Origin of the sequence: Tenacibaculum skagerrakense (assembly GCF_004345825.1) — a bacterium.
GTDB classification, from domain to species: domain Bacteria; phylum Bacteroidota; class Bacteroidia; order Flavobacteriales; family Flavobacteriaceae; genus Polaribacter; species Polaribacter skagerrakensis.
Genome location: NZ_SLXM01000007.1, coordinates 230,686 through 276,840, shown reverse-complemented (window position 1 = coordinate 276,840; position 46,155 = coordinate 230,686). Strand labels below are relative to the sequence as shown.

33 protein-coding genes and 1 tRNA gene (1 of these 34 only partly in view) are annotated in these 46,155 nt (G+C 32.4%); 17 read left to right on the top strand and 17 right to left on the bottom strand.

Going from position 1 to position 46,155, the window contains the following annotated elements:
• Together EV195_RS12750 and EV195_RS12745 are read right to left on the bottom strand one after the other, a co-directional pair.
• On the bottom strand, positions 1 to 2,360 hold a 2,360-nt coding region (locus tag EV195_RS12750), incomplete at its 3' end, for a VCBS domain-containing protein (protein WP_207899788.1).
• 573 nt (positions 2,361 to 2,933) lie between these two features.
• The gene (locus EV195_RS12745; protein ID WP_132795338.1) at positions 2,934 to 3,695 is read right to left on the bottom strand and encodes a TerB family tellurite resistance protein; all 762 of its coding nucleotides are present in this window, start codon (positions 3,693 to 3,695) and stop codon (positions 2,934 to 2,936) included.
• A gap of 72 nt (positions 3,696 to 3,767) precedes the next feature.
• On the opposite strand from EV195_RS12745, the gene EV195_RS12740 reads away from it, so the two are divergent.
• Complete coding sequence (locus EV195_RS12740; RefSeq protein WP_132795337.1) at positions 3,768 to 4,178, top strand: BrxA/BrxB family bacilliredoxin; 411 nt, start codon at positions 3,768 to 3,770, stop codon at positions 4,176 to 4,178.
• Between the two features lie 83 nt (positions 4,179 to 4,261).
• Entirely contained in the window at positions 4,262 to 5,296 is a 1,035-nt protein-coding gene (locus EV195_RS12735) for a glycosyltransferase family 9 protein (RefSeq protein WP_243693122.1), read from the top strand.
• A gap of 64 nt (positions 5,297 to 5,360) precedes the next feature.
• Here EV195_RS12735 and lysM read toward each other — a convergent pair whose 3' ends face one another.
• Both lysM and thiL read right to left on the bottom strand, forming a co-directional pair.
• The gene (gene lysM / locus EV195_RS12730) at positions 5,361 to 5,831 is read right to left on the bottom strand and encodes a peptidoglycan-binding protein LysM (protein ID WP_132795336.1); all 471 of its coding nucleotides are present in this window, start codon (positions 5,829 to 5,831) and stop codon (positions 5,361 to 5,363) included.
• Positions 5,832 to 5,901: 70 nt separating this feature from the next.
• Positions 5,902 to 6,957, bottom strand: coding sequence for a thiamine-phosphate kinase (gene thiL / locus EV195_RS12725; RefSeq protein ID WP_132795335.1), 1,056 nt, complete (start codon positions 6,955 to 6,957; stop codon positions 5,902 to 5,904).
• A 160-nt stretch (positions 6,958 to 7,117) separates the two neighbouring features.
• Here thiL and EV195_RS12720 point away from each other — a divergent pair, with 160 nt between their 5' ends.
• The 9 genes from EV195_RS12720 to sufD all read left to right on the top strand — a co-directional run bounded on the left by EV195_RS12720 (position 7,118) and on the right by sufD (position 16,361).
• On the top strand, positions 7,118 to 8,578 hold the full coding sequence (locus EV195_RS12720; protein ID WP_132795334.1) for a choice-of-anchor B family protein: 1,461 nt from the start codon (positions 7,118 to 7,120) through the stop codon (positions 8,576 to 8,578).
• A 14-nt stretch (positions 8,579 to 8,592) separates the two neighbouring features.
• On the top strand, positions 8,593 to 9,921 hold the full coding sequence (locus tag EV195_RS12715; RefSeq protein WP_243693121.1) for a hypothetical protein: 1,329 nt from the start codon (positions 8,593 to 8,595) through the stop codon (positions 9,919 to 9,921).
• Complete coding sequence (locus EV195_RS12710) at positions 9,921 to 10,682, top strand: MbnP family protein (RefSeq protein WP_243693120.1); 762 nt, start codon at positions 9,921 to 9,923, stop codon at positions 10,680 to 10,682. The genes EV195_RS12715 and EV195_RS12710 overlap by 1 nt, the downstream gene beginning before the upstream one ends.
• A complete protein-coding gene (locus EV195_RS12705; protein WP_132795333.1) occupies positions 10,683 to 11,762 on the top strand; it encodes a cytochrome-c peroxidase in 1,080 nt (359 codons plus the stop codon).
• Positions 11,763 to 11,862: 100 nt separating this feature from the next.
• The gene (locus tag EV195_RS12700) at positions 11,863 to 12,192 is read left to right on the top strand and encodes a HesB/IscA family protein (RefSeq protein ID WP_132795332.1); all 330 of its coding nucleotides are present in this window, start codon (positions 11,863 to 11,865) and stop codon (positions 12,190 to 12,192) included.
• Positions 12,193 to 12,220: 28 nt separating this feature from the next.
• The gene (gene sufB, locus EV195_RS12695; RefSeq protein ID WP_132795331.1) at positions 12,221 to 13,669 is read left to right on the top strand and encodes a Fe-S cluster assembly protein SufB; all 1,449 of its coding nucleotides are present in this window, start codon (positions 12,221 to 12,223) and stop codon (positions 13,667 to 13,669) included.
• A 99-nt stretch (positions 13,670 to 13,768) separates the two neighbouring features.
• Entirely contained in the window at positions 13,769 to 14,131 is a 363-nt protein-coding gene (locus EV195_RS12690; RefSeq protein ID WP_132795330.1) for a four helix bundle protein, read from the top strand.
• A 58-nt stretch (positions 14,132 to 14,189) separates the two neighbouring features.
• The gene (gene sufC / locus EV195_RS12685) at positions 14,190 to 14,939 is read left to right on the top strand and encodes a Fe-S cluster assembly ATPase SufC (protein WP_132795329.1); all 750 of its coding nucleotides are present in this window, start codon (positions 14,190 to 14,192) and stop codon (positions 14,937 to 14,939) included.
• A gap of 87 nt (positions 14,940 to 15,026) precedes the next feature.
• Complete coding sequence (gene sufD / locus EV195_RS12680) at positions 15,027 to 16,361, top strand: Fe-S cluster assembly protein SufD (protein WP_243693119.1); 1,335 nt, start codon at positions 15,027 to 15,029, stop codon at positions 16,359 to 16,361.
• Between the two features lie 102 nt (positions 16,362 to 16,463).
• Here sufD and EV195_RS12675 read toward each other — a convergent pair whose 3' ends face one another.
• Together EV195_RS12675 and EV195_RS12670 are read right to left on the bottom strand one after the other, a co-directional pair.
• Entirely contained in the window at positions 16,464 to 18,989 is a 2,526-nt protein-coding gene (locus EV195_RS12675) for a trypsin-like peptidase domain-containing protein (RefSeq protein WP_132795328.1), read from the bottom strand.
• Between the two features lie 189 nt (positions 18,990 to 19,178).
• A complete protein-coding gene (locus EV195_RS12670; protein ID WP_132795327.1) occupies positions 19,179 to 22,250 on the bottom strand; it encodes a trypsin-like peptidase domain-containing protein in 3,072 nt (1,023 codons plus the stop codon).
• Positions 22,251 to 22,524: 274 nt separating this feature from the next.
• Here EV195_RS12670 and EV195_RS12665 point away from each other — a divergent pair, with 274 nt between their 5' ends.
• Together EV195_RS12665 and EV195_RS12660 are read left to right on the top strand one after the other, a co-directional pair.
• A complete protein-coding gene (locus tag EV195_RS12665; RefSeq protein ID WP_132795326.1) occupies positions 22,525 to 23,241 on the top strand; it encodes a DUF547 domain-containing protein in 717 nt (238 codons plus the stop codon).
• A 244-nt stretch (positions 23,242 to 23,485) separates the two neighbouring features.
• Positions 23,486 to 26,686 (top strand): starch-binding protein, encoded by a 3,201-nt coding sequence (locus EV195_RS12660; protein WP_132795325.1) that lies wholly within the window; start codon positions 23,486 to 23,488, stop codon positions 26,684 to 26,686.
• A 39-nt stretch (positions 26,687 to 26,725) separates the two neighbouring features.
• Here EV195_RS12660 and EV195_RS12655 read toward each other — a convergent pair whose 3' ends face one another.
• From EV195_RS12655 to EV195_RS12645, 3 genes are all read right to left on the bottom strand, one after another.
• Positions 26,726 to 27,097, bottom strand: coding sequence for a VOC family protein (locus tag EV195_RS12655; protein ID WP_132795324.1), 372 nt, complete (start codon positions 27,095 to 27,097; stop codon positions 26,726 to 26,728).
• Between the two features lie 52 nt (positions 27,098 to 27,149).
• Positions 27,150 to 27,797 (bottom strand): hypothetical protein, encoded by a 648-nt coding sequence (locus EV195_RS12650; protein WP_132795323.1) that lies wholly within the window; start codon positions 27,795 to 27,797, stop codon positions 27,150 to 27,152.
• Positions 27,798 to 27,895: 98 nt separating this feature from the next.
• Positions 27,896 to 28,753 carry a DUF4349 domain-containing protein gene (locus tag EV195_RS12645; protein ID WP_165915740.1) on the bottom strand — a complete coding sequence of 286 codons (858 nt, stop codon included), beginning with the start codon at positions 28,751 to 28,753 and terminating at the stop codon, positions 27,896 to 27,898.
• A 116-nt stretch (positions 28,754 to 28,869) separates the two neighbouring features.
• Here EV195_RS12645 and EV195_RS12640 point away from each other — a divergent pair, with 116 nt between their 5' ends.
• Positions 28,870 to 29,757 carry a hypothetical protein gene (locus EV195_RS12640; RefSeq protein ID WP_132795321.1) on the top strand — a complete coding sequence of 296 codons (888 nt, stop codon included), beginning with the start codon at positions 28,870 to 28,872 and terminating at the stop codon, positions 29,755 to 29,757.
• Complete coding sequence (locus tag EV195_RS12635; RefSeq protein ID WP_132795320.1) at positions 29,754 to 30,221, top strand: hypothetical protein; 468 nt, start codon at positions 29,754 to 29,756, stop codon at positions 30,219 to 30,221. Before EV195_RS12640 ends, EV195_RS12635 begins: the two co-directional genes overlap by 4 nt.
• A gap of 6 nt (positions 30,222 to 30,227) precedes the next feature.
• Here the strand turns inward: EV195_RS12635 and EV195_RS12630 are convergent, their stop codons facing one another.
• The 3 genes from EV195_RS12630 to EV195_RS12620 form a co-directional block, all read right to left on the bottom strand.
• Positions 30,228 to 31,436, bottom strand: a complete 1,209-nt coding sequence (locus tag EV195_RS12630; protein WP_132795319.1) for a DUF418 domain-containing protein — start codon at positions 31,434 to 31,436, stop codon at positions 30,228 to 30,230.
• Between the two features lie 84 nt (positions 31,437 to 31,520).
• Positions 31,521 to 32,723 (bottom strand): 2-oxoglutarate dehydrogenase complex dihydrolipoyllysine-residue succinyltransferase, encoded by a 1,203-nt coding sequence (odhB, locus tag EV195_RS12625; RefSeq protein ID WP_132795318.1) that lies wholly within the window; start codon positions 32,721 to 32,723, stop codon positions 31,521 to 31,523.
• Between the two features lie 39 nt (positions 32,724 to 32,762).
• On the bottom strand, positions 32,763 to 35,492 hold the full coding sequence (locus EV195_RS12620; RefSeq protein ID WP_132795317.1) for a 2-oxoglutarate dehydrogenase E1 component: 2,730 nt from the start codon (positions 35,490 to 35,492) through the stop codon (positions 32,763 to 32,765).
• A gap of 193 nt (positions 35,493 to 35,685) precedes the next feature.
• Between EV195_RS12620 and EV195_RS12615 the strand changes: the two genes are divergently transcribed.
• Both EV195_RS12615 and EV195_RS16745 read left to right on the top strand, forming a co-directional pair.
• Positions 35,686 to 35,759 (top strand) — tRNA-Asn (locus EV195_RS12615).
• Between the two features lie 117 nt (positions 35,760 to 35,876).
• A complete protein-coding gene (locus tag EV195_RS16745) occupies positions 35,877 to 36,032 on the top strand; it encodes a putative periplasmic lipoprotein (RefSeq protein ID WP_165915739.1) in 156 nt (51 codons plus the stop codon).
• Positions 36,033 to 36,743: 711 nt separating this feature from the next.
• On the opposite strand, the gene EV195_RS12610 is transcribed toward EV195_RS16745, so the two are convergent.
• The 5 genes from EV195_RS12610 to EV195_RS12590 all read right to left on the bottom strand — a co-directional run.
• Positions 36,744 to 38,096 carry an ATP-binding protein gene (locus EV195_RS12610; protein ID WP_132795316.1) on the bottom strand — a complete coding sequence of 451 codons (1,353 nt, stop codon included), beginning with the start codon at positions 38,094 to 38,096 and terminating at the stop codon, positions 36,744 to 36,746.
• Positions 38,097 to 38,103: 7 nt separating this feature from the next.
• Entirely contained in the window at positions 38,104 to 38,922 is an 819-nt protein-coding gene (locus EV195_RS12605) for a peptidoglycan-binding protein (RefSeq protein WP_132795315.1), read from the bottom strand.
• 117 nt (positions 38,923 to 39,039) lie between these two features.
• A complete protein-coding gene (locus tag EV195_RS12600; RefSeq protein ID WP_132795314.1) occupies positions 39,040 to 43,317 on the bottom strand; it encodes an eCIS core domain-containing protein in 4,278 nt (1,425 codons plus the stop codon).
• 77 nt (positions 43,318 to 43,394) lie between these two features.
• Entirely contained in the window at positions 43,395 to 44,105 is a 711-nt protein-coding gene (locus tag EV195_RS12595; RefSeq protein WP_132795313.1) for a hypothetical protein, read from the bottom strand.
• Positions 44,099 to 46,155, bottom strand: partial view of a hypothetical protein gene (locus EV195_RS12590; RefSeq protein WP_132795312.1) — the 3' portion only. Its footprint extends 1,927 nt past the window's final position; 2,057 of the gene's 3,984 nt are visible here — the last part of the coding sequence; its start codon lies beyond the right edge, outside the window; it ends in the stop codon at positions 44,099 to 44,101. Before EV195_RS12590 ends, EV195_RS12595 begins: the two co-directional genes overlap by 7 nt.

Genomic DNA, 46,155 nt, shown 5'->3' with positions numbered 1-46,155 from the left:
AAGTCCGCATTTGGTGTATAACTAAATACCCCGTCTGCCGTCTCTGTTACCGTACCGTTTGTAGGACCTGCTAATAAGCTGTAGTCCTCTCCATCTCCACCATCACCACCAATATCATCATTAGTGCTTACCGTAATACTTACACTTCCATCCTCAGCAACTGTAGCCGTATCGTCATTCGCTGTTGGTACTGTATCAGAACCATTTATAGTAATTATTAAATCTGCATTGTCTGATGAAATTCCATCTGTAAGAGTATAAGTAAAAGTATCAGTTACTGTTTGTCCAACTTTCAAATCTATGATAGTAGGGTTAGACGTATCAGGAACATAAGTATAACTTCCATCAGGAAAAACAGTAACACTACCATATGTACCTGTAAACGTTGTTCCTCCAACTCCAACAGCTCCACCATCAATTTGAGAAATAGTAATACCTATGGCAGATCCTTGCCAGTAAATATCTGAAACTCCTGCAATTTGCCCTCCTTGATTAGCTGCGGTGGCATTTGGTCCATAGTTATAACTTAAAACTAATTGATCTATAGGCTCTTCAAAAAATACATTTATATTACCTGTAGCATCACCAGGAACAGCACTTCCAATTCCATAAAACGTATTTCCTCCCGCATCAACAATACCTCCTGTTGTAACATATTTATAGCTTGAATTGGAACCACTTAAAGATCCTTGAATTCTAATTAAATCTTGCCACGAATTACCTTGAGAAAAATCGATATCTACAACCAAGAAACCCAAATTGTAAACAGGCTGACTAAAATTAATTGTTAATACTGTGTCACTAGAAGGGTTAACAGTACCGTCAATTGCATAACCAAAATATCCTGTATGACCTCCATTAGTATTAGTCAAATACACAACCTGATTTTGGTTTGGAATTCCGAAACCACTAGGGTCTGTAGATGTAAAATTAAGCGTAACACCATCTATAACAACAGAAGCTCCACTAATTGGATCTGATAGCCCCACAAAAGTACCGCCTTGAACAAATTCATTTTCCCAAACTAGTGTGGATAAACCTCTATCAATCGCGTCTGATCCACTAGGTCCTGGATCGGTTATAATATTACCTGATGTGCTTGGCTCAACAAAAGCTGTTACAGAATCTGTATTATCTAATGCAACTGGAGATTCGTCTACTCCATTTATAGTAATTGTAAGTATACCATAATTAATTACACCATTTGAATCTTCTACTGTATAAGAAACAATATCTTGTAAACTCTCTCCATTTCTTAAACCAGTTACCGAAGAGCTAGTCTCGTCTACATCATAAGAATAACTACCATTTGATTGGATAGTTACTGTACCATATAATGTACTATATGCAGTACCTACTGCAGTCGGATATACATCAACTTCAGATACAAATATTGAGCTTCCAGAATCATTTGTCAATACATTTCCTGTAACTGTGCCAGTTGAATTAGCAGCTATACTATTCCCTTCATCGTTTACAGTTGGCGCTGTAGTGTAAACTCTAATAGTTGTTTGTGCGCTGGCTGTTGCAGCACTTGCATCGGTAATAGTTACGGTTATTACTCTATCTCCATCTGTATAAGGACTTGCTAAATCACCATAATAAAGATTACTTAATAGCTGTTCAAAATCAGCATTGGGAATAGGATTTCCCGAAGCTTCTGTTATACTAAACGTTGTTGCTGTTGTTTGAGTAACTCTAATGGTTGAACCTGAATAAACGTAATCATTTGTATCTAAAGGATTATTAAAATAATACAAATCAAAACCTCCATCATTAATAGCAAATAACTCTTCATTAGAATTGTCAAGAACTCCCGTGATTGTTATTGTTGCACTAACTATTGTGTTTGTATCTGAAGTAACTGAAGGACTGACAGTTACCGTAGTTACCGATCCTCCAGGAGGTTGATATTGAAAAAAGTGATCATTTCCAGGGGTTGCCGTATTTAAATCAATCGTAGGGGCTGCCATTTTCATGGCAAATGTTGATGAACTAGATTTGCTTTTACCAGCACTTATTACTGATGCATTTCTTACAATAACAAAATTATTAGTTTCGTCTTTGTTAACTTCTTTAACAAGAACTTGTTTATCAGGCTTTCCTTTAATACTTGTTAATTTTTCCTGTGAAAGAACAGTTGTGGAAATAGAAAAGAAAATAAGTAAAAGTGTATAGAGCGGTCTACTTAACTCATTTTTAAAATACGAGGTAAAAGAACTATTCTCTTTAATATTTTCTATATATTTGCAAGCCTTTTTTTCAATTTTCTTTTTTGAAGGAGAAAATAGGCTTGAAAATTTAAAACATATACTCGGAATAGTTGAGTATTTATACTTTTTTATAAAGTGTACAAACATAATAATCAGTATAATATTGATTGTTATTCACTGCCCTGCTTTTGTAGTTGCTCGCCAAAGTGTTACAATTGCGGGGTTTATATTTTATATCTTTTTATACCCTTAAAAACGGGTATATCATAAACATTATCAAAATGCTAGCTTTAGCATCCGACGAAATAAATCCACCAGAAAAAATTGTCTGTTTAGTGTGCTTTAGTTTTTTGACACTCATGAATTCGGGGGAATTTATTTTAGTCAATTTTATTTTTGTCCATTTAACTTGAATCATTTCATACAATTCAACCCAATGAAAACATCTTCTATTATGTATACCTACTATAACCATAAACTCAATTTTTACAATGAGTGAAATCAACTATAATAAGTAGTATTTTGTTTGGTTTTTCTGTTATTGCTTTTAAAAAATCCTCAAGATGCAATACAGAGTAATTTGCGTCTAATATAAAAATTTATTAACAAATATTAACATTTTTTTTAGACGAATAAAGCTAAACCTACCACTAATGGTTGTTAACATATGTTTATTAGATACTTTATAAATAGAAAAGTCACAAATAAACTGAGAATTAATTAAAAATTTCGTTCCTCTTTTAACTTCTCATAAGCATTTTGAATGCTTTGGAATTTTTCTTTTGCAACTTTTAGGTGTTCTTCACCAATATCTTGTAATCTATCAGGATGATATTTTTTAGCCATTCTTCTGTAAGCCTTTTTAATTTCATCAACAGAAGCCTCTTTTTCAATTTCTAAAATTTTATATGCCGCATCAGCTTCATTATAAAACATAGCTTTGATAGATTCATAATCTCTATCATTAATATATAAATACCCTGCAATTTTTCTGATTGCTTCTTCTTCTGAAGCTTGTACAATTTCATCAGCCTGTGCAATACCAAATAAAAAATGAATTAATTGTAAGCGAGAAGAATGAGACATATGCTCTCTAATTTGCATACATACTTGTCTGGTAGAAACATCTTTCTTTATAACACCATTAAACAGTTTAAAAGCTCTGTTGGCTCTTTCTTTACCGTATAAATCTGTAAAATGAGTTCTTACAAAATCTAATTCCCTGTTATCTACATCTCCATCTGACTTAATAACCACCGATGCTAATACCAACAAACTAATTTCAAAATCACCTGAAGTTGATGATTTAGCTTTTGAATTGGTTTTAATTTTTTTTTGGTAGGTATCTTGCTCATCTTTATATTCTTTTTCGGTAACACCGCTATCAATAACACTTCCAATAGCATAACCTATAAGCGCTCCTATTGGCCCTCCTAATGTAAAACCTAAACCAGCTCCTAACCACTTCGTAAAATTTCCCATTTCTAATTTTTTAATAATTTCAAATATAATGAGATTATAAGTATCTTTGCAGTCTAAAAAAAGATAATTCATATGTATCCAGAAGAATTAGTAAAACCAATGCGCGATCAATTAATTGATGCTGGTTTTGAAGCGTTATATAGTGCTGAAGATGTAGATGCTGCTTTAGCAAAAGAAGGAACTACTTTAGTAATGGTAAACTCTGTTTGTGGTTGTGCTGCAGGTACTGCAAGACCTGGAACAATTGCTTCTATTCAAGGAGATAAAAAACCAGATCATTTAACAACAGTTTTTGCAGGTGTTGAAAAAGAATCTACAGCTAAAGCTCGCGAATATATGATTCCTTTTCCTCCATCTTCTCCAGCAGTTGCTTTATTTAAAGATGGTAAGTTAGTTCACATGTTAGAAAGACATCATATTGAAGGTCGTTCGGCACAAATGATTGCAGAAAATTTATCTCAGGCTTACGAAGAGTATTGCTAAGCTTCAGATTAAAATCAAATATAAAATCCGCTCTTTGAGTGGATTTTTTTATGCTTACTTTTGAAACGTAAAAATTTCTAGTATTGAAAAAACAACCACATATCATTATTTTCAGATTATCTGCCATGGGAGATGTTGCTATGACTGTCCCTGTTATACAATCTTTTGTGAAGCAACATCCTGAAGTTAAAATTACTTTTGTTTCAAGAAGTTTTTTACAGCCTCTTTTTTTTAATATTGAAAACGTTTCTTTTTTTTCAGTTGATACTACTAAAACTCATAAAGGTTTCTTTGGCTTAATTCGATTATTTAAAGAATTAAAATCTTTACAACCAACTCATTTTGCTGATTTTCATAATGTACTGCGTTCTAAAGTTATTCGATTATTATTCTCTGTTTTTACTAGTGTGAAAATTGCCGTAATAGACAAAGGAAGAGCAGAAAAGAGAGCATTAACTCGAGAGAAAAACAAGGTTTTTAAACAACTTAAAACAAGCCACCAGCGCTATGCTGATGTTTTAATAGAACTAGGTTTTGACACAAAAATTGACAAAAACCTTTCAACTAACAAACAACAATTAAGTAAAAAGAATAGTGAACTTTTTGGAAAGAAGAACTCCAAATGGATTGGAATTGCACCTTTTGCTGCATTTCCTTCTAAAACATATCCTGAAGATTTAATGCTTAAAGTTATTGAAGGGCTATCAAAAGAAAATGTAAAATTGTTTATATTTGGAGGAAAAGCTGATATTAAAAAGCTAGAATCAATTGAAAATCAATTTAAAAATGTTATTTCAGTAGCCGGAAAACTGAGTGGTTTGAATGAAGAGTTAAATTTAATTTCAAATCTTGATGTAATGCTTTCTATGGATAGTGGAAATGCTCATTTTGCAGCGATTTTAGGTGTTAAAACAATTACACTTTGGGGAAGCACACATCCTTATGCAGGTTTTGCACCTTTTAATCAACCTAATGATTTTTGTATACTTCCTGATTTGGAAAAGTATCCTGCTTTGCCTTCTTCTATATATGGTAATAAAGTTTTACCTGGCTATGAAAATGCAATGAGAAGTATTTTACCTACTACTGTTGTTCAAAAAATTAAAGAGGTAATCTAAAAAATAAAGCATCACTTTCGTGATGCCTTATGATAGTATATAGTAAGTTTTTATATCATTTATGTTAGTCTACTAATGGTGGAATTCTTAAAACCTGACCTGGATAAATTTTATCCGGATGCGTTAACATTGGTTTGTTCGCTTCAAAAATAACAGGATACTTCATAGCGTCACCATAAAATTCTTTAGCAATTTTACTTAAAGAATCACCACTAACAACCGTATGGAATTGTGCCATTTCTTCTTCAGCTATTTCTTCTACTTCAGCAACTGTCATGTTATCTTCAACAGTAGCAATACCAGCAGTATTACCTACAACCAAAACAACTTTTTCTTTTGTTGCTAAATCTGCAGCTTCTCCTGTAATAGTTGCTTTATCATCATCAACACTAACATTTAAGTCAGTAACAGATAATTCTAATGCATTAACAGCATCAACTAATTTTGCAGCCTTTTCAGCAGCTTCTTCCTCAGTTGTTTTTCCGATTCCAAAAACTTTTGCTCCAGCATTTTTAATAAATGAAAATAAACCCATTTCTTTTAATTTTTTGTTATTAATAATTATTTATTCGTATCAGCAATATACAAATTTTATACCATAATTATTAGTCGTTTTCTTCATTAAAAGAATTCCATCCTTGCGCTTTTAGTTTTATAGATTGGTTCGCACGAGTTACCAGATTCATTCCTTGATTTTCTTCTGTAATGTGGCCTATTACTGTTAAATTAGGATTTGCCTTTATCTTCTCAAAATCATTAATTGAAATGGTAAATAACAATTCATAATCTTCACCTCCACTTAAAGCAACCATTGTTGAATCGATATTAAACTCTTCACAAGTTGATATTACCTGAGGATCTAATGGAAACTTTTCCTCATATATATTACAACCTACTTTGCTTTGCTTACAAATATGTATAATTTCAGAAGACAACCCGTCAGAAATATCAATCATAGCGGTTGGCTTTACCTCTAAATCTTTCAATAATCTTGGAATATCTTTTCGCGCTTCTGGCTTTAATTGGCGTTCTATTAAATAGGAGTAGCCTTCTAAATCAGGTTGATTTTGAGGATTAACTTTAAAAACCTGTTTTTCTCTTTCCAATACTTGCAAGCCAAGATATGCAGCACCTAAATCCCCTGTAACTACTATTAAATCAGTCGGTTTTGCCCCATTTCTATAAACCACTTCATCTTTATTTGCTTTTCCAATAGCAGTAATAGAAATCAACATTCCTTTTGTTGAAGAAGTAGTATCACCACCTATTAAATCAACTTTATAAGTTTCACAAGCTAATTGAATACCAGCATATAATTCTTCTATAGCCTCTAATGGAAAACGATTGGAAACAGCAATAGAAACGGTAATTTGTTCTGCCTCTGCATTCATTGCATATACATCAGAAAGATTTACCATTACCGATTTATATCCTAAATGCTTCAATGGCATATAGCTTAAATCAAAATGCACACCTTCAATTAACAAATCAGTAGTAACTAACGTTTGCTTGTCTGAACTTGATAGTACTGCACAATCATCTCCAATTCCTTTCTCAGTTGTAGAATGATGAATTTTAAAATTTTCGGTCAAATGTTCAATCAAACCAAACTCCCCTAACTCAGCTAAAGAGGTCCTTTGTCTATTTTTATCTTCTAACATGTTGCAAAGATACTATTAGATTGGAAAAATTAACAGAATTATATATTTACTTGCATGTAAATTTCTAAAAATTAGGGTTTTTATTTTCAGAACTGTTATACAATCGAATAAAGCTATTAATTTCATACTTTTGTTGTTAGGAGCCCTTTAAAACTATCTCATGAAAAAACTACTACAATTAGTTATCTTATTTACTTTTATTCCACAAGTGAATATCAACTCACAAACTCCATGTGATGGAACTGGTTTTGCTGGGTCGTATCCTTGCAATAATTACGACTTAATGTCTATTATTGATATTGCCACATTATCTGGATCTGGCACTGCTGAAGGTAGCGATATTTGGGGTTGGACAGACCCAACAACCAATAAAGAGTATGCGCTTGTAGCGATGACTAATGGAACCGCTTTTGTGGATATTAGCGATCCTGTGAATCCAATTTTTTTAGGAAGATTAAACACAAATACATCAAATAATGCTTGGAGAGATGTTAAAGTGTATAATAACCATGCTTTTATTGTAGGAGATAATGTTGGCGCACATGGTATGCAAGTTTTTGATTTAACTAGATTGCGAAATGTTACTTCTCCTCCTCAAATTTTTACTGCTGATACTGTGTACACAGGAGTCAATAGTTGTCATAATATTGTTATTAATGAAAGTTCAAGTTATGCTTATTTAGTTGGTTGTAACACCTTTAGTGGTGGGCCTACTTTTGTTGATATTTCTGATCCTAAAAATCCAGTTGCTGCTGGTGGTTATTCTGCTGAAGGTTACACTCATGATGCTCAAGTAATTACCTATAACGGACCTGATGCTGCTCATATTGGAAAAGAAATCTTAATTGCGAGTAATGGAAATAATGGTGGGTCTAATGATGTTATGATTCTGGATGTTACCAATAAATCTAACCCTCAATTTATTTCTAAAATTTCGTATCCGAATGCAGAATACACTCACCAAGGGTGGTTTACTGAAGATCATCGATATTTTATTTTAGGTGATGAGTTAGATGAACAGCGAACAGGGACAAATACAAGAACTATCATTTTTGATCTTTTAGACTTAGACATACCTGTGTTATCTTCGACCTTTACAGCTACACATCAAGCAATAGACCACAATGGATATGTAAAAGGAAATGAATATTTCTTAGCGAATTATCGAGCTGGGATGAGAGTTTTTGACATCTCAAACATTTCTAATACATCGAACCCTATGACCGAAGTTGGTTATTTTGACACGTACACCGTAAACAACAGTGCTGGTTTTAATGGGGTTTGGAGTATTTACCCTTACTTTGCTAGCGGAAATATTATTATTAGTGATATTGAACAAGGGTTATTCATTGTTCGCAAAAGCGGAACATTATCTATTCCTGATCAACAAGTTAATTCTAAAAAAATTACGATTTACCCTAATCCAACTGATAGAGCGCCAATAATTTCTTCTAATACTTCAATTGAATCAATTGAGGTATTTACTATTCTTGGTAAAAAAGTATATCAGAAAGAAAATATTAATCGTACCGATTTCGTTTTACCAATAAATAGTTATGCTAAAGGCATATACCTTCTTAAAATAAACGGAATTATTGGTAAAAAATTAATTATTAAATAAGTTTAAACTAATTCGTGAAACACTATACTTTACTCTTACTATTACTTGCTACTATTGCATGTGGAGAAGCAGACATCAATTTAAACGACAGCTTAAATCCTAGTGCCGGTATTGAAGTTGATTTTGTAAAAACTTTCGGTGGAAATGGAAATGATATAGGAAATTCTGTAATTGCTACCAATGATGGTGGGTATGCTATCTTAGGATACACTAGCAGTACTGATGGAGATATTACTTCAAAAACCACTGACGACGCAGACTTTATGTTATTAAAGTATGATAGTCAAGATGAATTACAATGGAGTAAATTATATGGTGGATCGAATGACGACAGAGGTAATCAAATTTTAGCAACTTCTGATAGTGGATTTATAGTTTTTGGGTTTAGCAATAGTAGCGATAATGATGTTACTGAAAATAATGGAAATTCAGATTTTTGGGTTTCTAAATTAGATGCTTCAGGAACTATCCAATGGGAAAAATCATTTGGTTTTTCGGGAAGAGATTATGGAACCTCACTTACCTTAACTTCTGATGGTGGCTTTTTATTGTTAGGTGAATTAGACGTTACCGCATCGGGTGGACAAGGAAATTCACCAGCCGCTAGGCAACACGCTGGTGGTGATTTTTGGGCCATCAAAATAGATGCTAACGGTACCAAAGAATGGAGTAAGTATTATGGAGGAACTTTTTCTGATACTCCTCAAGGTGTAGTACAATTAGATGATGGTAGTTATATAATCTCTGGGTTTTCGGACAGTAGTGATGTTGATATTACTGACAATAAAGGTTCTTATGACTTTTGGGTAATCAAAATTAATAGTACAGGATCATTAATTTGGAGGAAAAATTTTGGAGGTACTGAAATTGACGAATCGTATGACATCAAAAAAACCACAGATGGTAATATAATAATTGTTGGAGATACTAGAAGTTCTGATGTCGATGTATCTAGAAACAATGGAGGGGCTGATTTGTGGGTTATTAAAATTACTCCTGATGGAGATTTAATTTGGCAGAAGAATTTTGGGGGAAGTAATTTTGATGCTGGAAGAGCTATAAAAAACACATCAGATGGTGGTTTTATTATCTGCGGTAGCTCAAGAAGTTCTGATAGAGATTTTATCAATAAAGGACAAAATGATGCTTGGGTTATAAAAATATCTACCACTGGTTCTACCGAATGGCAACAATTTGTTGGTGGAACAGACATCGATATTTTGTATGATGTGGTTGAAATTAACAATGGAGCTTTTATCGCAGTTGGAGAATCTACAAGTAACAATGAAGACATTAAAGAAAACAAAGGGTTTTCTGATGTATTAATTATTAAAATTCAGTAATGATAAAAAAACTAGTATATATTTTAATGCTTGCTGTAACTATCTGGTCTTGTTCTAGTGATAGTGACGAAACGCTTCAAAATAAAAAAATCACTATAAATTTTATACATGAATGGGACGGAACGCTTGTTACCAAAGATGATTTTAATGATATTAAATTCAAAAATGAAAACGGAGACTCATTAAGTATTGAAAAGTATCGATATGTTCTATCTGATATCAAATTAGTAGATCCTTCTGGTTTTGAAACTCCTTTAAAAGACTACTTATTCATTGATTTAGGCGAAGAACAAAATTTATCATACAGTCTTGAAGAGTTAATTTTAGATAGAACTTACACATTAAGGTTCACTTTTGGATTTACAGATGAAAAAAACCAAGATGGTGTTTACTTAGATTTAAACACTGCTAGTTTTAATGTTTCACCTGGACTTGGAGGTGGTTACCACTATATGCAATTTGATGGTAAATTCAAAACTGAAACTACCACCACACCTACTGGATTTAATTATCATGTAATTCGTGCTGTTGATAATACAGATCCTAATAATTTAGTCTTTCAAGACACTTCTTTTACAGTAAACTTAGCAGATATTTGGTTAAAAAACACTACCGAAACTATTAATGTTAAGGTAAATATTGCTGAATGGTTTAAAAATCCTAATACATGGAAATTAGACGAATTACATCAAATGCTAATGCCTAATTTTGATGCTCAGGTTTTAATGAATGGCAATGGAAAATCAGTTTTTAGTTTGTAAATGAAAAATGCGTGGATATATAGTTTTCTAATTTTTATTTTGATTTCATGTTCTTCTGAAGAAGCTGTTGAACTTGGAGTTGACAATGGTTATACACCAGTACAAATAGAATTAGAAATTCCACAATTATTTAAAGACAAACTTTTAGCCCCAAATATTCCAACAAGCAATCCTCAAACACAAGAAGGAATCCAGTTAGGAAAAAAGCTATTTTTCGACCCTATTCTTTCTTCAGATAAAACTATTTCTTGCGCAACTTGTCATGACCCACAAAAAGCATTTACCGATAATCTACAATTTAGCAAAGGTGTAAATGATGGGATAGGCACTCGAAATTCAATGCCTCTTTTTAATTTAGCGTGGAATTTTGATGATAGATTTACTTGGGATGGAAAACAACTAAGTATAGAAAGACAAGCTTTTGAACCAGTTACCAATCATGTGGAAATGAATAATGATTGGAAAGAAGTAGCAAACCGTCTTAAAAATCATACTGATTACCCAGAATTATTTAAAAAAGCTTTTGGTGATACTCCAATAGATTCTAATTTGGTTGTAAAAGCACTAGCTCAATTTGAAAGAACACTGATTTCTGGAAATTCAAAATTTGATAAATTCTTAAGAGGAGAAACGACATTAACTTCTGAGGAACAAAATGGTTTTGATGTTTTTATGGATGAAAGCAGAGGTGATTGTTTTCATTGTCATGGAAGTAATAACAATCCACTTTGGACAGACAATAAATTCCATAATAACGGTTTAGATGCAACTTTTACCGATTTAGGTTTAGGTGCCGTAACCGGAGATGCAAATGATAATGGAAAGTTTAAAACACCTTCTTTACGAAATTTAGCGTTCACTGCCCCATTCATGCACGACGGTCGTTTTGCAACTATAGAAGAAGTAATTAATCATTATTCAGAAGGATTAAAAAACTCTTCTACAATAGATCCTCTAATGAAAAAAGTAAATCAAGGCGGTGTTCAATTAACCGATCTAGATAAGGCTGATTTGAAAGCTTTTTTATTGACTCTTACCGATTCTGATTTCACAAATAATCCTGCTTTTCAACTACCATAAGTTTTTTTGATTACCATATTATTTTAAACACTCAACAAAACATGGCAGAATGATTGTTATGTCGTATATTTGCAGTCCAATTTAGATTTAATCTAGTTATATGATAAAAGTTTCAGACACAGCTAAAAAGAAAGTTGTTGAGTTAATGACTGATGACGGCTTTGATGCTACGAAAGATTTTGTTCGTGTTGGCGTAAAAAGTGGTGGTTGTTCAGGACTTTCTTACGATTTACATTTTGACAATTCACAAACAGAAACTGACAAGATTTTTGAAGACAATGGTGTAAAAATTATTGTTGACAAGAAAAGTTTCTTGTATTTGGTTGGAACTACACTGGAATATTCTGGTGGTTTAAATGGTAAAGGTTTTGTATTCAACAATCCAAATGCCAACAGAACATGTGGATGTGGAGAAAGTTTTTCTCTGTAATTACTATCATTAACCGAAAACAGCTTCAATGAGCAAATATACTGAAGACGATTTAAGAGAAGAGTTAAAAACCAAAGAATACGAGTACGGTTTTTATACTGATATTGAAAGTGAAAAATTTCCGAAAGGATTAAATGAAGACATCGTTCGTGCTATTTCAAAAAAGAAAAACGAACCAGAATGGATGACAGAATGGAGGTTAGAAGCTTTTAGAGTTTGGCAGCAAATGGAAGAACCAGAATGGGCTAACGTTACGTATGCTAAACCTAACTTTCAAGATATTTCTTACTATTCTGCTCCAAAAAAGAAGCCTAAATTAAATAGTTTAGATGAAGTTGACCCAGAGATGTTAGCTACATTTGAAAAATTAGGAATTTCTTTAGAGGAACAAAAAAGACTAGCTAATGTTGCTGTAGATATTGTAATGGATTCTGTTTCTGTTGCTACTACATTTAAAGAAACCTTAGCTGAAAAAGGGATTATTTTCATGCCTATTTCTGAGGCAATCCAAGAATATCCAGAATTAGTAAAGAAATATATTGGTTCTGTAGTTCCTACAACAGATAACTTCTATGCAGCATTAAATTCTGCTGTTTTTTCTGACGGATCTTTCTGTTACATACCTAAAGGAGTTCGTTGTCCTATGGAATTATCTACTTACTTCAGAATTAATGAAGGAGGAACTGGACAATTTGAAAGAACTTTAGTAATTGCCGATGAAGGTAGTTATGTTTCTTACTTAGAAGGATGTACAGCACCGCAACGTGATGAAAATCAATTACACGCAGCAGTTGTAGAGTTAATCGCTTTAGATGACGCTGAAATAAAATACTCAACCGTACAAAACTGGTTCCCAGGAGATTCAAAAGGAAAAGGTGGTGTGTTTAACTTCGTTACTAAACGTGGTATATGTGAAACCAATGCAAAAATCTCTTGGACTCAAGTAGAAACTGGTTCTGCTGTAACATGGAAATATCCGAGTTGTATCCTTAAAGGAAATAATTCTGTTGGAGAATTTTACTCGATTGCTGTAACTAATAATTTCCAACAAGCAGATACTGGAACTAAAATGATTCACTTAGGGAAAAACACTAAGTCTACCATTATTTCAAAAGGTATTTCCGCTGGTAAATCACAAAACAGTTACCGTGGTTTAGTGCAAATTGGTTCAAGAGCAGAAAATGCTCGTAACTTCTCTCAATGTGATAGTTTATTGATGGGTAATGAATGTGGAGCACACACGTTCCCTTACATTGAAACAAAAAACAAATCTGCACAAGTAGAGCATGAAGCTACTACAAGTAAAATTGGAGAAGACCAATTATTCTACTGTAACCAAAGAGGTATTGATACTGAAAAAGCTATAGCATTAATCGTTAATGGTTTTAGTAAAGAAGTATTAAACAAATTACCAATGGAGTTTGCGGTTGAAGCACAAAAATTACTAGAAATTTCCTTAGAAGGAAGTGTCGGATAATTTTTTAGTTCAAAGACTAAAGTCTAAAGATATAAAGTTTAAACAATGCTAATGTTTAAACTTAAGTTGAAAAAGAGAAAAAACTAAAATGAAAAAGAAATGGAAAGGTATAAATCTTTTGAAAACCTTGAAGGTTGGAAAAAAGCTAGAGAATTTAATAAATCAATTTATCTAGCAACTAACTCTTCAAGTTTTGATAACGATTTTGACTTAAAACGACAGTTAAGAAGAGCCTCGGTTTCTATAAGCTCAAATATTGCCGAAGGTTTTGAGAGAAATACGGATAAAGAATTTATTCATTTTTTATATGTAGCGAAGGCATCAGCAGGTGAAGTTAGATCGCAATTATATTTAAGTCATGATTTAAATTATTTATCAAATGAAAGTTTTAGTGATTTGAAATTTAAAATCATTGAAGTTTCGAAAATAATAAGTGGATTAATAAAATATTTAAAAAAGTAAATTTAGACTATTCGTTATACTTTTAACTTTAGTCTTAAGACTTTAAACTAAGTTTATAATGTTAAAGATTCAAAACTTACACGCAGCAATAGAAGAAAAATCAATCTTAAAAGGATTGAATTTAGAGGTTAAAGCAGGAGAAGTGCACGCAATTATGGGACCAAACGGAGCTGGAAAAAGTACGATGGCTTCTGTAATAGCAGGTAAAGAAGAATACGAAGTTACTTCAGGTTCTATTGAGTTAGACGGAGAAGATATAAGTGAGTTAGCTCCAGAAGAAAGAGCACAGGCTGGTGTGTTTTTATCATTCCAGTATCCTGTAGAAATTCCTGGTGTTACTGTTACTAACTTTATCAAAACGGCTATCAATGAATCTCGTAAAGCACAAGGTTTAGAAGAGATGCCTGCTAAAGAAATGTTACAAAAAATTCGCGAGAAGTCTGAACTATTAGAAATTGATCGCAAATTTTTATCACGTTCTTTAAATGAAGGATTTTCTGGAGGTGAAAAGAAACGTAATGAGATCTTTCAAATGGCAATGTTAGAACCAAAATTAGCCATCTTAGACGAAACTGATTCTGGTTTAGATATTGATGCTCTTAGAATTGTTGCTAACGGTGTAAACAAATTAAAATCGGAAGACAACGCTGTTATAGTTATTACACACTACCAACGTTTATTAGATTATATCGTTCCAGATTATGTACATGTTTTACACGATGGAAAAATCGTAAAAACTGGTGATGCTTCTTTAGCTCTTGAATTAGAAGCTAAGGGTTATGACTGGATTAAAAACGAATTAGTATAAACTACCATAAGATTATCGTTCCCATAAAAGCGGGAATCTCATTAAAGTTAGCGGTTTCAACAAACAAAATTTCGTGTTCAACACGAAATGACAGACGAGAAAAGAATGGAGGAATTAAAAGATAAATTATTATCATCATATTTAGCTTTTGAAAATGGCAAAGACATCAATAGTGATGTTCATGATATTCGATCAAAAGCACTACAAAATTTTGAAAAGTTAGGTTTTCCAACTAAAAAGTTAGAAGCTTGGAAATACACTTCTTTAAATTCAATTTTAAAAGAAGATTATAGTATTTTTCCTAAAGCTGAAACAGCAGTTGAATTAGCAGATGTAAAGAAATATTTCATTCATGATATTGATACGTATAAAGTTGTATTTATAGATGGTAAATACAGTTCTTTTTTATCAAACACTACCCATGATAATATGGATATTTGTTTATTATCATCTGCACTTACAAAACCTAAATACAAGGCTATTATTGAAAATTTTTTCAATAAAACTGCTAAACAAGATAATTTAACTTCTTTAAATACAGCTTTTGCTAACGAAGGAGCCTACATCTTTATCCCTCAAAATGTTGAAGTAGAGAAGCCAATTCAGATTATCAATTTTACTACAGGTGCTGAAAATGCAACAATGATTCAGCCTCGTAACTTAATTGTTGCTGAAAGAAATTCTCATGTTCAAATTATCGAACGTCATCAAAGTTTAACTGACAATGCTATTTTAACAAACGCAGTTACTGAAATCTTTGTTGATACTCATGCCTCTGTTGATTATTACAAAATACAAAACGATAATACTAATGCTTCATTAGTTGACAATACGTTCATTGAACAACAAAAAGAAAGTACTTGTTCTGTTCACACGTTTTCTTTTGGAGGAAATATTACCCGAAATAACTTAAACTTCTTTCAGAAAGGAGAACATATCAATTCTATCCTTAAAGGAGTTACTATTATTGAAGGAAGACAACACGTAGATCATCATACATTAGTGCATCATATTGAGCCAAACTGTGAAAGTCACCAAGATTATAAGGGTATTTTTGGAGATCGTTCTACTGGAGTTTTTAATGGTAAAGTAATTGTTGAAAAGGAAGCTCAAAAAACAAATGCTTATCAACAAAACAACAATGTATTAATTAGCGATAAGGCAACTATTAATGCTAAACCTCAGTTAGAGATTTTTGCTGACGATGTAAAATGTTCTCACGGATGCACGATTGGTCAATTAGATCAACAAGCTTTATTTTACATGCAACAAAGAGGTATTCCTAAGAAAGAAGCAAATGCGTTATTAATGTATGCTTTTGCTAATACAGTTTTAGAGAGCGTTAAAATACCTGAAGTAAAACAACGAATCACCAATTTAATTGCCGAAAAGTTAGGCGTCAATATTGGTTTTGAATTATAAAATTTATTATTTCAATTATATTGAAAAAATGTAAAAGCCCTCTTAAAAATAAGAGGGCTTTTCTAATTAATTCATTTAACTATTTAAATGATACAACTAAAATTATTCTATGATAAATCGCTTACTAGTGTTTGTAAATTTGTTTTCAATTTTTAATATATAAACACCAGAATTGAACTGATCTATACTAATAGTTCTTGAATCATTTACATTTCCTTTTTTAACAATTTGACCTAACATATTTATTACCGAGTAATTCGCACTTTCTAAACTTTTATTTGGACCTACTAACTTTAATAAAGTTCCTTTTTTAATAGGGTTAGGAGCCACTTGAATACTAGTTAACATATCTTCATCCTCATCACCCATAATATCTACTCTTGTATCAAAAACTTCAGCAACACTTACGTTAGCACTTTCACAAGAACCTTCATATATTCTTACGTTAGAGAATGTTGAATTGTTTCCAGAACCAGCATCATTATCATTAATAAAAACTAACCTATCCATACTTCCTGTATAAGAACTACCTACAGGAATTGTATACTTAATGGTTCCACTTGTGTAATTGTCGTAGTTAGTAATTCCATAATTTTGAGTACCATGTACCTTGAAACATCTTGCTGCCGTTAAAGTATTATCATTCTCAAATGCAACTCCATGGATTTCACCCTGAGAAGTACTACTAAATTCAAACTCTATAACTGTATTAGCCGTAACTGTATAATTCATTGGTATATATTTCCAAGTATTATTTGTTAACGTTAACGAATTTCCTCCGCTTCCTACAGAGAAATTACCAGATGCATCTTGATTTGAAAAAGAAGTTATAGTGAAGTCATTAAAATTAAGCGTAGGACATGTAGGATTTGGATTTCCTCCACCAGAAGTTAATGACAAATTATCTATAGCAATATCACTAGACCAGCTAGTTCCTGTAGTTCCCACAAAACGTAGTCTAACCTGACTTTGTCCTAAATAAGCACTTAAATTTACTGTTACTACATTCCACTGATTACCTTTATTTCCAGAGTCACTCCATAAACTTGTCCAAGTTGTTCCATTTGTAGAAGCCTCTAAACTTAATGAACCAACAGATGTTCCATACATATGATTACTAAAAGAGAATGAAGCTGAAGACAAACCTGATAAATCAAAACATGGACTTTGTAAAATTGCCGTTGCATTAGAACCAATTTGTCCTGTACTTCCATTTGTAGAAGCTTCTAAAAACATATAGAAAGAACCATTTGCTCCTGAGCTTGGTCCAGTTCCAGAAGAAGGAGTTCCCGAAGCATCTCTTACCCAGTTTCCATCATCTCCTGTAACTTGTGTCCATCCATCATTTGATTCAAAACTTTCACTATAAGGAAAAGAAGTAACTGTTGAAGTACAACTTGGATCTGGATCCGGATCTGGATTTCCTCCCCCATTTCCATCAACACCATTTGCTGGCATATCGTTACCAATAGAGGCAATTAAATCATCACTTCTACCATAAGAACCATTAGGACATTGCCCTGTATTGTGAATTGCTAATACTAAATTAGAATTATAATCAATAACAGGAGAACCTGAACTTCCACCTTCTGTGTCTGCAAAATAATTTATTGTTTTACCTGGCGCGTTTGCTGTACCACAATTTCCAACACAGTTTACAGAAGAAAATCCACTATCAGTATTTACTGATATTTCCTTTCTTCTACCTCCTGGATGTTGTGGAATATAAATTCTATCTCCCGATGAAGCAACTGTAGAGCTTAAACTTAAATATCCATACGTACCGGTTGGATTCGTTGGTAATTTTACTAAAGTATAATCTAAACTTGAATTCGTTTTGATAAAAGTAGATGATGAAGCTACCGTTTGAGAAGTTGCTGAAGTAGAACCTGTACAACTAGCATATTGATAATTAAAGATAAAATCTGTGTTTTGAGCATCTGAAGAAGAACCAATACAATGATTATTCGTCATTAAGTGACCTTCGCTTCCTAACAACCAACCTGTACAGCTAGAGCTACCACCAATAATTAATCTACAAACAGCTTTTGCTTTTTCAAACATATCTGTTCCTTCATAACAAGCAATTCTCTCTTTGTTATCACTTGAACAAATTGATTTCTGTTGTGGATCATTTTTTTCATATTGTTTTACAATTTTCTCCTTTGTAAATCCGTAAGCAACTTTAGAAATTTCAAATCCATTGTAATTACTAGTTGAACCAGTAGCGTATAATTTTACCTCTACTTTATCATCAAAAATTACTTGAGACCAAAAGTTACTAATCATCGTCATTTTATCATCCACTATTTTTCCTTGACCTCCGTAGATGATTTTTTCTCCACTTTTAACTCCAGTAATTTCAACGTAATCATCTGGAGCTAAATCGAAATTCTCAAAATACAACTTAACATAAGTCGAATTTTTTGAGTAGAATTCTTTTTGAAATACTAATTGTGGTTGGTTTGTTTTTTGACTACCGGATTGAGAAAACTGTTGATACTCTTTAGTTACTTTGATGTTTGCATCAAATTCATCTCCGATTTTAAACTTTTTTTGTGCTGTTAAATTGGTGCAACACAAAAACATGATGGCATAGGAAGCCATCTTGAAAAATTGATTTTTCATTTTAGAAGGGTTTTTGGTTAATTAATTGCAACAAATCTATTAATATAACCTAAAAAACACAAGATAAATGTTAAAAAACATAAAATCACTCGGCGTAGTGATAAATACTAGCTTTTAAGTATTTAGCATAAATAAAACCCTCTATTTTGAGGGTTTCAATTCAATTTTATATCTTTTTATAGTCCGAATTTATTCTATAATGAATCTTTTACTTTCGTTATAAATTCCATTTTCTAAATGCAATATATAAACTCCTAAATCTAAATTATCCAATGTTATACTATTAGATTCCGGCAACTTACCTTTTTTAACAACTTGCCCAAGAAAATTAAGTATTCTGTAATTTGCATTCTTGTTTTGGGTGAGATATCCATTAATTTGCAGTAAACCTCCTTTTTTAACTGGATTTGGTGCTACTATAAAAGAAGTAACCTCCTCTTCGTTTTCATGTCCTAAAACAGTAGATTCTAAGTTAAAAACTTCTGCAACTTGTACTGTAGGATTTTCACAAGAGCCTTCGTATATTCTTACATTTGAAAATATTGAATTGTTTCCTGAACCAGCATCATTATCGTTAATAAAAACTAAACGACTCATGCTGCCTGTATATGAGTTTCCAACTGGAATTATATAGCTAACTGTTCCGCTAGTATAATTGTCAAAATTTGTAATACCATAACTTTGTGTTCCATGTACTTTAAAATATCTAGAAGATGTTAAACTATTGTCGTTTTCAAATCCTACTCCATGGATTTCTCCTTGTGATGAACTACTAAACTCAAACTCTATAACCGTATTACTAGTAACCGTATAATACATGTCAATAAATTTCCAGGTATTATTTGATAATTCTAAAGTTGAACCATTATTTACAACCGAATAATCTCCTGAAGAATCTTGATCTGCAAAAGATGAAATTGAAAAATCGTTAAAGTTTAATATATCACAATTTGGACTAGGATCTGGATTTGAACTTGGAGTAAACAACATTATATTATCGATTGCCATATCACTTAAATAAGTTCCTCCTGTAGTTCCAACAAAACGAAGTTTAAGCTGAGTTTCCTCCAAATAAGCATCCAAATTAACGGTTACAGAATTCCATTGATTTCCTTGATTTCCCGACATACTCCAAATAGTTGTCCAATTGACTCCATCAATAGTTAATTGTAACTCAAGATTCCCCATTCCAGTTCCATACATGTGATTATCAAATGTAAATACAGCTGAAGTCATTTCAGAAAGATTAAAACAAGGACTTTCTAATATCGCTGTAGCATTGCTTCCAATTTGACCAGTTCCAGAAGTAGAAGCTTCTAAATACATATAATATGTTCCATTAGTAGCAGAGTTTGGGCCAGTGTTTGAAGAAGGAGTGCCAGAAGCATCTCTTAACCAATTTCCTTCATCTGTATCAACTTGTGTCCAACTATCATTTGTCTCAAAACTTTCTGAATAAGGAAAACTATTTACAACAGTATTACAAGATGGTTCTGGATCCGGACCTGGATTATCAGTTGGTGATTGCACCAAAATATTGTCAATAGCCATATCACTTAAATATGTAGAGCCAGTTACACCAACAAATCGGAACTTAACTTGTGTTTCTCCTAAATAGGCATTCAAATCAATTGCTACAGAATTCCATTGATTTCCTTGATCTCCTGATGCATTCCAAATAGCTGTCCAATTAACTCCATCGATAGAAACTTCTGCCGAAAGCGATCCCATTCTACTACCGTACATATGATAGTCAAAAGAAAACTCAGCAGTAGTCATTCCAGAAAGATCAAAACAAGAACTCTCAAGAATAGCGGTAGCGTTACTTCCAATCTGACCTGTTCCAGAAGTTGATGCTTCTAAATACATATAAAAATTACCTTCATTGGAACTTCTTGGTCCCGTACTTGAAGAAGGCGTTCCTGAAGAATTTCGTAACCAATTACCATCATCATTGGTAATTTGCGTCCATCCATCATTTATTTCAAACCCCTCGGAATATGGAAACGTATTTATAACTGAATTACAAATTGGTGTTGGATCTGGATCTGGATCAGGGTCAGGATTTGAACCTCCACCAATTCCATTAGTAGGCATATCCATTCCTATATCAACAATTAATTGATCACATCTTCCATACGAACCATTAGGACATTCACCAGTATTATGTATGGCAATCACTAAATTTGTATTGTAATCTATCACTGGTGAACCTGAACTTCCTCCTTGTGTGTCGGCATTATAGCGAATCGACTTAAGAGGTGCATTAGGTGTAGCACAATCGCCCACACATTCTACCACTGCAAAACCATTATCGGTATCGGAATTTACTGAGATTTCCTTTCTAGCTCCTCTAGGGTGTTGTGGAATATAAATTCGATCTCCTACAGTAGGTTTGTTAGGACTTAAACTTAAATACCCAAAGTCGGTAGTTGGATTATCTTTTAGTTTTACAAGTGTATAGTCAAGGTCTTTATTCGTTTTTACAACTGTACCACCACGATATATTTTTTGTTTTGCTGAAGTGGAACCAGTACAGTTTTCATACTGATAATTAAATATAAAGTCTGTTCCATTAGCGCCAGTATCTGAACTTATACAATGGTTATTCGTCATTAAATGGCCATCACTTCCTAAAAGCCAACCAGTACAAGCTGAAATTCCTCCAACTAACATTCTACATACAGCTTTAGATTTTTCAAACATTTTTGTTCCTTTATAACATGCTATACGTTCTCTGTCATTAGTACCACAAACGGCTCGTTGTTGACTCTCTTCTTGAGCAAAAATTTTATTTATTTTTTCAGGAGAAAAACCATAGGCTACTTTTGAAATAGAAAAACCAGTATGACTGTTCACATTTCCTTTAGAGTATAAAATGACTTCAACGGCTTCTTCAAAAATAGCTCCGGACCAAAAATTGCGTATGGTCTCACCTTTTTCATTTATTACTTTTCCTGCACCTCCATAGATTAATGTCTCATTAGTTTTTTTACCAATAATTTTTACATAATCCTCAGGCGCTAAATCAAAATCTTCAAAAAACAATTTAACATATGCAGCGTTTTTTGAGACAAATTGTTCTTTAAAAACTACATTAAATTGATGATTAAACTTACTTTTTTGATTACGATAAGTACTTCTACTACTTATTTGAGTGTCGAATTCCTCTCCGATTTTTAGAACTTTTTGTCCGTGTAAACTAAAAAATGAAAGGAAAAAAATGGCAAAAACAGCCATTATGAAAAAATTTTTTTTCATGATTTGAAAGGGTTTATGTTTGGTTAATTACTTTTCTAAAAATAGAATTATTATTAACAAAAATCAAAATTATTGTTAATTTATTATTTAATAAATTGATATTTATTTAATTTTTTATATTATTAACAACTATAAAATTCCTGCTTATTAAGCATAAAACTTGTAGTAAACATGTGTCTTTACAACTTTTTTTTTGAACTGCTATGTAATGATTCTTTTTTAACACCGTCCAAATTGGAGTAAAACCCCGAGAGAGGACAAAAACTAAAAAACAATGAAAAAACTATTAATCATTTTACTAACTGTATTTACAAGCACACAAATAGAAGCTCAAACCAATGAAGTGTTTGATGCTTTACTTAAAACATACGTAACTCGCGATGGAAAACTGGATTATAAAGGCTTAAGAAAAAACAAAGCAATTTTAGATATCTATTTAAATCAACTTGAAGAAACAATTCCATTAAAAAATTGGTCTTCAAAAAAAGCAAAAGCATTTTGGATGAATGCCTACAATGCATATTCTATTAAATTAATAATTGATAGCTATCCGCTTAAAAAATTAACCGATATAAAAATTAAAGGTAAAAACGCTTGGAAAATACCTTTTGCTAAAGTTGGTAAAAAAACATATTCATTAGATTATATAGAGCATAAGATCTTAAGAAGATGGCATGATGACCAAAGAATTCATGTGGGAATTAATGCTGGGTCAATTTCAGGACCAAGGTTTCCTAATTATGCTTTTACTGAAGGAAATATAGAAATTAAGCTAGAGAACTTGATGAAAGATTTTATCAACGACTCGAGTAAAAATAAAATTACGCTAACAAAAGTTGAAGTTTCTAAAATTTTTGAGTGGTATCAAGAAGATTTTACTTCTGTAAATTCATTGGTTGATTATATTAACAAATATTCAAACACGAAAGTAAATGATAATGCAGAAGTCTCTTATCTAGTTTATGATTGGACTTTAAACGAAAAACAATAATCCCATTTAACCAAAATAATTCTCTCATATAAAAAAAGCTGTTCTATGTACTTAGGACAGCTTATTTTTTCACAATTGCGTAAATCTTATTGAGTGAAAAACTTATCAACACGAAAACGATTTCGATTCAAACTACTGTAAATTAACCAAATAATAATAGGTAAATTCGGTGAAAATGTAATTCTCCCACCCTTATATTACATTTTTTTCAACCTCATATTAATCAATAACAAACCTATTATTCATGAAAACTTATTTTTCAAGATTAAGTTTCGTGGTTTTACTTATTACCATGTTAACTTACGAAAACGTTTTCTCTCAAAATGATTTTCGAGAAGAAACAATTTACTTTCTACTAACAAGTAGATTTAATGATGGAGACCCAAATAACAATGCATCTACAGAATGGTCTTCCTACAATCCAGACCCAAATATCAATCCAAGTATTACAGATCCTAATGATGTAACATGGAGAGGAGATTTTAAAGGTTTAATTCAAAAGTTAGATTACATAAAAGACATGGGCTTCACTGCCATTTGGATTACACCGATTGTTCATAACAGAAGTCCATTAGATTATCATGGTTATCATGCTTGGGATTTTACCCGAGTAGATCCTAGATTAGAATCACCAGGTGCAACTTTTCAAGATTTAATTAATGAAGTTCATGCTAGAGGAATGAAAATTGTGCTTGATATTGTAACCAATCATGCAGGCCGTTTTGGTATAAAAGATGTTGCAGAAATAAAGTACAACACAGACCCTACTAAACCTTGGGCCGCAATTGATAATCCAAATTGGGAATACGATGGAATTACACCAAATCCAGATGATGGATTACTATGGAGCAGAGCGAACTTAGCTAAAATGCCAGCTCCTTATAATCAAAATTTAGCAGCTTACAATTTCCCTGGAAAAGAAAGTTATATTGACACAAGTGATCCAAATTGGTATCATCATTCAGGTAACGGATTTGCTCAAGGTTTTGATGATATCGAAAACTTACATAATAGAGCGCTTGCAGGTGATACGCCCGATTTGAATACAAGTAGTCCAAAAGTTAGAGAATACTTAGTAAATGCCTATCGCAAATACATCGAAATGGGTGTAGATGCTTTTCGTTGGGATACCTTAAAACATATGAGCAAAGAAGATGTTTTGTATTTCTTTGATGCTTTTAAAGCCATCAATCCGAACCTTTTTATTTTCGGAGAAGTTGCACAAAAACGACACGAACTACATCCTGTTGAAGAAATTAATCCTCATTATTATACTTGGCGCGGCGCGGTAAACAATTCTGCTCCGTTAGATTTAGCTGTAATTGATTTTTACGGAGAAGCAACTTTTCATGGGACTTTTGAGGAAGGACAATCATTTCCAACGGTAAAGGCAGCCGCGCGTTATGATCATTTATATAGCGACCCTTCTACGCTAGTTACTTGGTTAGATAATCATGATTTTGGTCCAAATAACGATTGGAACAGACGTTATGGAGGAAGCGATGAAAACTTAGCCGCTTGTATGAATTTTATGTTCACTTGGCGTGGAATTCCAACAGTATATTACGGAACCGAAATGCGCTTTAAAGCTGGTGAATTCGCAGATATACATAATGCAGCTGGAATTCAAGAATCTATTGACAATACAGGTAGAGCTTATTATGGTGATGTAATGGATCAGGCTCCAAACCATAAAATCTATCAACAGATTAAAAAACTAAACGCTATGAGACGTGCCATTCCTGCTTTACAAAAAGGAAATTGGGAATGGAAAGAAGCGCCTGGAAATGCTGTTTCTTATAAAAGAATTTATGGAAACAGCGAAGTTGTTGTTGGTTTAACAAAAGATGGAGGTGCATCATTTTCAATATCTGGTGTTACTGATGGCGTTTATAGAGATGCTGTAACTGGACGAGAAACTTTTGCTTCTGGAGGTAGAATTAATTTCTCAGTTACTTCTGGTTCGGTTGGAGTTTATGTATTAAACGGTCCTGGACTAATCGGACCTTGTGGTGGTGGATATTTTGAGAATTGTGTTAACGGACCAAGTAAACCAATAGTAAATATCAACTCGAATGCAACGCAATCAGAAAATCCGATACAAGTTTCTTTAGAAGCATTTGGTGGTTCTGGAAGTTTAGAAATTTTCTATACTACAGATAATTCAAATCCAAATCAATCTAGTAACAAATACACAAGTTCATTTACCATAAATAACTCTACTACGATAAAAGCAATTGCATATGATAGTAATGGAATAGCATCAGAAATCGTAACTCAAAACTATACTATCGGACCCATTGAAGGATTACATGTATATTTTAAAAAACCATCCTCTTGGTCGCAAGTAAATGTTCACTATTGGAATGAATCTCCAGATGTGTTACCTACTAGTAATTGGCCAGGACCAGAAATGAGTCAAATTGGAAATACAGATTGGTACGAATATGTCTTTAACGGTGTAACCAGTACCAACTTACTATTTAATGATAATGGGAACGCAAAAACGGATGATTTAACGAGAAATAAAGACGGATGGTTTCAAGATAATCAATGGTTCGATACGGATCCTAGAGACAACACCAATCCAAATCCTGTTGACGGAATAACGATTTATTACAAAGGAAACATTTCGAATCCAAACATCTATTATTGGAATACAAGTCCTGAAACTTCCACAACTTCTTGGCCTGGTGAAAATATGACTGATATCGGAAATGGCTGGTTTTCTTATACATTTAGCAATGTTAATTGCACCAATTTAATATTCAGTAGTAACGGAAATAATCAAACTGATGATTTACAACGATGTGGAGATGGTTGGTATTTCAATGGAACTTGGCATGACTCCAATCCAGAAGAACAACCTACTGGAAACGACTTAAACATCTATTTTAAGTCTGATTCTTATAGTAATCCTGAAATATATTTTTGGAATGTCACACCTTCTAACCTAACCACAACTTGGCCTGGTGAAACTATGACGCTACAAAGTAATGGTTGGTACAAATACACTTTTAGTAATACAGATTGTGCGAATATTATATTCAGTAATAATGGAAGTTCTCAAACTGCTGATTTAAACAGATGTTCTGAAGGTTGGTATTACAACGGAACTTGGTATGATTCCAATCCAGATAATTCACAAGCTAGAAATAGTACAAACACTAGTACTTCTAACTATCCAGATCTCATATCAATTTATCCCAATTCAATTAATGAGAATTCAAAAGTAAGAATTGGTAATTCGAATGGTAAAACAGATTTAAAAATTGAGGTAATAAGTGTTTATGGTACTTCCCAAACTTTAGTAAATACTAAAATCAATTCAGGAATGCATGAATTTAAACTTAATAAAATTCAAAACCAATTAACCAATGGAATCTATTTTGTTCGTATAACTATGAATGGAAAAACCACTGTTAAAAAGATCATTAAAAAGTAAGTAAACAAAACGCCTCTCAAATTGGGAGGCGTTGTTATTTTAAACATGTTGGTCAATTAAAATGGTATTTCCATCAGGATCAAAGAAAACCATACTTGCTGGTCCAGTCGTTGTCTCATCAGCTTCTTTCTCTAACTTGATATGATTTTCCTTTAAATGCTTTTGAATGGCTCTAACATCATCAAATTCTTCTAAAGCATTCGCACTTTCATCCCAACCTGGATTAAACGTTAGAATATTATTTTCAAACATTCCTTGAAATAGTCCAATTAACGAATTACCATTTTTCATAATTAAGTAATTACGTTCCATTTCTCCTGCAAATACAGAAAACCCCAAAGTTTCGTAAAACTCTTTAGATTTTTGTAAACTCTTTACTGCTAAACTTATTGAAAAAGCTCCTAGCTTCATAGATATTACAGTTTGGTTAACTCTTCTAAGTTACCATTTTAAAGCCAAAAAACTATTTTGTTCTGTTTTTTATAATCGCATTCATTAAAAAAAAGTAGGCTGTATTGTACAACACAACACTTAACATAATATAAAACATGGAAGTTCCTGTAATTTTTTTAGAACCAGATAAGGCATCTGAAAGGATAAAAATTGCAATTGATATAAACATTTCTCTATTACCTAGTTTTACTCCTTTGGTTGTTAATAAAGAAAAAGATGTAGATAACAGTAATACCAAACCAATGGTGGTAACTATTGACAAATAGTAAAAAATTGAGTCTGTATAAATTAGATATAAAATCATTCCAAATAATACCGCCGTTATAGAAAATGCAATAAAAAGGATTACCTTATCAATTTTAGTATTGATATCAAAAATCAATTTTAACCAAGAAAATCGTAAACAAATTAAACTACACATTCCTATTAGAGTGTAATCATCTAGAGAAAAGAAAAATCCAGTAAGAACAATAAAAAAAGATAATATCCAAAAGCTTTTAGGAACATCTTTCACTGAAAAGTAGCCATATAAAACAATAGAAGATAGACTAATAAGTCTAGGTATCCATAATACTTCTTTTAAATTGTAAAAAATCATTGAAATATCAACAATACTAAATACAATAAACAGAGTAATAAACAAATGCTTTAAACGCATTGAAAAGGGGTATTATTAGGGTGATGGGTAAATATATAAAAAATCCTACATGATGATATGTAAGATTCTTTTTTAACTTCTTCTTTTATCCTTTTACTCTATACTCTTTTTCTATTTCTATATAGCAAAATTCCCACGATAACTAATAATAATATTGACCAAGAATGCACAAAAACTAATACTATACTTTCCAATAAATTCCATCCAAATGAAAAACCTTTTTTGCTTTTAGACCAAAACGTTTTTTGTTGAATCTTTACTTCTTTATAAGGAATCTCTTCATACAATATTACATTAATAGAACTAAAAGCTACACGGTCTGATAAGTATTTCAACTTACCTTGAGCTGCTTCTATTTCTTCTTGAATGCTTCCTAACTTTTCTTCTGCATATATAATTTCTTCCACTGTTTTTGCCTGTTTACGCAAAACACTTTCATAACGTTCTTTTACTTGTAATTTTGTTTCTAGCCTAGAAGTTACATCAACAAATTGTTCTGTCACGTCTTGCGTATTAATTGTTTCCTGATCAATTATATCAGCATAATTACTGATACTATCTAACAAAACATCAAAATACTCTTTTGGAACTTTAATTTTAAACGTATTCTCTTTCTGATACGAAGTATTCACATACTTTAGATTAGCAATGTATGCATTAAAACCCTCAGTAATTCCTTTAATTCTTTTGGTAGTTTCTTTTACATTTTTGACCTTTAGTTTTAAAGTTCCTGTTTTAATTATTTTTAATTGATTAAACTTTTGACCTGAGTTGATTACTGATTTTTTAGATTCTTTAGATGTTTCTTTACTTGGTAAACCATCGGGAACTTCATAAACTTCCGAGATAGGAATGTTTTCTTTATAAGCTGACGAATTACTACACGATACTATAGTTAAAAATAGTATTGATGCAATTAACTTTCTAAATTCAATTTCCTTTAAATAAACTTTCATAATTTTATGTTTAAGAATTACAGTTACAAACTTATTTTTACACCAAAACATAGGTTTGTAAAACATTTGTAAAAGCTTTGTAAAACGTTTTACAGAAAAAAATTATCAAATTATCTTTGGGAAAAACCGATATTTTTTATTTTGAATTACTTAAAAAAGAGATTGTTACTGCTTTTTTAAAAACTCATAGTGCTCCAAAAACTATTGAAGAATGGAAAGGAGAAGAAATCGTTCTTTTTCAAGAAGATTTATTTGATAAGGTAAAAGGAAAGGTAAGTGAGAAATGGTTTTATACGTATTGTAAAAACTCAATAGACAAATTACCTCGAATTGATATTCTAAATTTATTAAGTAAGTATGTTGGTTATAAAAACTGGAATGATTTTGTAAATCAACATCATCAACCTCTTCCTAAGAAAAGAAGCTATATGAAAATTATAATCTTGATGCTTGCTGTTGGGTTGGTTGGTTGGAGTTTATTTAAATCCAGAAAAAATGCATACGTTTTTTGTTTTGTTGATCAAATTACTGATGCTCCTATCACAAAAACAAGTTTAGATATTAAAGTGCTTCCGTTAAATGAATCTCCTCTTTATTTTAAAACAGATAATACTGGCTGCTTTCGATATTCTACAACCGAAAAACAACTAACTTTTGTGGTATCGTCTCCCTATCATAAAACAGATACTATAAGACGTTCATTCTCTTCTAATAATAATAATACAGTAAGAATTGCTTCTGATGATTACTCTTTGATGCTTGATTATTATGTAAATAATAATGTTAAAGATTGGAAAGCACACAAAACAAAACTTGAAAACTTAATTGATGCTAACGCTGAAATTTATCGTTTCTATGGAAATAGATTAGGTGTTGAGATATATTCTAAGACAAGTTTTATCCAACTTATTTCAACTCCAGCTAAGAGCTTAGAGCGCATTAAAATATTAGATAAGTCTATTAGAAACGGAAAGATTGTGAAACTTAAATTTATTGTGAAATGAAAAAGTTTATCTACATACTATTGGTTTTACTTATTGCTTCTTGTGCAAATCGACCATCAATGAACAAAGAAATTTCAATTGAAGAAGCTCTTTTTGAAGCTGCCAATTCTGAGGATAACGAAAATACAATCTTAAAAGAGAAATTGACAAGGTATTTTGACTTACTAAAATTAAAAGTAAATCATCCAGATTTTGAAACCGATCTAGTATCACAATTACAAAAGCTATCTCAGAATAAAATTATTGAAATTAAAAACTTAGAAGCTAGTTCTTTAGAAAATATAAAAGTTTCAGACAGCATTCTAGTGTTATCCGATTCTACAGAAAAGATTAAAATAACTTATGATATTATTAATAAAGATAGTGTTATTAAAGACTCGATCTACGCCTATAAAACAACTACTGAAATTACAGTAGATGGTTATTCAATGAAATCATTTGAAATTAAATTTGACAAAGAATAACCTTCTTTAGTTCCTTTTTAGCGTAAATAACTTCTTATAGGTTAAACATCTCCACAGCCATTCTAGAGGTCCAAACTGAAAATATGTTAACCATGCTTTACTTACAATCACTTGAAATATAAATACAGAAATCGCAGCTATAAATGTTTGAGATGGACTCATCATTTCATACAAACCAAAACCAATAGAAGAAAATAAAATCAAACCAATAAAACTCTGCATTATATAATTTGTTAAAGCCATTTTCCCTACATATTTAAGTGGTTTAAATATAGTTTTGACTGATGCATTATACCATAACCAACCAATTATCCACAAATAGAAAAGTCCCATTATTACATCAGAAACAACCATCAGTTTAATAAAAAATTGACGAGCTATAGCAATTTTATATACATCTAACTTTACAATTACATACAAGAATAGAATTCTATAAACATTAGATAACACGGTAACTATTAGTACTGGCTTTTTAATTTTTAAAATAAACACGTCTAACGATTCATATACCTTATTTTTTCCTAAATACATTCCTAGTAAAAACATAGATAATGCTATTGGAGCCAAGAAACCTATCAACATAGGTAAGTTAGAAAAGTACTCCAAAATTCTTAGTTGAATTCCTTCAAGGTAAGTTCCATTAGCAATTATTTGGTTAACACTTTCACCAGTGTACTCTTTAAGAAAGATTCCTGGATCATAACCCAAAAGCATGAATAACTGCTCAAATAAGAAATCATAAAAAGGAAATAGTAAAAAGAAAACTGATAAACCCAGTATTAACCTATTTGATTTAGAAATGAAGAAAACTGTAAGTAAACCTAAAAGCGCATACATATTCAACACATCTCCAGACCAAAGTAATACAATATGCAGAACACCAAATACAAACAAGAAAAACATTCTTCTGAAAAAGAAAGCTTTACTAAGTTTTCCTTTTTCAGATAATTTCATGGCTTGCATGGAAATTCCTAATCCAAATAATAAAGAAAAAATTGGAAAGAATTTAGTGTAAAAAAATAATTGTAGCACCTTTTGAACTGCTATATCTACATTTGAGGTCCACTGCTTTGCAAACTCATCTTGGTTCAAAAACGTGGAATTCATAATCACAATATTTACCACAAAAATTCCTAAAATGGCAAAACCTCTATAGACATCTAATAACTCTATTCTTTTTGAAGTAGTTGTTATGGTTTCGTTATTTGATTTCATTAGTTAAATACTATTGCTATAAAAAAATCCTACACTAACGAGTGTAGGATTTAATCTATTTATCAGTCTTTTGTACATAAAAGACTACATTTCTAACGCTTTCTTAATGTTATTATCCATTAACAATTCAGCTGGATTTTCTAAAGCTTCTTTAACAGCTACTAAGAAACCAACAGATTCTTTACCATCAATAATTCTATGATCGTAAGATAATGCTACGTACATAATTGGACGAATAACCACTTCTCCATTTTCTGCAACAGGACGATTTACAATATTATGCATTCCTAAAATTGCACTTTGAGGAGGGTTGATAATTGGAGTTGATAACATTGACCCAAAAACTCCACCATTGGTAATTGTAAATGTACCTCCAGTCATTTCATCAACAGTAATTTGACCTTCACGAGCTCTAATTGCTAAACGCTTTACTTCGCTTTCAACACCTCTAAACGATAAGTTTTCTGCATTTCTAATTACTGGAACCATTAATCCTTTAGGCCCAGAAACTGCTATTGAAATATCTTGGAAGTCATACGATACCATTTCTTTACCGTCTATCATAGAATTTACAGCAGGATACATTTGTAATGCACGTACACAAGCTAATGTAAAGAAACTCATAAAACCTAAACCAACACCGTGTTTAGCTTTAAATTCTTCTTTATACTCATTACGTAAATCAAAAATCGGCTGCATATTAACCTCGTTAAACGTAGTTAACATAGCAGTTTCATTTTTTACAGAAACTAAACGCTCAGCAACTTTTCTACGTAACATAGAAAGTTTTGTACGCTCAACACCACGAGATCCATTTCCTGGCGTTCCCATAGAAGGAACAGCATTTACAGCATCATCTTTAGTAATTCTACCATCTTTTCCAGTTCCTTTAACATCAGAAGCACTCATTCCTTTTTCAGCTAATACTTTCTTAGCTGCAGGTGAAGCTGTTCCAGTAGCATACGTTTCTTTTGCTGGTTCTGCTTTTGGAGCTTCTTTCTTCTCTTCAGTTTTTGGAGCTTCTTTCTTTTCTCCTCCTTCAGGTTTAGCAGCACTCATATCGATATGACATACTACAGCACCAACTGCAACTGCATCTCCTTCTTCTGCTTTTAAAGTGATAATTCCGCTTTCTTCCGCAGGTAATTCTAACGTAGCTTTGTCAGAATCAACTTCGGCAATTGGTTGGTCTTTTTCTACATAATCACCATCTTCTACTAACCAAGTTGCTATTTCTACCTCTGTAATTGATTCCCCCGGAGAAGGAACTTTCATTTCTAAAACCATCAGTATTAATTTTTATATCTGAAATTTATTCTATTCTTTTTATTTATCAAAAACTTTATCAATAATTGCTTGATGACGCTCTTTAAAACGTGTACTAGATCCCGCAGCAGGAGCAGCTCTATATGCTTCCGAAGCACATTCTAAACGAGCCAATTCAAAACGCTCTAACATGAAAGACCAAGCTCCCATATTCTTAGGTTCTTCCTGAGCCCAAACATAACGTTCAACATTAGGATACCTATCCATAACTGCTTTAATCTTATCATTATGTAACGGGAATAATTGCTCTATTCTAACTAAAGCAACATCGTTTCTTTCTAATTTTTCGCGTTCTGCTAATAAATCATAATAAAATTTACCCGTACAGAATACCATCTTTTTTACTCCAGCTGTATCGATAGTATCATCAATTACTTCTTGGAATGTTCCTTCAGCTAATTCTTCAATGGTACTTACAGCTGCAGGTAAACGCAATAAACTCTTTGGAGTAAAAACCACTAAAGGTTTTCTGAAATCACGCTTCATTTGACGACGCAAAATGTGATACATGTTAGCAGGAGTTGTACAATTCGCAATTGTCCAGTTATCTGTAGAACAAGACTGTAAAAAACGTTCAACTCTAGCAGAAGAATGCTCTGGACCTTGACCTTCATATCCATGAGGCAATAACATAACCAATCCGTTTTGCAACTTCCATTTATCTTCTGCTGAAGAAATATATTGATCGAAAACGATTTGTGCACCGTTAGCAAAATCTCCAAATTGAGCTTCCCAAATAGTAAGCGTATTAGGAGCAGCCATTGCATATCCGTAATCGAAACCTAATACTCCATATTCTGATAAGTGTGAATTATAAATTGTTAATTCACCTTTATTCTTAGGATTTGTATTTAATAAGTTTACGCGTTCTGCAGTAGTTTCATCTCGCATAATTGCATGACGGTGTGAGAAAGTTCCTCTCTCTACATCTTCTCCAGAAATACGAATGTTAAATCCTTCTTCTAATAGTGTACCGTATGCTAAATTCTCTGCCGTACCCCAATCTAACTTATTATCCTCAAACACCATCTTCTCACGTCCTTGTAAAATACGTTCTGCCTTACGGACAAATTTATGTCCTTCTGGTGTTGATGAAATAACTTTAGCAATATCTTTTAATGCTTCCACTGAATAACTTGTATCCACTGGACGCAACATATCTTCTAGTTGCTTTCTTATAAATCCTTCCCAAACATCAGGCATAAAATCCTGAATCTTAGATGTTGTTTTTTTCTTCGACTCAGTAAATTCAACTTCTAGGAAATCTTTAAATTCTTCAGTAATTTGATGTACGTAATCTTTGGTTATTGCTCCTTCTTCTAGTAACTTAGCTACGTAAATTTCTTTAGCATTCTTATGCTTTTTGATAAGTTTATATAGTTCTGGCTGTGTAAATGTTGGTTCATCACCTTCGTTATGACCATATTTACGATATCCTAACAAATCAATAAAAATATCTTTCTTGAATTTAGCTCTATATTCTACAGCAATTTGCATTGCATGACAAACGGCTTCTGCATCATCTGCATTAACATGTAACACAGGAGATAACGTAACTTTAGCTACATCAGTACAATACGTACTAGACCTTGCATCTAGATAGTTAGTTGTAAAACCTACTTGGTTGTTAACTACTACGTGAATTGTTCCTCCTGTTTTATATCCATTCAATTGTGCCATTTGCACTACTTCATACACAATTCCTTGACCTGCAATAGCAGCATCACCATGAACTAATACTGGAAGAATTTTGGCATTATCACCATCGTAATCTAAATCGACTTTAGCTCTTACAATACCTTCAGCAACTGCATCAACAGTTTCTAAGTGAGAAGGGTTTGGAACCAAATTCATTTTCATTGATTGCCCTCCTCTATATGACTTGCTTAGTGTAAGCCCTAAATGGTATTTTACGTCTCCATCAATAGTCTCATCTTCAAAATCTTTTCCTTCAAATTCACTGAATAAATCGCGAACTGGTTTTTTAAAGATATTTACTAATGTATTTAAACGTCCACGGTGTGCCATACCTAATACACACTCTTCAACACCATATTTTTCAGCAGCATCTCTTAATGCTACACTAATTCCAGGAATTAATGTTTCACCTCCTTCTACAGAGAAACGTTTTTGACCAACATACTTAGTTTGTAAAAAACTTTCAAAAGTAGAAGCTTGATTTAACTTTGATAGGATATATTTTTTCTCTTCAAGATTATAACTTGGATGGTTATCGTTTTGGTTTAAACGATTCTGCCACCATTTAATCTCCTCAGGATTTCTAATATACATGTACTCTACCCCAATACTATCACAATAAATAGCCTTAAGGTGTCTAACAATTTCAGATAATGGTTTTGGACCAATACCTAGCATTTGACCTGCATTAAAAACTGTAGACAAATCATCTTCAGATAATCCGAAATTTTCTAAATCAAGTGTTGGTGTGTACTTTCTACGTTCTCTTACTGGATTAGTTTTAGTAAACAAGTGACCTCTAGTACGATATCCGTTAATTAAGTCTAATACTAAAAACTCTTTGCGAACTTCCTCTGGAATTAAAACTTCTTGTTCTTCATCGGTTAACGAAAAATTCTCATTAGCCAAATCGTAACCTTGGAAAAAACTTCTCCAACTTGGTTCTACTGCATCTGGGTTTTTTTGGTATTGTTCATACAGCTCACTTATAAAACCTACATGTGCTGCATTTAAGAACGAAAACTTGTCCATATATACAATTGTACTTTTCTGTATTAAAAATAACGAATACAAAAGTACAACTTTTAGGACAATAGCATTCCTTTTTTAAAATTTTAATTCTTATGATGAAAAATAAAAAAAATCATTTTTTTTAAAAAAAAGTTTGCGCATTAAAAAAACGGTGTTATATTTGCACTCGCAAAACACAAAATGTGTCGCAAACTCCTCCTTAGCTCAGTTGGTTAGAGCATCTGACTGTTAATCAGAGGGTCCTTGGTTCGAGCCCAAGAGGGGGAGCAAAAAAAGTCCAACAATAATTGTTGGACTTTTTTTATTCTTCAATTTTAACAACAGAAAATTATATCATTCACAATTAGACCTGTATAAATTTGATTTATTTGTATATTTGTGATTATGAAGAAAATATTTTACTTACTTATCGGTTTACTGTTTTTAGGTGCTTGTGCTAGTTCTACTTCTGTTGCTAAATCTTCTCAGGATAGTGATAAAATTCAAGTAGAACCAAACGTTTCATCAAACAAGTATTCAAAGAAAAGAAGCAATCATTAAGCTGTTTTTCTTACCTACACCTCAGTAATTCTATATACTTGCAATGCAAGGAAATCTTTTATTGCCTTATTTCAGCACTGAATAAGAGTGTTAAAATTAATTTATACAATTACTTATAATATTCTCCAATTCTAAATCTGAGTTAAGAACTGAATTTATTGGTCCCGCTTTAAAAAACAGAAAGAGGATATTTTACTGAATAAATATTGTCGGATAGTATGTTCTCTATAAAAGAAAAAGAGCTACATCAGAAGTAACATCAAATAAGTTTAAATTTGAATTGTAAATAGAAAACTGAAGTGGATATTCAAAAATCTACACAAGTAATCGGATCATCATTATTCAGCATTAACTGATTACATTCTGCAATCAAATCATTCAAACCATTCTGATCTAATACCTCTTGAGTTGTATAATCGTATTTAGTTACCTGAATAGGAAAATTAAATTCAATCGTATCAACATCCTTGTATTCGACCGATTAAAAATAGTTTCAACTTGAGATAAATCTAACAAAGCATTAAAAGTAGATGACAATTAGTTAGATACGAAACTGATAGTACAATAAATACTAATATGAGAATAAGTATACCAAGAGTAGGTTTGCGTCTATTTTAAAACAAGTTTTTACACTCTATTTTTAAATTTAAAATCAAAAAAACATCGCTATTAAATAGCGATGTTTTTTTATATAAATACTCGAACGATTAATTAAATATTAATGGTTTTTCCTTCTTTAGAATATTCTCTTTTTACACCTTCTAAGATGTACTGTCTTTGAATTTCTTGTTGATTATTCGCCAACGTTTTCAAACACGCATAGTGAATAATATTTACAATATTTGAACCCGTAATGCTAAACTTTTTTGCCAGTTCTTCCACTGTTAAAGAATCCTCAAGCTGTATTCCTTTTGGTAGATTATTTCTCCATAAAACAGCTCGTTCTTCATAACTTGGAGCTTCAAATTCAACTATATTATGAAAACGACGTGTAAAAGCGGCATCAATATTATTTTTAAAATTCGAAGCCAAAATAATCAACCCTGGATGTGCTTCAATTCTTTGCAACAAATAAGAAACTTCTTGGTTTGCATATTTATCATGTGCATCTCTAACATTGGTTCTTTTTCCGAAAATAGAATCTGCCTCATCAAAAAACAAAATCCAATCTTTATTAATAGATTTATCAAAAAGTTTAGAAAGATTTTTTTCTGTTTCTCCAATATATTTAGAAACAACCATAGATAAATCTACTCTGTAAACATCCTTACCAGTATATTTTCCAAGTAAACTTGCTGTCAATGTTTTTCCAGTACCTGGAACTCCACAAAACAATACTCGATATCCTGGTTTAATTTTAGAATGCATTCCCCAATCGTTCAAAAGAATATCATTATACGCTAACCAGTTTTCGATTTCTCTTACTTCAGTTAGTGTTTTTGTATTTAAAACTAAGTCTTCCCAATTTAATTTAGTTGTAATTAAACTAGCTGGAAACTCTTGACTTAATTGAGGTTTTAGTTCTTTACCCGTTAAAAACAGATGAACAAACTCTCTGTTTAAAATTATTTTCCCACTCATAAAAGGTTCTCCATAAGGAACACTTTCTAATTCAAGAATCGAATTTTTAAACAATACACTATTGTGTAACATTCTATCCAACACAAGTGTTCTACTTGTAGTTTCTTTTCCTGCCAAGATGTAAAGTAAGGTTTCACCTGTAGGAATAATTCCTCTATGGTTTTTTCCCTTTACCCCACCAAAACCTGGAAATTCGCCTCCGTTAGGAAAAAAATCGGTAATAATATCTGTATAAAAATTTGGTGAAATGTGTGGAACAAGCGCAATTAATAAAACCAAAATCTCATCATAATCTAACTGATGACTTTTTGCGAATTGTGAAAACTCAGAATCATCATTTACAATGTTGTTGAATATTGGAAATGGAGGTTCTTCGTTTGTAAATTCTTTTTTTAATCGATAAAAAATTAACTCTTTTAAATAAGAAAATTTCTCATCAAAATGTGATGTTTGAATTAAGGCAGATTGTTCTTGTTGTTTCATTTATTTATTACACTAATGGTTCAATAGAAAAAACATCTATTTTAGATTTTAAGAAGTTTCTTGTTCTCTTTAATACAGCAACCCCATTTCTAGAACCAGCTATGTTTGTATTTCCTTCAATAGTTTCTATTACGCCATTATTCACTGACGTTATGATTCCTGTATGTGTCCAATCAAATGAAGACCTTTGAATTAAAAAAATATCACCAGGTTTGATTAATGATGAATCATTACGTAATGCAGTATAACGTGTTAAAATTCCTTTATTTAACCCTGTTGTTCCAACAGTATCGCAACTATACGTTTGTGGCATTAGGTTTCTAAAATTTTTATCTAAAGCACTAGCTGCCTGATCTATAATAGCTTGCACAAACCCCATACACCAATACCATGGAGAACCATCATTTCCATCCATATAAGATCGTACCCAAGGCCCGCTATTAGATTGACCATCGATAATTAGTTCATAAGGATGATTTCTCAAATGATTCTCAGCCGCTTCTATAACTAAGTCTCTTAAATTAGTTGCAGTTAAAGGTTTGTCAAAAGCATCTTTAAGATTTGCACAAAGCACATCAAAAGTTTCTTGTGTTACAATACCGTTTTCAAACAATCCTTTTTCTTTTTGAAAGTTCTTAACTGCTTTTTCTGTTGCTGGGCCAAAATCTCCATCCACATCAGTTGCTGTACCACTATGTGGGTTTTGAATACTATATAATGTTAACCAAGATTGGATTTTTCGAGTGTCTTTTCGATTATTATGATCTCCATTTCTTCTTTGGGTGTCTTTAATCACCAATTCTTTCTGATACCAGTTTTTTTTCATTTGTAGTGGTTTTTATTTTTTTGGGAAATTAAATTTAACGAATAAGCTTGTATAACAATCAGGATATTTATGGTTATTAAAAGGGTGAAATGACTGAATTTATTTGTTTATTAATTATTAAGCTGACTCTGTTGTTTCTCCTTCATTTACTTCAGTACTTTCAAAATTATCTTTCAATGCTTCAAATCCAGGATCTGCTCCAATACTAATTTTTTTAGTTTTCTTTTCATTTGAGCCCTGTTCTGTTACCGTTCTTGTTGTTCTATCTTCCGTGGCTTCTCTATCACTCATATTAAAATCTGATGTTAAAGATTCTGACTCATAATCTACTTTTGTAAATTGAGCAGGCAAATTTTCAAGATCCTTAGTAATAGCGCTTTGTAAGCTTCTAATTAATTTATTTTCAGCTGTAGCGATTAATTCTTCAGAAGCTCCAGATTCATCAATTACTTGTTGACTATCTCCTTCAAATTGCTGGTCTAAAATATTTCTTAAATCAGTTTTAGTGTGGTCATCATCAGTAAGTTCAGCCGTTACTTTCATATTATAATTTTGATCGCTTTGCCTAAAGAATGAAGCAATTGTATTTTCCACATTTGCCATGTCTTCTGTATTATAATCAGGTGAAGAAGGATGTATATTTAAGGCTGCATTTTTTCCAGATCCACCAAATTGATCACCAATAATGTGGGCGTTATGAAAACCATGACTAGCGCTATCCCAAGCCCCTCTTCCTGCTCCTTTTGCCTTGTTAGACAAGTTTTCTCCTTCAACTACTCTTCTTTCTTTTTTATTGCTAACACCTTGAACTGCTTCCTCAAAAGAAATTTGTATTGTAAAGTTTGCTGTATCAGAACCATCTGAACTCAACGTTTCATAAGTAGCTGTATAAATTCCGTTTTGTTGTCTTATTTTAATCTGTTGTGGTATAAAATTTTTATGCGTTGGTTTATACGATCTTTCCGAGCCTTCTTTTAAGAAACCTACTTCTGCCTCATTACTACCATCCTCATTTCGTTTTACCACATAAACACTAGGATATGTATCTGCAAAACCACTTCCTCTTGCAATTGTAAATTCATCTCCCTCTTGTCTTAATACGTATACTTTTTTACCATCATCTTTATTAATGTCTTTATCAAAATCATCTAAGAATCTCTTCAAGAATTCACCATTCTTCTTTGTTGTTTTTTGATTAATCCATTTTTCAAAAAACGGAGAATTGCTAGCCTCTTCATTTTCTTCTTTAGTAACATCAGACTCTTCTGTTACAGGTGGACTTGCTGTATAGATATAATCCCAACTATCATCTCCGTCTGTAATTCTTACTGATGTAAATACATCAAACTCATTGTTAATTTCTCTAGCTACATCTTCTGCGTCACTTCTATTAATTTTCCCATCTTCGGCGCGTTGCACTTCTTTTTCATGAAGAGCTCTCAAACCTTCGTCTATTAAACGTTGTTTTTCTGCGGCACTAATTAATGGGATTTCTAATAGATGTCTACCATTATCTTGCTCTCCATGCTGAACAAAAATTGCTACACGTTCTGCTTCTTCATTTCTAGTGTCAATTCTTCGAATTCCATATCTGCGCTTTACTATGTTAATTTTATCCTCAACATCTCCGATAGTTGGTTTTGGATTGGCATTTTCCATTTGTGAAAGCTCATCTAAAGCTCTCATGTACTTTTGCTCATCAGGAAGGTTTTGTAAATCTTCTTCTCTCCTTCCAGGAGGCAATCCTTCTCCTTCACCTGTAATTTCTGGATTTTCATTTTGATCTCCAGGCGCGTTTTCTCCTTGCCATTCTCCTGCTGGATTGGATTCACTATCTCCCATACTTCTTGGAGGTGGATCCGCCATTACATCGGCAGTAAACTTATCTGGATCAAATTCTACTGGTGAGAATGTTAGTTCTGGCGGCTCTTCTCCTCCAACTAACCAATCAACATCTGCTCCAATTCCTAAACTATCTCCAATTGGATATTGTACTTCTCCTAATGGGAATTCTTCTCTTCCGTCTGGAGCTGGCGACCACCAAGGACTATCTAACTCATAAAATAAAGCTCCTGAAAGCTGTAAAAACAATTGTGCCGCAGCTTCAAAATGTCCTTTTAATCGAGACTCTCCAACTTTTCCTCCTTCAGGAGATTGCTCTTCTTTATATTCAAATGTTGGTGTAGCTTCTGCATACGCTCTTAAACCAGCAGCTGCTGTAACATTTACACCCGCTTTCACATCGTGCCCAATTATGGTAACTCCAACTCCTGCTTCAGCCTCTAAACCTAGAACGGCAAACGCGTTAATTCCTAAAGTACCCGTAATACTAAACTCTTGTAATACATTTGGATCAGTAGAATACGTTCCTGTAAACCCAACGTTTTTAAGCACTAACGGGCCAAAACCTGCATTAGCAAACATCCCAATACTTGCAAATAAGAATACTTGTCCAACCAAAGGAATTCCGTATCCTGCTCTGATTTCTACTTGAAAGATATCAACCTTTTTACCGCGTTGCTCCATCAATTCGATTTCATCAGGAACAATGATTTCACCTACAATGGTTACATGACCTTCATTATCGATTCCTATTTTAGCAGTTCCTTCTAACCAAGGAGTAATTGAAGCCGTAACTTCTCCCCAACCTGCCAAAACTTGATTGCCTTTTGTTTTAGGAACTGCAGTTTGCTCCTGAGCTGGCGCATCTGCCTCTTGTTCCATAGACTCAACACCTAAAGCAGCATGCATCATTTGAGTTGATCTTGCCGCATCGGTAACTAAAAGTGTAATTTCACCAGAGAATTTATCTGAATTCATTCGTCCTGTACCTTGAATGGTAACAGCTCCGTCATCGTATTCTACATTTAACGATGCGCTTACATTAGCTATATCTGCCGCTATACTTGCTTGACCACTTAACTTTCCGTCTGCACCACGAGCTACATTAAACTCACCCGATGCTAAACCAGCAACATCCACTGTAGAATTTAATTCAAAAGTCATAGTAGAATCTGTAATACCCAAACTTCCCGTAGCTTCAATATATCCATCAATATTTGCGGATAAATTATTCGCTCTAAAGTTTAGTCCTCCACTTTCAAATCGGTTTTCTAATCCTTCCGCAACTTCAATAGGACTTAATCCAAGGAAACTCATTGCTTCTAGATTTTCATTTATCTTATGAATAATTCCTAATACATCCGGAACTACATCTTCTCCAACTCTAACACTTAAAAAACCTGTAGTATTTTGTTCTTCACCAAACCTATTCAATACCAGTACTGGGAAAATTCCTGCATTACGAAGTGGATTTAAAAATTCCATACCTCCTACATCTAAGGAATTATTACTTCTTGTACTAGCAAGTTCAAATTTCTGGCTTTCTCCTTCAGCAGGTCTACCTAATTTTCTAATTTTTATAGTACCCGTAAAACGTTCTCCAATTTTAACGGCAACATCAAAATCTCTAGTACTAGATTCTTGTTCTATATAATTTAGCCAATCATCTGATAGCTGTAATCCATTGGTAATATCTTGAGGTTGTGTTGGTGCAACTAACGTTGTACTTTCTGTTTCTCCTTCTGATTTTTGAACGGTATTTGTTGGAGAAGCTCCTTGTTGAACGGTATGTGTAAGCTCGTGAGCTAATAAATGTTTTCCTGAATCACTTTCAGGATTGTATTTTCCTTCGTTAAAATAAATATCGTTTCCATTGGTAAATGCTTGTGAACCTAACTCTTGATTCATTTGTACGGCATTGTTATCATTATGGACTCTTACTCCACTGAAATCTGCTCCGAAACCAGATTCCATTTCGTTTTGAGTGTTACTTGGTAACGGATTTCCTCCTCCTTTTGAACTGCTTAGATTATTTTCTAAAGACGAATTATTATCTCCTCCCGACATTTGTAATTGCTGAACTTCTTCATCTTCTTTCTCTTGTATGTCTTCGTCTTCTTTTTCTTGAATATCTTCTTCTGCTTGTTGTTGGATTATATCTCCTCCTAAAGAAGTTTCAGTTGATTCTTTTTTAGTTTGTACTTCTTCATCCTCTTTCTGTTGAATTTCCTCTTCTTGCTTTTGTAATATCGATTCTGACTTGAGTTGAACTCCAGGTGTAATTGGATCGACTAAAGGTTTTTGCTGAATCTCATTTTCATTTGATTCTTGCTTTTGAACCTCATCCTCGTTTTTCTTTTGAACTGATGGCGCAAAAAATGAAGATGTTTTATTTTCTTTTCCACCAGCTACAATTTGATCAGCTGCACGATCCGCTTCTACTTCATATTTATCTCCAGGTTTTCCTACATTCAACTTTGGTTGAATGAAAGAATTCTGAGAAGAATGTTTAGCAGCGCTTGGTTTCGTATGTTGGGTTTTTGGTGAAAACATTTTTTATGAATGTTATGAGTGTGTTAATTTGCAATCGATTTAGTAAACCATCGTAACTAAATTATTTTTTTCTTCTTTTAGATATTTTCTATGTTAAAATGAAAAGCATACCTCTCTTCTAAAATTTTAAAATTTGTATTGGGAAATAAATACTTTAAACAGAATAAAATTCTATCCAATTTTTCTTTGAGAATATTATTTTTATTCTTGTTGTGAATTTTCTCACAAAAAAATAACTGCCAATTTGTTATACCCCTTGTAATTAACAATGCCTCTAAATATATTTTTAAGTCTAAATCTAATTTATACACACTTTGAAATTCTATATACCAGAAATTTAATTCTTCATTTATTCTCTTTAATAAAGTTGCCAGTTCGTGAAAAACATCTGGTTGTATATCGAAATAATATGAATTTGATAATATTTTTTTTATACCCTCACTAAGATCGGGGTTGTGTATTATATATTTATTCTCATCAAAATTCAAGCACGCATCCAACTCCCTTAAACTGAAACCTCCAGCTACCTCATAATCAAAAAAATCATCTTCAACAACCCAACTTAATGTTAAAGGATTTGCTGGAAAACAACAAAACTCTTTTACTTCTTCTGAGAGTTTAAAACCATTATCTTCAAAAAAAAGCTCGGCTTCAGAATTTATATACTCATCATCATAATTTTCAAGAAAGTCATTTTGAACATTAGTGACTTTCAGTTTGGGATTATTCAAAGTTTCGTTAATACAATCCTTAAATCTATATATTAAATTATTTTTTTTAATTACCATTCTACATTTTTTGAGTTATTATTTACTGCCGCAATAGTTTGTCTTAGATTATCTTCGGAAGGAGTAGTCATTTTAATTCCATTTCTTTCATAGTATTCTCTCATCCTATCTTCAAAGTCCGAAGCATCTAAAAAGGGTCCATTAGCTCTCTCCACTAAAATATGATCGGCAAATCCTTTACCTATTGATGTTTCTCTTCTAATTTTATCTCTTGGGCTGGTGGAGATATAGATCATTGGAGGGCCACTACTAAAATCTGGTTTATTGATCCATATTTTCTCTTTTATCCTCTCTTTAGAATCTTTTTTCCAATTGTTATTTGTATAAAAATATATTCCTGCTTTCATTGATAAATATTCAACAAAATCGGTATTACTATAAACTGGAGTAGTTGTACTTGCAGGATGATAACTATCTACGGAAACATCAATCCAAATAACATTCGGTCGCTTAGTTGTATCATTCTGTTCTCCGAGTAATTTTATTAATGCTCCTTCAAAAAACCTAACATTAGGTCCCTCATTTATAGTTTGTGGTGCTGGAATTAAGTTAGACTCCTCATTATTCCCTCCTACTTGATGAGTAATCATGTGCATCCTAGACCAATGACCTTTTGCAGGTGATGTAAGGTTATATTTATCAATTAACCCAAATCCATTAGGTAATTTTCTATCTGTCCTTTTTTGGCCTCTTTTACTTGTTTTTGAAGAAAGTAAATCGACTTTAGAGCTTTTGTTTGCTCCATCTGTAGCCTTCCAATCTACATCCTTATTACTAGGTAACTCAAAGTCATCTGGCGCACCGCCAATTTCCATTAATAACTTACTTAGATCGTTAATTTTCCCTGTTATCTCTGTTAATTTTTTATTTGTATTTTTTCCAAAATCTTTACGCTGTAATACTACTATAGTATTAACTAACCTCTGTGCTTCATCAACTTTTTCTAACTTTTGGTTATCGGTTTTAAACTCTTCTCTTTTTTGTCCTAAATACTCTTCTATTTCAGTTCCAGCACTTGCGATCATTAGTTTAGGCCTTTTTTCTGTACCTTTATAAAAAAGCGTATGCTTATTACCATCTTTATCTTTAAACTTTTTCTTAATTCCTAGCCAATCTAACATTTTATTAACCGCCCCTTTAACCTTAACCTTCCCTTTCTTAACTAAGTTCTTAAACGTTTTCTTTGCTTTTAGAATAATTTTATTGATAGCCTTATCAATCTTCTTGCGAACTTTCTTGATAATTTTTTGAATCTTCCCTGTTAAGCCTGTAACTCCTACCAATGCGGCTAAGAAGCTAATTAATACAGGTAATGCTTTTGCTAATGCTGTTTCTATTCCTTTGGCAACAGCTTTTACATTTCCTGCCGCTAAAGCCTTAATACTATTGATAAATGCAGTTACCAACTCAAAAATTTGTGCTGCTCGTTCTACAAAGAACTTCACGATATCAATAATCATCATAGCTGCTTTTACAAAAGCTCCAGCCGGACTTAATAATCCCATAATCCATTTAATTCCAGCTTCAATAACTTTGGTGATTATCATATCTCGAATGGCATCCATAACCATTTCTTTTAAGTTCGTAAACTGGTCTTTAATGTATTCCCATAAACCTGTTACTCCGTCTTTTTTAACGATTTGGAAAACCTCTACAGCTTTTTCCATTCCATTAACCACAGGTTCTCCTAATAATTTAACTGCTTTACTTCTGAAATAATCCCAAGTTAAACCAAGCATTTGCGTAACCAAACTGAAAATTCCTGAAAGACTAAATAGATTATCTGGCATAGTAATACCCACATTACCTAAAGAACCTGTTAACCATTCGATTAATCCTTTAATCATGTGCTGTTTGATATTGCTACCAAAATCAACAAAACCTTGTTTTATACCGCTAATTAAATTACCTAAGAATCCTATTGGATCGGAAATAATCGCTCCGATAGCACTTACAGCAGCAGACAATAAATTCAGTAGTAAGTCTTTTATTTTAAGAATTGTTTTGATAACACCTGCTAAAGCATTAAAGGCAGCTCCTATCCAACCTG

Bases quoted from the DNA above. Each gene is read 5' to 3' on its own strand.
- EV195_RS12745 (WP_132795338.1), bottom strand. From the start codon at position 3,695: ATGGGAAATTTTACGAAGTGGTTAGGAGCTGGTTTAGGTTTTACATTA.
- EV195_RS12740 (WP_132795337.1), top strand. From the start codon at position 3,768: ATGTATCCAGAAGAATTAGTAAAACCAATGCGCGATCAATTAATTGAT.
- lysM (WP_132795336.1), bottom strand. From the start codon at position 5,831: ATGGGTTTATTTTCATTTATTAAAAATGCTGGAGCAAAAGTTTTTGGA.
- thiL (WP_132795335.1), bottom strand. From the start codon at position 6,957: ATGTTAGAAGATAAAAATAGACAAAGGACCTCTTTAGCTGAGTTAGGG.
- EV195_RS12720 (WP_132795334.1), top strand. From the start codon at position 7,118: ATGAAAAAACTACTACAATTAGTTATCTTATTTACTTTTATTCCACAA.
- EV195_RS12710 (WP_243693120.1), top strand. From the start codon at position 9,921: ATGATAAAAAAACTAGTATATATTTTAATGCTTGCTGTAACTATCTGG.
- EV195_RS12705 (WP_132795333.1), top strand. From the start codon at position 10,683: ATGAAAAATGCGTGGATATATAGTTTTCTAATTTTTATTTTGATTTCA.
- EV195_RS12700 (WP_132795332.1), top strand. From the start codon at position 11,863: ATGATAAAAGTTTCAGACACAGCTAAAAAGAAAGTTGTTGAGTTAATG.
- sufB (WP_132795331.1), top strand. From the start codon at position 12,221: ATGAGCAAATATACTGAAGACGATTTAAGAGAAGAGTTAAAAACCAAA.
- EV195_RS12690 (WP_132795330.1), top strand. From the start codon at position 13,769: ATGGAAAGGTATAAATCTTTTGAAAACCTTGAAGGTTGGAAAAAAGCT.
- sufC (WP_132795329.1), top strand. From the start codon at position 14,190: ATGTTAAAGATTCAAAACTTACACGCAGCAATAGAAGAAAAATCAATC.
- sufD (WP_243693119.1), top strand. From the start codon at position 15,027: ATGACAGACGAGAAAAGAATGGAGGAATTAAAAGATAAATTATTATCA.
- EV195_RS12675 (WP_132795328.1), bottom strand. From the start codon at position 18,989: ATGAAAAATCAATTTTTCAAGATGGCTTCCTATGCCATCATGTTTTTG.
- EV195_RS12670 (WP_132795327.1), bottom strand. From the start codon at position 22,250: ATGAAAAAAAATTTTTTCATAATGGCTGTTTTTGCCATTTTTTTCCTT.
- EV195_RS12665 (WP_132795326.1), top strand. From the start codon at position 22,525: ATGAAAAAACTATTAATCATTTTACTAACTGTATTTACAAGCACACAA.
- EV195_RS12660 (WP_132795325.1), top strand. From the start codon at position 23,486: ATGAAAACTTATTTTTCAAGATTAAGTTTCGTGGTTTTACTTATTACC.
- EV195_RS12655 (WP_132795324.1), bottom strand. From the start codon at position 27,097: ATGAAGCTAGGAGCTTTTTCAATAAGTTTAGCAGTAAAGAGTTTACAA.
- EV195_RS12650 (WP_132795323.1), bottom strand. From the start codon at position 27,797: ATGCGTTTAAAGCATTTGTTTATTACTCTGTTTATTGTATTTAGTATT.
- EV195_RS12645 (WP_165915740.1), bottom strand. From the start codon at position 28,753: ATGAAAGTTTATTTAAAGGAAATTGAATTTAGAAAGTTAATTGCATCA.
- EV195_RS12635 (WP_132795320.1), top strand. From the start codon at position 29,754: ATGAAAAAGTTTATCTACATACTATTGGTTTTACTTATTGCTTCTTGT.
- EV195_RS12630 (WP_132795319.1), bottom strand. From the start codon at position 31,436: ATGAAATCAAATAACGAAACCATAACAACTACTTCAAAAAGAATAGAG.
- odhB (WP_132795318.1), bottom strand. From the start codon at position 32,723: ATGGTTTTAGAAATGAAAGTTCCTTCTCCGGGGGAATCAATTACAGAG.
- EV195_RS12620 (WP_132795317.1), bottom strand. From the start codon at position 35,492: ATGGACAAGTTTTCGTTCTTAAATGCAGCACATGTAGGTTTTATAAGT.
- EV195_RS16745 (WP_165915739.1), top strand. From the start codon at position 35,877: ATGAAGAAAATATTTTACTTACTTATCGGTTTACTGTTTTTAGGTGCT.
- EV195_RS12610 (WP_132795316.1), bottom strand. From the start codon at position 38,096: ATGAAACAACAAGAACAATCTGCCTTAATTCAAACATCACATTTTGAT.
- EV195_RS12605 (WP_132795315.1), bottom strand. From the start codon at position 38,922: ATGAAAAAAAACTGGTATCAGAAAGAATTGGTGATTAAAGACACCCAA.
- EV195_RS12600 (WP_132795314.1), bottom strand. From the start codon at position 43,317: ATGTTTTCACCAAAAACCCAACATACGAAACCAAGCGCTGCTAAACAT.
- EV195_RS12595 (WP_132795313.1), bottom strand. From the start codon at position 44,105: ATGGTAATTAAAAAAAATAATTTAATATATAGATTTAAGGATTGTATT.